This window comes from Streptomyces colwelliae (assembly GCF_048158785.1).
Classification (GTDB): Bacteria; Actinomycetota; Actinomycetes; order Streptomycetales; family Streptomycetaceae; genus Streptomyces.
On sequence record NZ_JBLTJC010000008.1, the window covers coordinates 1 to 55,507 of the forward strand.

Here is a 55,507-nt window from a genome sequence, read left to right on the forward strand (position 1 = left end):
GTGCCACGGTCCGCCGCCCCTGAACAGGTCTGATCGCAACATCCACGCGATACACGCCCGTGTTATCGTCGCCCTACCCATCGCCAGGAATCCTGTTGATCCATCCACGGCGATCGGACCGAGATCCCCCGTCGCGCTCACTCCTCGAATGGAGCGGCATGTCTGTTCTGGCCCGGCCGGCGGTGGCCGCCTTCGCCGCCAAGTCCCTGCAACGTCTCTCCGTGATGGCCGACCGGCGCCCGAGCGGGCGTGGTTCCGCCGCCGCCTCACATCAGCGGCTGCCTGAATTTCCGCGCCGGACACGGGAGTTGACGATCCCGACGAGCATCGCCCCGGCGCGGGCCACGGTGTATCTGCCGGCCGGTGACGGGCCGCCTCCCCCGGTGCACGTCAACTTCCACGGCGGCGGCTATGTCGTACCGCTGACCGAACTGGACGACCCGCTGTGCCGTTTCCTCGCGGCGGAAGCCGGTGTCGTAGTAATCAACGTCGACTACGTCGTCGCGCCGCAGCACCCGTTCCCCGCGCCGCCCCGGCAGGCCTTCGAGGTGGTCCGGTGGATCGCGGAGCACGGCGGTGAGCAGGGCTGGGACGGCGACCGGCTCACCGTGGGCGGGCAGAGTGCCGGAGGCGGCCTCGCGGCGGCGGTGGCCCGGCAGGCTCTGGAGGAGGGCGGCCCCTCGATCGCGCTCCAGGTGCTGCACTATCCGCCGCTGGACCTGGCGACCAGCGCCAAGGACAAGCACTCGGCCATCGCCAAGCCCGTGTTGCGGCCCTGGATGGCGGAGGTCTTCGACACGTCGTACGTCCCGGATCCGAAGGTGCGTGCCGACCGGCTGGTGTCGCCCGCGCATCCGTCGGACACCGCGGACCTGAAGGGCATCGCCCCGGCCCTGGTCATCACGGCCGAGTACGACCTGCTCAAGGCGGAGGGCATCGCCTACGCCGACCGGCTGCGGACGACGGGCGCTCTGGTCGAGCACGTCGACGTCGCCGGAGCCGACCACGGCTACGACGGCAAGGACGACGAACAGGCCCTGAACTCCTACGCCCTGATCGCCCGTCAGGTACGGGAAGCCGTCGGCACCGCCTGAACTCCCCTCCCCGACAACACACTTCGCCGACCATCCCCCTCGGACGGTCGGCGAAGTGCCGCTGGGTCACGCCGACGGCACCGGCTCCGGCAGCGCGAGGCCGAACTTCCCTGCCGCCTCGGTCAGTTCACGCCACACCTTGGGCGCGACGGGGATGCCCTTCGCACCACGGCTCTCGGCGACCGTCGCACTGCGCTCGCCGGGGTAGAAGACGCCCTCGGCGCCGTCCGCCGGCGGCAACTGCTTGAGGGTGGCCAGCGTTCCGTCGACCGCCTCGGTGAAGGCGGCCGGGTCGCCGAAGGCCGCCGGGTCGAGGGCGATGAGGAGGGCGTTCTGGCGGTGCTTGCGGCCCTGGGGGTCGTCCGAGTGGAACGCGGCGAAGATCGGCGCACCGACCAGCACGCTGGTGAGCAGCTCGAACGCGAGGGACATCCCGGAGCCCTTCGCGCCGCCCAACGGCAGTGGCATGACGGCCAGTTCGGGGTCGGTGGTCGGGGTGCCGTCCGCGGTGGCCGCCGCGCCCTCGGGCAGCGGAGTGCCGCCGGCCTTCGCCTGGCGGATCTTGCCGAGCGCGATGGTGGCGGTGGCCATGTCGAGCAGCAGCGGGGCGTGGGACTCCGCCGGTACGGCGATGGCGAGCGGACTGGTCGCCACGGCGGCGCCCTTGACGCCGGTGTAGCCCATGTTGGGCATCCCGGCGACGTAGCCGATGCCGACGAGACCCTGCTCGGCGATCTTCGATACGTAGTAGCCGATGGCACCGGTGTGGACGGTGCGGCGGACCCCGACGGCGGCAACTCCGCTGATTCGGGCCCGGGTCACCGCTTCCTCGGCGGCGGCGCTGAGAGCCACCGGGCCGGGGGCGCGGTCGGCGTCCAGAACTGCGGCGGCCGGGGCAGTCGACTCGATCTTGATGTCGGCGTCGGCGTTGGCCACGCCCTTGGCCAGCAGCTCCAGGTAGGCGGGGACGCGGGCGATGCCGTGCGAGTCGACGCCGCGCAGCGCGGCCCACACGAACACGTCGGCGGTGGTGCGCGCCTGCTCGGCGCTGAGGCCGCCCTTCTCCAGGAGCGCGGCGGAGAAGGTGCGCAGGTCGTCGGCGGCGACAAGGACCTTGCCCGGCTTGGGCGTTGCGGTGTCGGACATGGTGGCGGGTGCCTTCCTGGTTCAGCGGGTGACGAGGACGTCGACGACGGCGGTGGTGCCCTCCGCCACGGCCTTGAGCGCACGCTCCAGCGCGGGGGCGAGGGCCTCGGGCGCGTCGACCGTCTCGGTGTGCATCCCGAACGGCTCGGCGAACGCGGCGAGTCGGGGCAGCCGGTGCAGATCGGTGCCGAGCCACTCACCGGTGTCGGCGGCGGCGCCCTCGGGGTAGAACCTGCGGTGGTTCATGTTCATCGACTTGTAGACGCGGTTGTTGAACACCACGATCAGCAGCGGGAGTTCGTAGGCGTTGGACGCGTCGTACGACGGGATCACCGGGTTGTACGTGAACGCGCCGTCGCCGATGGTGAGCACCACCGGACGTTCCTGGGCGGCGAGTTTGACGCCTAGGGCGACCGCGATGCCCTGCCCGAGGCCGCCCTGGACGTAGAAGTACGAGTCGGGGTCGGCCGTTTGGACGTGGCGCTTGACGACCCGGCTGTGGGTGATGGTCTCGTCGACGACGATGCCGCCCTGGCCGTCCAGCAGCTTGCGCAGAGTCGCGGCGACGAGGACCGGGTCGATGCCTTCGGCCTGCGCCGCCTTCGCCTCGGCCGCCGCGATCGCGGCCTGCTCGTCGGCGTGCCGCCGCTCCTGGGCCGCACGGCGTACGGCGACCGCTTCCGCGTCCAGGTCCTTCGCCCGCTTGGCCAGCTGGCGCAGGGTGTTGGCGACGTTGCCTTCCAAGTACTTGTCGGCGAACAGGACTTGGTAGACGACGTGCGGGCGCTGCGGCACCTCGTCGATGACGACGATCGTAGCCTTGGAGGGGCGGCGCGACGGCGGATAGAAGGGCGCGCGGCAGTTGACGAGGAGGATCAGGTCCGCCTCGTCCATCCATGGTCCGATGTCGCTGCCGGCGTGCAGCGGGTGGGTGCGCGGGAAGTTGCCGCAGACCGCCGAGTCGGGCTCGACGACCGGGATGTTCCACGCCTCGGCGAAGGCGACGAGCGCCTCGAAACCGCCCGCCTCGCGTCCGGCCGTCTCCGTGACGATTACGGGGTTCGTCGCCTCGCGGATCAACTGGGCGACGGGGTCCACCTCTTCGGGCGAGCTGTGCGTGGAGCCCGGCGCGACGATGGGCTTGGCCTCGCGGCCGTCCCACTCCTCCAGGAGGATCTCCAGCGGGACGTTGAGGTACGCCGGTCCCGCCGGGGCCCGCCAGGCCAGTTCCGCCGCCCGCGTCACCATCGTAGGAAGGGTGTGGACGCTGGCGGCCTCGTTGGACCACTTGGTGAAGGGCTGTGCGATCTGGTGCGGGCCGCCGACGATGGACAGGTTGCGGTACCACTGGCCGCCCGGGTCCTGGCCGGGGCCGTCTCCGTACGTGGTCGACTCCGAGGAGCTGACCACCATCGGGACGCCCGCGAGGAGCGCCCCGTGCACGGCCATCGAGCCCTGGAGCAGACCGGGGGCCGCGTGCAGCAGTACGCCCTGCGGCCGGCGCTCGACGAGTCCGTAGCCGGTGGCCATGCCGACGGCGACGGTCTCGTGGGTCAGGTCCAGGTACTGCGGGCAGGGCAGCCCGTCGCGGTGGCGGCGGGCGAGGGACTCCCAGACGGGGGCCCACTCGGAGCCCGACGAGCAGAAGATGTAGTCGGCGCCGACGGCGTTGAAGGCGGTAACGAGAGCGTCGCCGCCGTCGGCGCCAGGGGTGTTGGTGGTGTCGGTCATCTCTCGTGCTTCCTCAGCCCTCGATCGGCCAGTTCAGGACCTCGGAGATTCCGCGGCCCATGATCCATTCAAGCTCCTCGGGCGTGAAGTCCCAGTGCTTGGTGAACTGCTCGATCGTGTCGGTGTACGTGATGCCGTGCCCGAGCAGCCGCGTGATGTCGGTGCCGTAGAAGCAGCGCTGCGGGCCCATCTTGTCGACCATCTCGCGGACGTACTTCTGGATGTTGTTGTTCGGGAACGGCTGCGTGGAGTAGCCCGGGAGCGCCGAGAGCTTCACGTAGATGTTCGGGTGGGCGGCGAGGTCGGCGGTCTCCGAGACCCAGTAGCCGATCGCGTCGTCGACGCAGCGGGCCATGATGCCCATGTGGTCGATGATGATCTTCAGCTCGGGGTGCTTGGCGGCGATCTCGCCCAACTCCCGCTTCCAGATGGGCGCGTGGACCATCGTGGGGACGCGCAGTTCCTCGGCGATCGGCCAGTACCAGTCGTTGGTGCCGTCGATCATCCAGTTGCGGTCCTGCGGCCGGTGGAAGGTGAGGCGCGTGCCCTTCACATGCGGGTTCTGCGCGAAGTCCGCCAGCATCGCCTTGCCCTCTTCGGGCTTGTTCTGCGGGATGCGCGCCATGATCCCGAAGCGGTCCGGGTGCGCCTCGCAGGCCTCCAGGGCGTAGTCGATACGGTCGCCCTCCCAGGACGGCGGCAGGATCAGGGCCCGGTTGACGCCGGCCTCGTCCATCAGCTCCAGGGCCTCTTCGTACGAGAAGGGGTCCTCGCGGTGTCCGTTGAGGCGGATGCGCTCCCGCGCGCCCGGGACCCAGGGGCGGTCCGGGGTCTCTTCCTTCCAGATGTGGATCTGCGTGTCGACAACGAACATGTCCTGAGCTCTTTCTCTCGAAGGTCTTTACGGAAGGAACGCTAGGCGGGCGACAGGGCCTTGCCGAGTCCTGGGAGTGCAAGCAGTAGTTGCGCGAAACACCGCTGTACGCAGGGCATTCTCAGTTTGCGGACGGAGCGTCGAACACCGCGCCGACGATGTGCTCGGCGATCGCCATGGACGCCGTGGCGGCCGGCGAGGGCGCGTTGCGCACGGCGGTGATCCGGCCCACCTGATGGATGCGGAAGTCGTCCACGAGCGTGCCGTCGGGGTCCAGTGCCTGGGCGCGGACACCCGCTCCGCCGCGTACGACGTCGGAGACGCCGACTCCAGGGACGTAGAGCTTCGCGTCCTTCATGAAGGCCGACGCGGACAGGGAGCCGCGGTACTCCTTGATGCCGGTCCGCCAGTGCTGGGCGGCCATCTTCCAGGAGCCGGGGTACGCGGCGAGTCCGGCGAGGTCCTTCAGGGAGAAGCGGCTGAGCTTGTAGCCCTCCCTGGCCAGGGCCAGGACGGCGTTCGGGCCGACCTCGACGCTGCCGTCGACACGCGGGGTGAAGTGCACGCCGAGGAAGGGGTACCGGGGGTCCGGCACCGGATAGATGAGCCCGCGCACCAGGTGCGTGCGGTCCGGCTTGAGGAGCATGTACTCGCCCCGGAACGGGATGATCTTCGGTTCCCTCTTGTCCTGCGCCAACTTCGCCACGGCGTCCGAGTGGAGGCCCGCGCAGAGGATCAACCGGTCGACGCGGACGCGCACTTGGCCCGAGGCGACCTCGATGCCGCCGGGCACATTGGTGATGGACGTGACCGGGAAGCCGAGCTTCACCTCGCCGCCGGAGGCCTCGATGTCCTTGGCGAACTCCCGGGCGATCGCCGGGTAGTCGGTGATCGCGGTGCGCGGGGAATGCAGGGCCGCGATGCCGCCCGCATGCGGCTCCAGCTCCTTGATCTCCGCCTGGGAGATCTTGCGGAGTTCGGGCACGTGGTTGTTCCTGGCCCGCTCGTAGAGGCTCTCCATCCGGCCCAACTCGTCCTGGCGCACGGCCACTACGAGCTTGCCGATCTCGTCGTACGGCAGCCCGCGGTCCTGGCAGTACTCGCGCAGGATCGATACGCCGCGTACGCACAGGTCGGCTTTGAGGCTGCCCGGCGCGTAGTAGATGCCGGCGTGTACGACACCGGAGTTGTGGCCGGTCTGGTGGGCGGCGACCTCGTGCTCCTTCTCCAGGACCACGACCCGGGTGCCTGGGCGGCGCAGGGCGATCTCGCGGGCGGTGGCCAGGCCCACGATGCCGGCGCCGACGATGCCGATCGTCTCGTCAGCCATCGGCATCCTCCTCTCTGTCGTACCGAATCTCTGTCGTACCGACTTGCTCAGACGCCGAAGTGGATGGCAACGGTCTTGACGCGGGTGGAGAAGCGCAGGACCTCGTCGCCCTGCTCCTTGTAGCCGGTGCCGGAGTCGTGGAACCCGCCGAAGGGCAGGTGGACGTCCCAGCCCGGGGTGGTGGCGTTGACCGCGATCTGCCCGCACTCGGCCTCGTCCGCGAAGCGGTACGCGGAGGCGAGGTCGCGGGTGAACACGGCGGCGGCGAGGCCGAATTCGGAGTCGTTGACCGCGTCTACGGCCTGCGCGAAGTCGTCCACGGCGCGCACGGCGAGGACCGGTCCAAAGACCTCCTCGCGCCAGATCGCCGTCTCGGCGGTGACGTCGGCGAGCACGGTCGGCTGGACGAAGCAGCCGTGCGCGTGGTCGCCGTCGGTGTCCGCGTTGCCGCCGGTGAGGACGGTGGCGCCCTGTTCCACGGCCCCCGCGAGGTGGGCGAGGACGCTGTCGCGCTGCTTGGGGCTGGACAGCGGGCACAGAGTGGTCGCCGGGTCGCTGCCCGGGCCGACCTTCAGCGCCTCGACCTCGGCGACCAGGAGCCGGGTGAACTCCTCGTACGCCGGCCGCTCGACGATCACCCGGCTGGTGGCGGTGCAGCGCTGGCCGGCCTGGCCGAAGGACGCGGCTACGACGGTCTTCGCGGCGAACGGCAGGTCCGCGTCCTTGAGGACGACCGAGGCGTTCTTGCCGCCGAGTTCGCCCTGGAAGCGGACGTTGCGGTCGGCGAGACGGCGGCGAATGCGGTTGCCGACCTCGTTGGAGCCGGTGAAGGTGATGCCGACGATTCGCGGGTCGTCGAGGAGCGCCTCCTCGATCTCGGCGGTGCGGCCGGTGACGACATTCAGGACACCGGCCGGCAGGCCCGCGTCGTGCAGGGCGCGGGCGAAGTGCAGGCCCGACAACGGTGTCTCGGTGGCCGGCTTGAACACGGCCGCGTTACCGGTGGCGAGCAGCGGGGCGAGCTTGCGGGCCGGAGTGATCAGCGGGTCGTTCCAGGGGCTGATCACGAGGATCACGCCGATCGGCTCGCGCTGGGTGTGCACGCGGGTGTCGGGGCGGGCGTCGTGCAGGAGGGTGCCGTAGCCCTGGCGGGCCAGGCCCGCGTAGTAGTCGAGGAAGTCGGCGGCCTTGAGGGTCTCGCCGCGGGCCTCGGCGCCGGTCTTGCCGTTCTCGGCGGTGACGTCGGCGGCGATCTCCCCGACCCGTTCGCGGATCAGCCTGGCCGCCTCGGTGAAGACGCGGGCCCGCTCGAAGGGACTGGTGCGCTTCCATACGGCGAAGCCGCGCTCGGCGTGGTCGTAGGCGCGGGTGACGTCCTTGGCGGCGAGGGCGGGGATGCGCGCGAGGGGGGTGCGGACGTCGGCGGGGTTGTGCACCTCGATCCACTCGCCGGTCGCCACCCACTCTCCACCGGAGAGGGTTTCCAGGCTTCGCATGAAGATCACTTCCTTCGTCCGCCGCGGTGCGGGTCCGCGGTCTGCACAGTCAGCGGCCACAGTGGGCCGGATGCGACAACACACCATGTGGGGGCGGTGCCACCAGTCCCGCGGCGGCAGGCATTGCTTGCGCCGCGCGCAGGTCGGCGGAGGGTTGATCCGTGCTGGAATCGGCGGGCCGGACGGCTTCCGACGACATGCCGCCGGAAGCCCAGGAACCACCGAGGAGAGACACGACATGGCCTACGCAGTCATCGCCCGCTACTTCTGCGAGCCCGCCGACGAGGCCACGGTGCGTGCCGCCTTGCTGAAGGTGCGCGAGCACACCCGTGCCGAGCCGGCGAACCTGGCGTACGAGGTGCACGCCGAGGCGGATGTGCCCGGCAGTTTCGTGCTGTACGAGCAGTACGCCGACCGGGCCGGTTTCGACGCGCACAAGGCGGCCGGCCACTTCGACGAGCTGATCGTGCAGACGGTCTGGCCGCTGCTGACCGACCGCAGGGTGACGTTCGCCGAGGTGCTCTGAGGGAGCCCTGCCGGGAAGCGTGAGCACGCGCTTCCCGGCCCGTGCGTCAGAACTCGTTGCCCCAGACGTACCGTGCCACCGTCTCCACCAGTTCGATCTTCCGGCGCTGCTGCTCGGCGCTCAGCAGCGGCCGGCTCGCCACGTCGGCGAAGCCCCGCGACGGCGCTACGGCTCCGTCCTCCAGGTCCTTGAACTCCCCCACGGCGTCGAGCCTGGCCATCACCGTGTCGATGTCCTCCAGCGCGGGCACGGTCGCGTCGACGACCCCCAGGCAGAAGTCCCGGTCCTCCGGCAGCGCCTTGACCAGGGCGAGTTCGGCCGGGGTGCCCTGGTCGAACGGCAGGATCCAGCGGTCGGCGGCGATCGCGCCGTAGAGCTGCTCGGCGCGGGCCCAGTCGATCGCGGCCGGGACGACCGGGCCGGGGGCGACACCGATCCGTACGCCCTCGGGGCGCTCGTCCAGGCGTACCGCCAGGGCGTCGACGGCGAGCGCGTCCTCGAAGGAGAGGGCGCCCGGGGCGGCCGGGTCGGTGGCCAACTGGCCCAGCAGGAGAGGGTTGTTGAGCTGGATCAGGCGTACGCCCTTGGAGACCAGCAGCTCGATCTCGGCGAGGACGATCTCCGCGAGGGCCTCCCCCAACTCCCTTGCGGAGGACGGGCCGTGGCCGGGCTGGAAGGTGGTGGCGGCGAGGTAGGCGGGCGAGGGCAGCGAGGCCTTCGGGGCGATCACCGTCAACTCGGTGAGCCGCGCGACCCAGTCCGCGAGCAGCGGGCCGTTGGCCTTGGGCAGGGACTCCGCGACCCAGCGCACCAGGCCGTCGGCGTCCGTCTCGTCCGTACGCCGGAAACCTGACACTCCGTCAAGGACCGCGCTGCGGAAGTCTTCTCGGGGGAAGTCGCCGTCGGTGACGACCGTGGAGCGCAGCTTGCGCTGGAGGACGACCGCGTCCTTGACCGCCTGGAGTTCCGCCTCCTTCAGCGCCTCGGGGTCGCCTGCCGCGCGGGCCGCGGTCAGTTCGGCGGGGCGGACCAGGCTGCCGTGGTGGTCGATGCGGTAGTTGAACGTGTCCGCCATGGGTCAGGCGTCCTTTCCGGACGAGGACGAGGAGTCCGGAGCCGAGGTCGGGGCAGGCTTGCCCGCGACACCCCAGGCGGCGAACTCCAGTTCGTAGCCGAGGGAGGCGAGCACCTCCTCGGCGATCTGCTGGTCCTCGTCGGCGGTGCCGCCGGCGATGCCGAGGCCGCCGATGATCTCGCCGTCCTTCTTGATGGTGAGGCTGCCTTCGGTGGCCATGATCGGCATGGCGGCGCCGGGGAGTTGGGAGAGCTGGGAGAAGAAGACGGGCTGGCTCTCCTGCCACTTCTTCAGCATCTTGCCGGGACGCTGCATGATGGCCGCGGTGTACGCCTTGGCGCGGGCGATGTCCGGGGTGAGCGGGCGGGCGCCGTCCGGGCGGCGGATGGCGATGGGGAAACCGCCCGCGTCCACGACGGCGACGCTCACCGCCTTCCCGATCGACTGGGCGCGCTTGTGGGCGGCGTCGATGATCTCCTCGGCGGCGTCCAGGGTGAGGCTGCTCATGCTGCTTCCTTCGGTGCGGTGAGGGTGCGGCGCAGGTGGGCGACGGCGGCGTTGTACTTCGCGGGCGTCTCCCAGTACATGGAGTGCGGTGCGTCCGGGACGATCTCCAGGTGCGAGCCGGGCAGCAGTTCGTGGGCGCGGGTCACGGTCTTCACGCTGAGCACCGCGTCCTTCTCGCCGGCGAGGAAGGCGACCTTGACTCCGGAGTTCTGGATGTCGTCCAGGGACGGGCCGTCGGTGTCGAGGTTGCGCAGGTCCTGCATCTTGGCGACGTTGAACGTGCCCATCTGCTGGAAGAGGAAGGTGAGATCGGCCCGTTCCTGCTGGAACCGCTTGGTCAACAGGCGGTCGATGACCGGCAGTTTGACGGCCTCGGCACGGTCGGCGGCGGCGAGTTCCTTCAGCTCGGGATGGCTGATTCCGCCGAGCGAGTGGCCGAGCACGACGGAGCCGACCCGCTCGGGCCGCAGCAGTCCGGCGCGGAGCGCGGCGACGGAACCGATGGACTGGCCGACCAGCATGGCGTCGGTCAGGTCCTCCTGGTCGAGGACGGCGACGACGTCACCGGGGAAGTCCTGGCCGTCGAACTCGGGCATGGACGAGTCGGACTTGCCGAAGCCGCGCAGGTCCACGGTGACGACCGTGAACTCCCCGCGCAGCGCGGCCACTTGCTGCCACCAGGCGGCGTGGTGGCCGCCGCTGCCGTGCACGAACAGGATCGCCGGACCGCTGCCGTGGCGCTCGTAGTAGATGGAGGTGCCGTCGGAGTCGGCGATGGGCATGGGGGTGAACTCCTGTACGCGCGGGGTCAGTTGGGGCGGCGGCCGTGGAAGACGAGCTCGATCATGGTGTGGTCGGGGTCGTGGATGTAGCAGAACTTCGACTGGTTCTCGGGCCGTTCGATCGGCCGGGTGTGCCGGATGCCCAGCTCCTTGAGGTGGGCGAGGAACTCGTCCCAGTCGTCGACCTCGACGGCGAAGTGATAGGGCGCCATGCGCTCCATCTCCTCGACCGGGGTGAAGTGCAGGTCGAAGTTGCCCCGGGTCATCAGCACCACACGGGTGTTGGACTTGGGCATGATGCGCTTCATCCCGAAGACCTTCGTGTACCACTCGGCGGTCCGGTCGGGGTCGGTGGTGGGGAAGTTGACGTGGTGGATGTAGCGGGGTGCGCTGCTCATGACGGATTCCCTTCGCTGTGTACGGGGTTGGACAGGACGCCGATACCGCTGATCTCGATGTCCACGGTGTCCCCTGGTTCGAGTTGGCAGGTGGACTCGGCGCCCATCCACAGCACGTCCCCCGGGTGCATGGTGATGTGCTTGGTGAGCTCGACGATGTGGTCGAACGGGTCGAAGACCATGTCGCCGGTGGCGAACGAGGCGCGGACCTCCCCGTTCACGCGGAGTGTCGTGGTCTGCGCGAGGGCATCGACGTCGGTCTCTATCCAGGGCCCCATCGGCTTGAATGTGTCGCTGTTCTTGCTGCGCCAGAACGAGCGGTCCTGGTGCTGCCAGGTGCGGGCGCTGACGTCGTTGCCGATCGTCCAGCCGAAGACCGACTTGCGGGCCTCGTCGTAGGAGGCGTGCTTCAGGGTGCGGCCTATGACCGCGACGAGTTCCGGCTCGGCCTCGAAGCGGCCCTCGACCTCGGCCGGCTTGACGATGGGTGAACGGTGGCCGGTGAGCGCGTTGTTGGCCCGGTAGCCGACCTCGGGGCGGCTGGGGGTCTCGGCGCGGGCGTGCGCGATGTGCCGCGGGTAGTTCATGCCGACGGCGTAGAAGACGGGCGGTACGACGACGGGCAGCCAGTGGGCGTCGGCGACCGGCACCGTGCCGAGGACCGAGGGGTCTCCGTCGAGGGGGGACTCGGACAGCAGCTCGATGTCCTCCTCCCCCACGCGGCCCCATACGGCCCGGCCGCCCACCGCAACTCGGGTGTACCTCATGGCGGTTCAGCCCGCCAGCAGGTGGGAGACGCGCTTGGTGATCAGGTACGCGTCGAGGGCCTCGGGGCCGCCCTCCCTGCCGTAGCCGCTCTCCTTGACGCCGCCGGACGGGGCTTCCGCGACGGAGCCGCCGCAGTGGTTGATGGAGAGGATGCCGGCCTCCAGCGTGTCCGAGAGCTTCTCGGCGGTGGCGGCGGACTCGGTGAAGCCGTAGGCGGCGAGGCCGTAGGGCAGGGCGTTGGCGAGGGCGAGGGTCTCGTCCAGGTCGGTGAACGGGACGATCGGCGCGAGCGGGCCGAAGGGTTCCTCGTGCATCAGTTTCGCGTCCGCCGGTACGTCGGTGAGGACGGTCGGGGCGTAGAAGTAGCCGTCGCGCTCGATGCGTTGGCCGCCGGTGAGCACCTTGGCGCCGCGTTCCACGGCGTCGGCGACCAGGGTCTCGATCGCGTGCAGTCGGCGTTCGTTGGCGAGTGGGCCCATGGTGGTGTCGGCGTCGAGACCGTCTCCCACGGTGACCTCCTGGGCGGCCTTCACGAACTCGGCGGTGAACTCCTCGACGATGCTCTCGTGGACGAAGAAGCGGCTCGGGGAGGTGCACACCTGGCCGGCGTTGAAGAACTTCGCCTGCGCCGCCTTGCGGGCCGACTTCACCGGGTCGGCGTCGGCGCACACGATGACCGGGGCGTGGCCGCCGAGTTCCATCAGGGTGGGCTTCATGACCTCGCCGGCCTGGGCGGCGAGGAGCTTGCCGACCGGGACCGAGCCGGTGAAGGCGACCAGGCGGATCTGCGGCGAGGGGATCAAGTGGGCCGATACCTCGGCCGGTTCGCCGAAGACGAGGTTGAGGACACCGGCCGGGAGTCCGGCGTCGGCGTAGCAGGCCACGAGCGCGGCGGCGGTGCCCGGTGTCTCCTCGGACGCCTTGATGACGATCGAGCAGCCGGCGGACAGGGCGGAGGAGAGCTTGCGGTTCGGGCCGCCGACGGGGAAGTTCCACGGCACGAACGCGGCGACGGGGCCGACCGGCTCACGGCGGACGGTGAGGACGGTGCCGGGCGCGGACGGGATGATCCGGCCGTAGGCGCGGCGGGCGTCCTCGATGTGCCAGCGCAGGGTGTCGGCGGTGCGCAGGGCCTCGGTGGTGCCCTCCCGGAGGGGCTTGCCCTGTTCCTGGGCCATGATCCGGCCGATGTCGGGGGCGCGTTCGGTGATCAGGTCGGCGGCGGTGTGCAGGATCGCGGAGCGCTTGGCGACGGGGGTCGCGCGCCAGGTGCGGAAGCCCTCGGTGGCCGCGTCGAGGGCGCGGTCGAGGTCGGCGGTGGTGGCGAGCGGTACTTCCCCGATCACCTTCTCGGTGGCCGGGTTCACGATCGGGGCGGTCCGTCCGGTGCCGCCCTGGCACCACTCGCCCGCGATGTACATGCGGACGGCGGGGTAGCCGTGGTCGGAGGTCATGTGTGGCTGCCCTCTCAGGCTGGGGTGGAGAGTCAGTTGGCGGGGGCGTCCTGCTGGTCGCGGTTGGAGCGCAGCGCCCAGATGTGGTGGGGCGGGGTGGTCTCGTGGACGCGGGTCTCGTAGGTGTCGTCGACGCGGTCCATGTCCGCCGCGTACTCGACGCGGCCGCCGCACGGGGCGTGCAGGAAGCGGAAGACGTTCGAGCCGACGGTGTGGCGGCCGAGCTTGCGGGCCTCCCGCCAGCCGCGCTCGATCATGTGGTTGCCGCCTTCGATGACGTCGTCGAAGCCGGGGACCTCGTAGGCGATGTGGTTGACGCCGGCGCGGTCGGGGCGGTGGCACAGCAGCATGGTGTGCTGGTCGTCGTCGCCCGGTGCCTGCATGAACACGCCCATGGGTTCGACGATGTCGGTGGGCCGGAAGCCGAGCCGATCGGTGTAGAACGCGACGGCTTCCTCGCGCCCCTCCTTGAGGATGTTCAGCGCGACATGGCACATGCGCAGCGGGAAGGCCCGGGTGAGCGGCTCCAGTCCGGTGTTCCAGCGGTCGACGTTGCCGAGCGCGTTGGCCGGGCGCGGGGTGACGTCCGCGTGCTTCGGGCGGGCCAGGGTGAGTCCGACGCCGAAGCCGCTCTCGTCCACGGTGTGGTGGACGCCGTCGGCGCTCTCGTGGACCTCGCGGTCCCGTCCCGCGGCGGCGACCAGCCGGGCCAGTTCCTCCGGGGTGTCGACGCCCCAGACCACCTCGCGGATGGTCGGCCCGGCCTCCACCGGCGGCGGCAGCAGGGGGCCGGGCACGGTGTCCAGGTGGAGGGTCTGCCCGGTGAGCGTCTCGAAGACCGCGTGCTCCTCGGTCCGCTCCAGCAGGAACAGTCCGAAGTCGCCGAAGAAACGGACACATTCGTCTACGTCGTCGATCCCGTAGGTGACGGATTCGATTCTCTGGATTCCCATGGATGCCTCGTTTCGCGGGTCGCCCGGCGAGCCTAGATTTCGGGGCGTGAAGGCCTCAATGGTCCGGGCTCGTCTGAATTCGCAATCGTTTCTTGCGGCTACGACTCGATGGCCGGAATGGGGTTCTGTGAGAACCATTCGGCGAGGAAGTCCAGGAACACGCTGACCTTGCGCGGGGTGGCCTGGCCGGGGCCATAGATCGCGAACAGGGGGCGGTCGGGGACCGCGAGCTCGGGGAGCAGGACCTGGAGGGCGCCGGACATCAGGTCGTCGTAGGCCGGGCGCTGGGGCAGCAGGGCGATGCCCCGGCCGTGGACGGCGGCCTTCTGGAGGGCGATGTACGAGTTGGACGAGAAGGCGATGTTGCGGATCTTGTGCAGGGTGGAGGCGTGGCCGTGGCCGATGCGCCAGACCGGGTCGTTCACGTGGACGAGGCAGTCGTGGTGGGCCAGGCCGTTGGGCTCGGTGAGCGGGCCGCCGCGCTCCAGGTACTTCTCGGAGGCGCACAGCACGAAGGGCAGCGAGGCGATCTTCTTCAGGCGGACGCTGGAGTCCCGCAGGTCGCGGGTGTGGAAGGCGACGTCGAAGCCGCTGTCCAGGAAGTCGTACGTACGGTCCGACATGCCGCCGAGCTCGAAGCGGACGTGGATCTTGGGGTGGGCGGCGGAGAAGGCGGCGATCGCGTCTCCGAGGTCCAGGCTTCCTATCCACTTGGGGCAGATGATGCTCAGGGTGCCCTCGGCGCGGTCGTGGAGGTGCGAGATGACGGCGTCCTCGGCCTCGATCTCGTCGAGGATGCGGGCCGCGAACTCGGCGTACTTCAGCCCCGGCTCGGTGAGGCTGACCGAGCGGGCGGTGCGGTTGACCAGGCGGACGCCCACCTGCCGCTCCAGCTCGGCGACGTGCCGCGACACCAGTGATCCCGACGAGCCCAGCTTCTTCGCCGCGCCGCTGAAGCTCCCGGCCTGCGCGACGGTGACGAAACTGTGCATGAGGAGCAGTCGATCCATGATTCCTCCGGAGGCCCACGTGTGCCAGGGGTGGGCCCCGGCGGCGGTGCCGGTCGTACTGATGGGTCCGACCCCGCCGGGATGGCCTTGTAGCGGCTCCACTTGGACATTCCGGCGATGTGGCGGACAGGCGGCTCGGTCAACAATGAGACAGGTGTCGCACCCGGCACCGGACTCCGTCTACTTCGGGCAGTACTGGGGGGCCTTGCTCAGGTTGTCCTTGGTCACCAACAAAAGAGGAATGTTGGCAATTTTGTCAACCTTTTTCTCGGCCAGCAGACCGACCGCGTTCTTGACCGCGGTCTGTCCGATCGCCATGGCCGAGTTGGCGACGGTCGCGGAGAGGCGGCCGTCCTCGACGGCGGCCAGGCCCTCGTCCGTGCCGTTGGCGGTCACGATCTTCACGTCCTTCTTGCCGGCCGCGTCGAACGCCTTGCGGGCGGCCAGGGCCATGTCCTCCGAGGCGACGAACGCGTACTGAAGGTCGGGGTGGGCCTGGATCATGTTCTCGGCCACGTCCTGTGCCTTCACCGGGTTGAACATGCCCGGCTGGTTCGCGACCACCTTCGCGGTGCTCGGCAGCGCCTTGGTGAAGCCCCCCACCATCAGGTCGGAGGCCGCGCCGGGCGCGCCCGCGATGACGCCGACCTCGACGCTCTTGCCGGCCGCGTCCTGCGCGATCCAGCCCGCGTCCAGGGCACCGAGCTTCCCCAGGTCGACGACGGCCGCGCCGAGGATGTCGTCCACGTCGCTGGTGGCCACGGAGGTCAGATAGATCGGTATGTTCGCGGCCTTCGCCTTGGCGATGTCGCCCTTCAGCGCGTCCACGTTGACCGTCTGCACGATCAGCGCGCTCACGTTGCGCGAGGTCATGTCCTCGATGTTGGACAGCTCGGTGGTGGAATTCTGGTGCGAGTTGGCGGTGAAGACCTTGGCGTTCTCCGTCTTCGCCTCCTGCTCGACCGCTTTCTGGAGACAGCTGTGGAACTCGGTGTCACCGCCGTTGACGAACCCGAGGGTGACATCGCCGGAACTCCCACTGTCGTCACTGGTACCGCAACCGCTCAGTACGAGAGTGGTGCCGGCGAACGCGGCGAACATGGCTCTGCGGGAACGGACCGAAATTCTCATGGTGAACCGCCTTTAGGGATGAAGTCTGTGCGGATGCTGTCTTCGGGCGCGCTGAGTAGGGCCGGTCAATGGCCCGCGGAACGGGAACGTGCCTTGTGCATCTCGTTGGCGATGGCCGCGATGAGCAGTACGCCGCCGACCGAGACCGACTGGTAGTTGCTGGAGACCTGGAGCAGGTTCAGCGCGTTGGCGACGACGCCCAGGAGGACCACACCGAGCGCGGTGCCGACGACCGTGCCGTAGCCGCCGGCCAGGGCGGTGCCGCCGATGACGACGGCGGCGACGGCCTGGAGCTGGAGCGAGAGTCCGCCGGTGCCGGGGCTGCTGCCGCTGAGCCGGGACAGCAGCATCAGGCCCGCCAGGCCGGACAGGGCGCCGGTGAGGGCGTAGAGCGAGAGCTTGCGGGCGGTGACGTTGATGCCGCTGAGCCGGGCCACGTGCTCGTTGCCGCCGATGGCGAAGGCGTCGCGGCCGAACACGGTGAACCGCATGACCAGGGCGGTCGCCACCAGCACGAGGATCGCCACGACCAGCAGGTAGGGCACCCCGAGGATCTTGTTGTTGCCGAGGGCGAACATCTTGGTGCCGATGGAGACGCTGACGCTGTCGAGCACGAGCAGGGCGACGCCGTCGAGCAGGGTGGCCGTCGCCAGGGTCGCGACGAACGGCGCGACGTTGGTGAACGTCACGACCACGCCGTTGACCAGCCCGATCAGCGTCGCCAGCACGAGTGCGGCGACGACGGTGAACGCGGTGGAGTGGCCGTGGGCCAGCAGCTGTGCCCCGACCGCGGTCGTCACGGCGACGTTGCTGCCCATCGAGAAGTCCATGCCGCCCGCGGTCATCAGCAGTGTGAGCCCGGCCGCGATCACGGCGACGACACTGACCTGGCGCAGGATGTTGATGACGTTCGTGTCGGTGGCGAACGAGTCGGTCCGCAGCGAGGTGGCCACGATCACGACGATCAGGACGGCGATCAGGCCGGTGTGCGGGGCACCGCGCAGCGCGGCCGGCGAGAAGCGGGGGCGCGCCTTCTCGTGCGGGTCCGAGACGCCGGGGGCGTCGGGAAGTGTCTTGACGCTCACTGCGGTTGACCTCCGAGGGCGGTGGCGACGAGTTCGTCGTGGGTGATGGCGTCGATGTCGTGCTCGGCGACGGTCCGGCCGGCGCTGACGACGACGACCCGGTCGGCGAGGCGCATGACCTCCTCGGCGGACGAGGAGGCGAGCAGTACGGCGACGCCGCGCGAGGCGAGGTCGTCGACGAGGGCGTGGATGTCGGCCATGGCGGCGATGTCGACCCCGTTGGTGGGGTCCTCCAGGAAGCAGGCGACCGGATCGGTCTGGAGCCACTTGGCGAGCAGCACCTTCTGCTGGTTGCCCCCGGACAGCGCGCCCACCGGCGGGTTCCCGGCGAGGGCGACCACGCCGTAGCTGCGGCGCAACGGGGCGGCCCGGCGGGCGAGTTGGGTCCGTCGGTGCGTACGGCGGCGGGCGAAGCGGTCGCCGGCGAGCATCAGGTTCTCGTCCAGGGACAACTCCGGTACCAGGCCGAGGGATCGGCGGTCGCCGGTGACGCAGCGCAGACCGCTGGCGAGCGAGGCGTGGACCCGGCCGAAGGCCACCGGGGCGCCGTCCACGGCGAGTTGACCGGTGTCGGGGCGACGGCGCCCGGAGAGCAGGTCGAAGAGGCGCGACTGCGCGTCCCCGGCCGGTCCGAGCACGGCGACGATCTCGCCCTTGCGCACCTCGACGGTGAAGTCCTGGACGGCTCGCCCGTCGGTGAGACCGCGCACCGTGAGGCCGATCTCGTCCTTGGGGGCGGGCCGTTGGGATCGCTGCGACACGACGTCCCGGCCGACCATGCTGCGGACGAGTCCGGCGGCGTCGAACTCGGCCGCCGGCGCGGTACGCACGACGGCCCCGTCGCGCAGGACGGTCACCCGGTCGGCTACGGCCAGCACCTCGTCGATGTAGTGCGAGATGTAGACGACGGCCACGCCCTCGTCGCGCAGGGTGCGGACCAACTCCCTTATCTGGTGCGCCGCTTCGGCGCTCAGACAGGCGGTCGGTTCGTCGAGGACGAGGATGCGGCCGCCGCGGCGGACCTCGCGGGCCACTTCGACCATGGTCTGTTCGGCGACGGTGAGCGAACCCGCGGTCCGTGTCACGTCGATGTCGATACCGAGAGCCTCAAGTGCCTTCCCGGCCTCGGACTTGACCGCGTTCCAGCGCACGGTGCCGCCGCGGGTCGGCAGGTCGCCCAGCATCACGTTCTCGGCGACGGTGAGCCCCATCGCCAGCTCCCGGCGCTGGGGCACCGACGCGATGCCGAGCCGGCGTGCCTTGCGCACCGTCAGTCCGTGCTGTGCCTGCCCGTTGACCTCGACGGTGCCCGCGTCGGCCTGGTGGACGCCCGAAAGGACCTGCACCAGCGTCGACTTGCCGGCCCCGTTCATGCCCATCAGCGCGTGGACCTCGCCCGGGTACAGGTCGAGGTCCACGCCCTTCAGCGCGGCCGCGCCACCGAAGCTCTTGGTGACCCCCCGGACGCGCAGTACCGCGTCTCCCCCCGGGGTTGTCACGGGCGTGGCTCGGTGCCGTCGGAACCGTCCGGGGCGACACGGCCGTAGCCGCGGATGTCCGGGAACGGGGGTTCCTTGTCGGCCTGGAGGTCCACCTGGAAGGTGTTCAGGCACATGCCGAGCATGGTGAAGTTGCCGAGCGCGCCGATGGTGTCGACCAGGCCCTTGGAGCCGAAGTGCTCCAGTGCGGCGGCGAAGGTCTCGTCGGTGACGAAGTGCTCGTCGAGGATCTCGCGACAGAAGCGGTAGAAGGCCTGGTCCGCCTCGTTGTCGAAGACGGCCTCGCGCTTCTCGGCGATCGCCTTGACGGCGGCCTCGGGGATGCCGGCCTCGATGGCCTGGTGCACATGGGCGTTCCAGGAGTACTGCGCGTCCCAGTTGCGGGCCGCCATCAGCAGGGTGAGTTCGCTCAGGTGCTTGGGGAGGCTGGAGTCGAAGCGGGCGAAGGCGCCGAGGGACTCGGCCCGTTCGCACATCTCCGGGCTGTGCAGCCAGACCCGGAAGGGTCCGCGGACCGCGCCGCGCCGGCCGGCGATGCGGGCGGCCAGCTCCTGCTGGCGCGGGTCCATTTCCTCTTCGGTGAGAACGGGGAGCCTCATGGGGCCTGTACCTGCCTTTTCTTTCCGGCGCGTTACGTGCACGGTTCGTGAATCCGTGCGATGCGTGCCGACGCTACAGCCGGGTCCGGGAACCTCACCCCCCTGGAAACGCAAGGTAAAGCTGCACGCCAGAGGGCACCCATTCACGCGCGAGGCGCCTAACGTCGTGCGACGCAGAAGCGTGTAAGCGGAAAGGAACTCCGGATGACCACGATCATCAAGGTCGCGTCCGTGCCCGTGCTCGACCGGGGCGGTGCCGTCGTCACGACACCTCTCGTCACGACGCCGTCGGCGGGCGGGGAGAACCTGATCACCAGCGGGATGAGCGTGTATCCGGTGGGCTCCGGGGCGCCGTTGCACTCGCACAACTGCGACGAGCACGTGACGATCCTGGAGGGCCGGGCGGAAGTGGTGGTCGACGGCGAGGTGACGAAGCTGGAGCAGTACGACACCACGTACGTCCCCTCGCCGATCCCCCACCTGTTCCGGAACATCGGCGACACCCCGCTGCGCATCCTGTGGGTGTACTCGTCGGGGTACGTCACCCGGACGTTCACCGAGACGGGGAAGACGGTGGAACACCTGTCGGCGGAGGACCAGATGGGCAAGGACTGACCCACGGCACACCAGCGCCCGCGTCCCTCGACGCGGGCGCTCTCGTGTGTCACGACAGACCGACGCCGGCCCCGCGTCTCCTGCGGTGGCCGGCGTCCGGTCCTTGTCCCCGCGCACCTGGGACGGGTGTCCTGTGTCAGTGGCTGGCCACCAACTCCTGCTTCGCGCCGGTCCGTTCGGACTGCTTCGAGCTGCGCAGCGCAGCGATGCCGATGAACACCATCGACGACAGACCGGCGATGGCGAAGGACGTGAAGCCCCAGTCGCCGTTGCCCGAGGCGAGCAGCTGGCCGCCGAGCCACGGGCCGAAGACGGCGCCGAAACGGCCCATGCCGGAGGTCCAGCCGACCGCGGTGGCGCGGTTGTCCGGGGTGGAGCGGATGGAGACGGTCGCGTAGATCATCGTCTGGGCGCTGTTGAGGAAGACGCCGGTGAGGAAGACGACCAGCATCGTCACCGCCTGGTTCATGTGGACACCGAGCAGGAAGACGCCGATGGCGGTGAGCGCGAACCAGATCGCCGAGATGCGCGGGGCGCCGAAGCGGTCGGCGGCGCGGCCGGCGGCGAGCATGCCCACGATGCCGCCGAGGTTGAACACCACGACGAAGGTGAGGGCGTTGGCCAGCTCGTAACCCTCGGCGCGCATCAGGGTGGGCAGCCAGGTGGCGACGCCGTAGACGAGGAGCAGTCCGCCGAAGGAGGCCAGCCAGTACAGCAGGGTCTGGAGCCATTCGCCGCCGCGGAAGAGGGCGAGGAGGGCGTCCCAGCGGTCGGCCGCCGTCTTCTTGCCTGCCGCGGCGGGCAGTTGGACCTCGAAGCGCTCGGCGAGGGCGTGGGCCTCGTCGGTGCGGCCCTTGGCGACGAGGAAGCTCAGCGACTCGGGCAGGAACTTCAGCAGCACCGGGACGAAGAGCAGCGGGAGGACGCAGACCCAGAAGGCGGCGCGCCAGCCGACCGGTTCCACCAGCCACTTGGCCACGTAGGCGGAGAGGATGCCGCCCGCGTGGTGGGCGGTCATCAGCATGCCGATGGTGAGGGCGGTACGGCCGCGCGGGGCGTAGTCGGAGACCATGCTGATCGCGGTGGGCAGCAGACCGCCGAGGCCGACGCCGGCGAGGGTGCGGCCGAGGCCGAAGACCTCGACGCTGCCCGAGACCGCGCAGATGCCGGAGGCGAGCGAGAAGAGCGTCACGCAGCCGATCATCAGCTGCTTGCGGCCGATCCGGTCCGCGACCGTGCCCGCGGTGAGGGCGCCCACCAGCATGCCGAAGGTGGCGTAACTGCCGAGGTCGCCGGCTTGGTCCGCGGTGAGACCGAAGGTCTTCGTCTCCAGCAGGTGGGGCAGCACCGAGCCGTAGATGAACATGTCGAGGCCGTCGAAGAGGACGGCGACCCAGCACAGACCGATGACCAGGAGGGCCAGCCGGCTGCCGCGGGCGGACAGAGCGGGGGACGGGGAGGGGGAGGAAGACATCGTTGGTTACCTCTCGTACTTGGTGCGCCAGACGCTAAGGAGTCACCCTCAGATAGTCAACGTTTTTGTCAACAATCTCATCGACAATCGCGTGAGGGTGACTCCTGTGGGCCCTGCGCGCCGCTCAGCCGACCGGTGGAGTCCCGTGCGTGTGGAAGGACTCGATGGTCTTCAGGCCCCAGGCCTGCCCCTTCTTCCGCTCCTCCTCGGTCCACGTGATCAGCGGCCAGTCGGGCGCCAGGACGAGCCGGGTGAGCGGGTTGCACAACTCGATGCGGTTGCCGCCGGGCTCGTAGACGTACAGGAAGAACGTCTGCTGGATGGCGTGCTTGTGCGGGCCCGTCTCGATGAACACACCGGTGTCGATGGCGAGATCGGCCGCGCGCAGGATGTCCTCACGGGTGTCGGTCGCGAAGGCGATGTGGTGCAGCCGCCCGGTCGAACCGGTCCAGTCCTCGGTGTAGACGACGTCGTACGACTTGTTCGTGTACGTCAGCCAACGCGCCGCGATCCAGCCGCTGTTGAGCTGGATCTGCTCCGTCGGCCTTGCGCCCAGCACCTGTTGCTGGAACTCGGCACTCAACAGCACGTCCGCGGCGAGGAAGTTGATGTGGTCCAGCCGCCGTACGCCGACGCCCCGGTTGGGCTTGGCCTGCGGCTGGTTCTTCAGGGCGGGCTTCAGCTCGTCGGGGGCCTGGTAGTACTCGCTCTCCCAGTACAGGGCGTGGTCGTGGCCGTCCGGGTCGGTGGTGACGTAGAGCTTGCCGAGCCCGGGTTCGTCCTCGACCCACCTGCCGGTGCCGCCCGCCTCCTCGATCGCCTTGATACGGCGCTGGAGAGCCTCCTCGCTGGAGGTGCGCAGGGCGAGCCGGCCGAGGCCGGGCTGTGCGCGGGCGGTGAGGACCAGGCTGTGGTGCTCGTAGTCGTCGTAGGTCCTCAGGTAGACGGTGTCGCCGTCCTGGCCGTTGACGGTCAGCCCGAGGTAGTCGGTGAAGAAGGCGACACTGGCGTCCAGGTCCGGGGTGAAGAGCTGGGCGTGGCCGATATGGGCGATGTCACCGAGCGGCGGAGCCATCGTTGCCTCCAAGGGGGCGTGCGGGTGCGGGAGTTGAGGCGGCGGGCCGGGGGAAGACCGTGCCGTCGAAGATCTTTCGTGCGGTGCGTACGACCGCGGTTCTGCGGACCACGGGAGCGGAGCCCTCGGATCCGGCGTCCACGCTAGTTTCGATGTCTAGGAATCCGCTGGGATGCTCGATGCGAATTCGGTCACTTTGTACGGCTACGTCGGCGATGCCCTCCCCCACCCCGCCGGGGACGAGGAGTCCCGCCGCCACGCTCGCGGCGCCGAGGACGCCAATCGAGGTGTGGCAGCGCACCGGGATGAAGGTGCGAGTCATCACCGCGCCACCCTCCGTGGGCGGTGCCAGCAGGCTGAGCTTGGGGATCGTGGTGTGCTCGACGTCACCGAGGCCCATCAGCTTTCCGGCGGCCAGGCGGATCTCCCGGAGGCGGGCGGCGAGAGTGGCGTTCTCTTCCAGGACCGTGGGCGTCTCGTAGCCCGTGACGTCCAGTGCGGTGGCCGGGATCAGGACGACCGGCATGCCGTTGTCGACGCACGTCACCTCGGTGCCGGCGATCACGTCACGGACCCGGCCCGTCGGCAGCAACGGGTTCGCTCCCTGCGGGAATTCGATCACCACCGGTGCCGCCGTGCCGGGCACGCCGGATATCTCCGCGGTGCCGGTGTAGTCGACGCGCCTGCCCGGGGTGGGGAAGCTCGCGATCGCCAGTTCTCCGGTGTTGAGCATGCGGATGCGGACGGACGTCTCACCGTCACCGGGGGCCACGAGCCCCCGCTCCACGGCGAACGGGCCTGTTCCGGCGAGGAGGTTGCCGCAGTTCTGCCGGTCGCTGACCTCGGGGCTGTCCACGGCGACCTGGAGGAACAGGTAGTCGATGTCGGCCTCGGGGTCGGCCGAGGCGGAGACCACGGCCACCTTGCTGGTCAGCGGGTGGGCGCCGCCCAGGCCGTCGATCTGGCGCGGGTCGGGGCTGCCCATGACACGCAGCAGCAGGTCGTCGCGCTCGGCCGGGTCGGCGGGGAGGTCCTCGGCCAGGAAGTAGGCGCCCTTGGAGGTGCCGCCCCGCATCAGCATGCAGCGCACCTCCGAGGGCCCGGTCACGACCCGGCTCCGGTGTACTCCTCGTACGACCGGTACTCGACGCCGAGTCGCTCGAGGGTGTCGCGCAACCCGTAGCGGTCCAGGCCGAGTTGGCCCTCCAGGAAGGCGGCGCGGGTGGCGGCCTCCTTGGCCTCGCGGGCCTCCGACCTCTCGGCGGTCTCGCGGGCCTTCTCGCGCGGGACGACCACCACGCCGTCGTCGTCGGCGACGATCACGTCACCGGCGCGGACGACCTGGCCGTCGATGGCGATGGGCACGTTGACCGAGCCGCCGGTGGCCTTGACGGTGCCCTGCGAGGAGACGGCGCGGGACCAGGCGGCGAAGCCCATGTCCCGCAGTTCCTGGGTGTCGCGGATACCGGTGTTGAGGACGACTCCGCGCACCCCGCGCTTCTGGAGCGCGGTGGCGAAGAGCTCGCCGAACAGGCCGTCCGTGCACGGGGAAGTGGTGGTGACGACCAGGATGTCGCCCTCGCCGCACTGCTCCACGGCCGCGTGGATCATGAGGTTGTCGCCGGGCCAGCTGAGCACGGTGACCGCGGTGCCCGCGACCCGGACTCCCTGCTGGACAGGGCGGATTGACGGACCCAGAAGACCGGTGCGGCCCATGGCCTCGCTGACGGTGGCCACACCGAAGGCGGCCAGCGCCTCGACGTCCTTCGCGTCCGCCTTCGGGGGGTTGGTGACGATCACGCCGCCCATGGTTATGCCAGCTCCTTCGCGATCTGCGGGTACGGGCGCATGTACGCCTCGGCCATGGTCCTGTGGGCCAGGCCCAGGTTCGGGCCGGCGTTGCGCTTGAGCTGGACGCCTCGGCGTACGGCCAGGTCGGTGTAGTAGTCCCACAGGTGCTGCTGGGCGCCGAGGCACTCCATCGCCTTGCGCTTGGCGTCCCAGACCTCGGTGATGTCGAGGAGCACCTCGGGCTTGAAGCCGCTCATCTCGGGCTGGTGCGGCTCGAAGTAGAAGACGGGCGGGGCGCCGATGATCTCGCCCTCGCCGGGGTAGCCGATGGCCTGCGCCAGGACGCGGGCCTCCAGCGCCATCCGGTTGGCCGCCGGATGGTCGCCGTTGTACGGGTCCTCGGTGGGGTGGGTGAGCACGACGTCGGGCTGGGTGGCGCGGTAGACCTCGACGAGCCTGTCGGTCAGCTCGGCGGTGGCGACCAGGGGATAGTCGCCCGCGTCGAAGAAGCGCACCTCGGCGCCGAGGGTGGCCGCGGCACGCTCGGCCTCGTCCCGGCGGATCGCCTTGATCTCGTCCAGCTTCCTGCCCTCGCGCCAGGCCTTGGCGGACTCGCCGCGCTCGCCGAAGGTCAGACAGGCGATGGTGACCTTCTCGCCGCGGGCGGCGGCCAGGGCGATGGCTCCGCCGGCCCGCCAGACGAAGTCCCCGGCGTGCGCCGTGACGACGAGTGTCGATCGTGGGGTGGCGGGCGCGTTGCCGTGCGTCATGACTCGAATCTCCTTGGTGGACAGATGTACGCCCGCCCCAGGTGTGCCGATCCGCCGCGCGTCAGTCGCGCAACGCCTCGATCACACTGGTGAGATGGGCGCGGGCGGCCGCCTCGGCCGCCTGTGGGTCCCTGGCCGTGATCGCCTCGATCATCGCCAGGTGCTGACTCAGGGACTGCTGCGGACGCCCCGGCCGCAGCGCCAACTGGAAGCGGTGACGCACCAGTTGGGCGTTGAGCCGCTCCAACAGGGTCACAGCCGTCTGCTGGCCGGAGAACTCCCGTACCTTGTCGTGCAGTTGGTGGTTGAGCTCGGAGTAGGTGACCGGCTCGCCGTCGGCCACGGCCTTGGTCATGGCCCGGCCCAGGTCCGCCAGTTCGGTCAGCTGCTCGTCGCTGGCCGCGACGGCCGCCTTGGCCGCGCACAGTCCCTCCAGGACCCTGCGGCACTCGGTGATGGCGACCGCTTCCTCCACGGTCACCACCCGCACCCGGGAACCCCGGTTGCGGATCCGCTCGACCAGTCCCTCGGCCGCCAGATCGATCAGCGCCGCCCGGATGCTGGCCCGCGTCACATCGAACTGCTCGGCGAGTTCGTTCTCCACCAACCGCTGTGCCGGTGCCATGTCGCCCTGCAGGATCGCCTGCCGCAGCTGCGTAAGCGCATGCTGCTTGGCCTGCTCCCCGGTGCTCGGACGGGCTTCTTTCGGCATCGTTGCCCTCCCTGAGTGAGTGCCTGTCGAACCTAAATCTAGCCAAACAAGATTGTCAACAATTTTGTCCGCCGTATTGCAGGCACGCTGCTGCCCATATGTATCGCAGACACGCCACTGCCCGCCCATGGACCGGCCATGGACGGGCAGTGGACAGCGGATTTTTACAGCCTTCTCAGGCTTTCTACGGCTTGTGACGGCTACAGCTCATCGACCTGCCGTCCTCCGTCCCGCACCACTCCTGGTAGCCGGAGGTGAAGGAGCCCGCCCACTTGTAGTGGTCGTCGGGCAGCTTGTCGGGGGTGTAGGCGCGGTAGTTGGCCGCGTCCTTCTTGTCGCCCGAGCCGTCGTAGGCGACCAGTTGCGGGTACGGGTAGACGGGCCGCGTGTACTCGACGGTGGGCGCGCTGCTGCCGGCACTCGCGGAAGCCTGGGTGTCATTCGTAGCTTTGGTGTCATTCGTGGCTTTGGTGTCGCCGCCGAGCTGCCCGCCGGCCGGTCCCCCGGGCTGGCTGCCGCCGCTGGTCCTGGACGCGATGACGGCGCCGGGGGTCGTGCCGGTCTCCCGCCAGGAGATCAGCTTGCTCAGCAGGTCGAAGCTGCCGGGTCCGTCACCGCCGCCGCAGTGGTTGACGCCGGGGAACAGGTACAGGCGGTAGAAGTCGTCGACCGTGTCCTGCCCCATGGTGTCGATCACGGCCTGGCGGTAGGCCCGGGTGCCGGTGGGCGGGATGTTGGGGTCGGTCAGCCCGTGCCACTGGATCAGCTTGCCGCCTGCCTGGTGGAACTTGGTGAGGTCGGGATCGGTGGCGTCGTAGATCCCGGACACCTCCCGCTGGTAGGCCGTGAAGGTGTCCACGGTGAACAGGGACGCGTCGAGCTTCAGCGCGGGATCGGCCTCCCACTTCCCGACCCAGCGCAGGAACCCGAGCCCGATCCCGTACAGCTGCACCGAGCTATGCCCCTGGCCGGCCTTCGGGATGAACAGCCCCTCCCAGGCGGACTCGGAGCCGTAGGGCTGGCCGCCGGTGTAGAGATGGGTGCCGTCCGGGGCAGTCACGCCCGCGTACGCCTTCCGCACGACGTCGATCTGCTCGGTGGTGAGGCAGCTCGAACTGTCCTTGTTGTCGGCGCACTTGAGGCTCGCCGGGTCGAAGGCGCAGGTCGCCGGGTCCTGGATGAGGTCGTTGTTCAGCTTGGGGTCGGCGCACTTCGCGAGGACGGCCTTGTGCAGCATGCCGAGTTTCGAGGCGGGCAGGATCGTCGAGCCGTCCGCGCGGAAGTCGATCGTCGAGAGGTAGGCCTCCTGCATCGCGTTGAGCGCGGTCTGGTTGAAGGCCGGGGCGCCGACCAGTGCGGCGCTGAAGTCGCCGGGGTAGCGCTGCACCTCCATCAGCGTCTCGCGCCCGCCGTCCGAGCAGCCGTCGTAGTAGGAGTACGTCGGCTCGGCGCCGTAGAAAGCCTTGGTGATCGCCTTGGCGGCGGTGGCGAAAGCGTGCTCGGAGCGGTAGCCGAAGTCCACCTTGAGCTGCGGGTTCGTCGCCCAGACCTCGGCGGAGCCGCCGCCCGTCCCGGAGGTGGAGACGTGGCCCTGGTTGTCCTGCCCGAGGGCGAAGGACCCGTCGGTGACGGGAACGCAGCCGGTGGAGGCGGCGGGCTGGGCGCTGACGCCGACCATGCCGCAGTAGCCGCCGCAGCCCTCCTGGAGGTAGCGCTGCCGGTACGTCCGCGTCGGCAGCCGCAGCTCGAACTGGATCTGCGGGGCGACGGTGCCCTTGACGTCGCAGTACTCGTACGCGTTCGCGTCGCCCTTGGCCACCACGCTCGCCGAGGCCACGGACGTCGCCGCGTCGTCGAGGGCGCCGAAGTCCTTCTGCAACAGGTCGGCGCAGGAGATCTTCGGCTTGGTGACCGGCAGGTTCCCGCCCACGTCACCGCCGGCGGAGGGACTGGTGGACACCTTCGTGACGCTCGCGCCCGCGTCGGCGTCCGCCGAGAAGGTGTCGGGCAGCAGCGCGAGGCCGGTGACGAGGGCCGCGGCGACGACGGCCACCAGGATGACGATCCTCGTCCGCTTCGACGAGTGGGCATGACCAGGGCTCATGGTGTCAGCGTCGAGTCGACCCAGGCGGGAGGCCACCGCCGTGGGCCGAGTGGGTGACGTCTGTCAGGCCTCGGAGTAGAGCGCGGTGAGCAGTTCCAGCACGGCCTGCCGGCTCCGGCCTTCGCGCTGTTCATGAGTGTCATCCGGTGCTCGCCGCCGTGGTCGGGTGGATCGGTCTGGGGCAGCGGCTGAGCTGGGCTGGGTGGAGTGGGCGGGCATCGGTGCCGTCGTGGCCGCGGACGCACTGAGCGTTCTCACGCCTGGGGACTGAACGGCGGAAGCCCGCCCACCCTTGTCACTCGGCGAGGACGTCGCCCATGTCGCTGTCCTCACGCCACTCCCTGAGCAGCGCGTGGAACTCGATGGGGCCGCCGCCGTACGACTCGCTGCGCCCGGACGGCTTGCCCTCGTTGTTGTAGTAGCCGGGCGTGCACTCGGCGAGGAACGCGTAGGTGTCCTGCGCCTTCTCGCGGATCGTGGCGATCCACGCCGTCTCCGCGTCGGCGGTGGGCTCGACGTACCGTGCCTGGCGCTTGCGGGCCTCGGTGACGACGCCGGCGACGTGCGTGGCGCGTTCGTCGAGGATGTGGACCATGTTCACGGCGGAGGCGCTCTGGATCGAGCCGAACTGGAACAGGTTCGGGAAGCCGTGCACGGTCACCCCGTGCAGCGTCCGCGGCCCGTCCGCCCAGCTCTCCGCGAGGGTCACCCCGCCCCGCCCCCGGATGTCGATGCCCATGCGCTGGGCGGACCCGACGCTGAGGTCGAAGCCGGTGGCGAAGATCAGGCAGTCCACCTCGTGCTCCACTCCGCCCACCACGACCGCGTTCTCGGTGACCTTCTCGACGCCGCCCTGGTCGGCCGTGTCGACGAGCGTGACGTTGGGCCGGTTGAAGGTCTGGAGGTAACTGTCGCTGAACGTGGGCCTCTTGCACATGTACCGGTACCAGGGCTTGAGTGCCTCGGCGGTCGCCGGATCCTCGACGAGCGCGTCCACCCGGGCCCGCAGCTCGTTCATCTTCCGGAAGTCGGCGACCTCGGCCGTGCTCGCCGAGTCCGCTTCACCGCTGCCCGACAGAAACGTCCGCAACAGCGCGGCACTTGTGGTCCAGCCGTCGTCGACCAGGTCCTCGGCCGCGCCCCCACCGGCCACGTGCGCGAGGAAGTTGTCCCTACGGCGCTGCTGCCAGCCGGGGCTGAGCGTCCGGGCGAACTCCGGATCGGTGCGCCGGTTGCCGCGTACGTCGACGGAGGACGGGGTGCGCTGGAACACGTACAACTGCCGGGCGTCACGCCCGAGATGGGGCACGACCTGGATCGCGGTCGCGCCGGTGCCGATGAGTCCGACCCGCTTGTCGGCGAGCCCGGTCAGGCCGCCGTCCGCGTCGCCGCCGGTGTAGCCGTAGTCCCAGCGGCTGGTGTGGAAGGTGTGGCCGCGGAAGGTCTCCATCCCGGGGATGCCGGGCAGCTTGGGCCGGCTGAGGGTACCGAGTGCGACGACGACGTACCGGGCCTTGATGCGGTCGCCCCGGTCGGTGGCGACGAGCCACTCCAACTCGTCCTCGTCCCAGGTGAGTTCGGTGACCTGGGTCTGGAAGCAGGCGTCCCGGTACAGGTCGAAGTGACGCCCGATGGCGCGCGCGTGCTGCCGGATCTCCTCCCCCGGCGCGTACTTCCACCCGGGGACGTGGCCGATCTCCTCCAGCAGCGGCATGTAGATGTACGACTCGATGTCGCAGTGGATGCCGGGGTAGCGGTTCCAGTACCAAGTGCCCCCGAAATCACCGCCCTTCTCGATCACCCGGATGTCCTGGACACCGGCCTGGCGCAGCCGCGCGGCGGCGAGCAGCCCGCCGAAGCCACCGCCGACGATCGCCACCTCGACACGGTCGTCGAGCGGGTCGCGGGCGAGGCCGGTGTCGGCGTAGGGGTCGTCGTCGTAGTAGCCGAACTCGCCGGTGGCGCCCCGGTATTGGGCGCTGCCGTCCGGGCGGATTCGGCGGTCGCGCTCGGCGCGGTACTTGGCGCGCAACGCCTCCGGGTCGAAGCCGAGGCCGGTGTGGGGGGTGACGGACATGCTGGTCCTCTCAGTCGTCGAGGGATGCGATGCGGTACGACGGAGCCGGACGCCGGTGTCCGTGGGGTGACCGGCGTCCGGGGCGGGACGGTCAGCGCCGCATGTGCCGACGCACCCAGGCGGCCTGCCCGCCGTCGACGAGCAGGTCCGTACCGGTGATGAACTGGGCCTGCGGGCCGGTGAGGAAGGCCACCGCGTCGGCGATCTCGCCGGGTGTGCCGGTGCGGCGCGCTCCGCAGTCGTCGATCATCTTGAGCATGTGCCCGCCGTGCGGCGACTCGGCCTCGGCCTTCGACATGGCGGTCGAAATGACGCCGGGGCTCACGGTGTTGATGCGGGCGCCGCGCAGGTTCCAGGCGAGCGCGGCGGCCTCCACGCGCACGTGGTTGGCGCGCTTGGCGACCATGTAGGCGCGCAGCGAGTCGTCGCCCACGGCGGTGACGACGGGCAGGGAGAGCAGTTCCTCCGCCGGAAGCGTGGCCAGTGCGGCTTCGTCCTCGGGGCTGAGCGAGGCATAGTGCCCCGCCATGCTGGAGACGGCGACCAACGCCGTACCCCGCCCTGCCACCGCCTCGAAGGCGTCGATCACATGGACCGTGCCCAGCAGGTCGACCTCCAGGACCGTCCGCGCCGAGGCGATCGAGGCGGAGACTCCGGCCGTGTGCGCCACGGCGGCGACCCGGCCCTCACCGGCCGCCGTCTGGGCAAGCTTGTCGACGGCCGCGCGGTCGGAGATGTCGGTGAGGACGCCGTGCGCCGCGTAGCCCTCGGCAGTCAACGCGGCCACGGTGCGGTCGAGTTGGCCGCGTGAGGCGTCGGCGAGGAACAGGGTTCGGCCGCTGCCGATCCGGCGCGCGATCGCCGTCCCCATACCCCCGGCACCAGTGACCACGACGACGTCGCGGGGTTCCTCAGACGGTCGTTGCGCCATGGACGGCCTCCTGCCAACTCGCTCCTGCCACGATGGCCTGTCGCCATACGCGGATCGCCTTGGGCGGCATGCCGACCGCGAGGGCGCCGGTGAGCCGGTCGCCGGTGCGATAGGCGGCCACGAACCGCCGCTCGGCCAAGTCCCCGTCCACCACGGCGACTTCGTCATGGCCGCGCAGATAGCCGTAGGCCTGGATCTTCATGTCGTACTGGTCGGACCAGAAGTAGGGCACGGGCGCGAATGCCTTGCGCGCCTCGGAGTTGAGGAGGTTGCGCGCGGCGGCCATGCCCTGTTCGGCGGCGTTGGTGCGGTGCTCGATCCGCATCGACGTCTCGAAGAGCGGGTTGTACCAGCGGGCGACGTCACCGGCCGCGTACACGTTCTTGGCGGCCTCGCAGTACTCGTCGCACACCACGCCGTCACCGACGGACAGTCCACTTTCGGCGAGCCACTCGGTGTTCGGCAGCGAGCCGATCGCGACGAGCACCTCGTCGGCCTCGATCTCCTCGCCGGTCCCGAGCCGTACGCCCTCGTCGGTCACCTCGGTGACGGAGACGCCGGTGCGCAGGTTCACGCCGTGGTCCACGTGCGCCTGCGCCAGCACCTGCCCGACCTGTTCGCCGACGGCGTGCGCCAGCGGCACGGGGGCCGGTTCCAGCAGGGTCACTTCAGCACCGAGTCGCCAGGCCACGGCGGCGGCCTCCGCGCCGAGGAACCCGGCGCCGACCACCACCAACTTCCGCCCGGGACCGAGCCGTTCGCGCAAGGTGAGCGCGTCGTCGAGCGTGCGCAGGACGTGCGCGCCCTCGCCCGGCAGCCGCCGGGGCCGCACCCCGGTGGCGATGATCAGCCCGTCGTACGACACCTGCGCGCCGTCGGAGAGCCGCACCTCCCGCGCGGCGAGGTCGAGCCCGGTCGCGGCGACCCCGAGCCGCAGGTCGAGATCGTGCCCGGTCAGGTCGGCCTGGGTGCGCAGGGCGATCCGGTCGGGTTCCCACTCGGCGGCGAGGACCTGCTTGGACAGCGGCGGCCGGTCGTAGGGCGGGTGCGGTTCGTCGCCCACGAGGGTGAGCGTGCCGGTGTAGCCCTCGCGGCGGAGGGTCTCGGCCGCCGCGAGTCCGGCGGCCGAGGCTCCGACGACGACGATCCGTGTCACTGCTCCACCAGTCGGATGGCCGCGGCCGGGCAGACCGCCACGGCTTCCCGTACGTCGTCGAGGAGTTCGGCGCCGGGCTGGTCCTCCAGGAGGATCGCCACGCCGTCGTCGTCCCGCTGGTCGAAGACGTCGGGGGCGGCGACCACGCACTGCCCGGAGGCGACGCATTTCGGTTCGTCGAGTTCGACCTTCATGGCTGTGTCCTTTGCTCTCGGTTCGTTCGTGCGGGGGTGGTCACCAGGCGACGGGCAGGCAGGCCACGCCGTAGGTCGTGCCGGTGCGGTCGAAGGCCAACTGCTCGACGGGGGCGGCCAGTCGGAGGGTCGGGATGCGGCGGTAGAGGGTGCCGTAGACGACCTGGAGTTCAAGGCGGGCGAGGTTCTGGCCGAGGCACTGGTGGGGGCCGTAGCCGAAGCCCTGGTGCTGGCGGGCGGAGCGGGTGATGTCGAGGCGGTCGGCCTCGGGGAAGGCCTCGGGGTCCCAGTTCGCGGCGTGCAGGTCGAAGATCATGCCCTCGCCGGCGCGGATGGTGACGCCGCCGATCTCGATGTCCTCCTTGGCGACGCGGCGGACGCCGGTCTGCACGATGGTGAGGTAGCGGAGCAGTTCGTCGACCGCGCCGGCGATGACCTTGGGGTCGTCCGTGTCGCGGACCAGGGCGAGCTGGTCGGGGTTCTGGAGCAGGGCGAGCGTGCCGAGGCTGATCATCGTGGCGGTGGTCTCGTGCCCGGCGATGAGCATGGCGACGCCCATGTGGACGGCCTCGGTGCGGGTCATCTCACCGTTGTTGACGCGCCCGGCCATCTCGGACAGCACGCCCTCGGCCGGGCTCTCCAGCCTGAGCCCGATGAGCTTGTCCAGATAGGCGGCCAGCGCGCCGCTCGCCGCCCGCGCCTCCTGGGGCGACGCGGCGCTGTCGAGCGCGATGCTGCTGTTGCGCTGGAAGAAGTCGTGGTCCTCGTACGGCACTCCGAGCAGTTCGGCGATGACCAGCGAGGGGACGGGCAGGGCAAGCGCGGTGAGCAGGTCGGCCGGGTTGGGGCCGGCCAGCATGTCGTCGATCAGCTCGTCGACGATCTTCTGGATGGGCGCCCGCATGGCCTCTATCCGCTTGACGACGAACGGCGCGTTGACCGTCCGGCGCAGCCGGGTGTGCTCGGGCGCGTCGGTGTTGGTGATCATCCGCGGGACGTGCGGGGCGATCTCGGCACGGTGCGCGTTGACGTAGGGGAAGCCGGCTTCCAGGTCGTCGTCGCTGACGCGGGGGTCGGTGAGCAGGGCGCGCTGGTCGGCGTGGCGGCTGATCAGCCACGGGGTGGTGCCGTTCCAGATGCGGACCCGGCTGATCGGTTTCCCGTCGCGCAGTCCGTGCACGGCGGGCGGCGGGGCGAGGGGGCAGCGCGCGTCCCGCTGCATCGGGTATTCGGGGACCGCCGCTGCCGCGTCGGGCGCGGTGTCGGTCAGGGTGTCGGCCATGTCTCTCCTCGGTGGTGGGGGGCTCCACGTGGGGGCGGAGCGCCGGGGTACTGGGATCGAGGCCTCGATGAGCACATGCAAACAGAGCGGGCTGACTCGTTCCGGTCAGTTTCCTGACAACAACCTGACGTGGCGCAGATCACACGTCGACACCGTTGCCATGAACCGGACAGGGATGTCAGCGAGGGTCAACTCAGCTGAATCACGGGCGAGTTGACCGACCGGGACATGACACCGCCGACCCGCGAAGGCAACGCGAAAGGGGCGGCACCACGTCACCGTGACACCGCCCCACACCCCATCTCACAGGGTGAACACATTTGCTCCGCGAATCTCTGACAACTCCCCCGGCGCGGCGCCCAGGCACTCACCCCTCGCCGGCCGCCCGCCCGAGCCAGTAGCCGAAGCCCCGGCGCGTATGGATGAGCGCGGCGCCTTCCTGGTCCACCTTGCGCCGGAGGCGGGAGACGAGCTGCTCCATCGCGTTGTCGCCGCGGAAGTCGCCCCAGACGTAGCGGCTGATCTGCTCCTTGGACAGCACCTTGTGCGCGTTGACGAGGAGGTGGCGCAGCAGCCGGTACTCCGCGGGCGTGAGATCGAGGACGCGTCGTCCGCGCCGCGCCTGACAGGTGGTGTCGTCCAGGACGAGGTCGGCGTAGTGCAGCGCGCCGTCCCGGCCGCCGCCCCGGCCGCGCAGTAACACCTGGATACGGGCGAGCACTTCGGCGATCCGGAAGGGCTTGGTGACGTAGTCCCGCTCCCCCGCGCCCAGTTCGGGCAGCAGCTTGTCGAGGACGTCCCAGCCGGTGAGCAGGAGGACGGGCGGCCGGTGCGTGACGAGTCGGCGGTCCTGCGCGAGGGCGTCCATCTCGGGCAACTCGGCGTCGATGACGACCAGTTCGAACCGCTGCTCCGCGAGCCGCGACACCACCTCGGTGCCGTTGCCCGCCGTCCTGATCCGGTAGCCCGCCAACTCCAGTGTCGTGGAGAGGAGTTCGGCGTTGTCCGGCTCGTCCACGGCGACGAGCAGATGCTGCCCGCCACCGCGGGCGAGTGATCGTGTCTCACTGATGCTGCCGTACGTGGACATGGGCACCATCCTACCGTCCTGCTTGCCTGACTCAAGCAATATACATTCGATTGCTTGACTCAAGTAAGTCAGATACGCTTGCCTAACTCAAGGAAGCCCGCCGTACGGGTGGGCCGACAGGAGTCAGGAGCACGACTGAGCCCTCGCTCACCAGAACCGGGGCCGCCTTGAGCGGAAGGCGGCCCCCGCGCCGAACCCGTGGGGACGGGGGTCGGCGCAGTCCCGGACCCGGCCGCCGGCCACTCCCCCAGATCGGCGCCGGGTCCGCGGACACACCCCTCTCCCCGCGCCCGGCGTGCAGGTCACGCGGTACGCCGCACCGGGCGACCGCCGTAGGCACCCGAAGAACCAAGGAGTACGCCATGCACGGCATCGGTCTTGAAGGGCGCAGTGTCGTCGTCACCGGCGCGGGGTCCGGGATCGGGCGGGCCGCGGCCCTGCAGTTCGCCCTCGCGGGTGCCGAGGTGCTGGTGGCGGACCTCGATCCGGTGGGCGCCGAGCGGACGGTCGAGGAGATCGCGCACGACGGCGGTTCCGCTGTGCGCGTCGTCGGCGATCTGAGCGAGCAGGCGGTGGTGGACGAGGTCGTCGCCACCGCCGTCGACGTGTTCGGCGGACTGGACGTGCTGGTGAACAACGCCGGGATCACGGACCGGATGTCGGCCCTCGCGGACACCACCGACGCCGAGTGGGAGCGGGTCGTCCGGGTCGATCTGACGGCGCCCTTCCTGCTGACCCGGGCCGCGCTGCCGCACATGCTCGCCGCCGGGCGCGGCGTGATCGTCTTCACCGCCGCCGAGGCCGGCCTGCGCGGCAGCGCGGCGGGCGCCGCCTGCACCGCCGCCAAGCACGGCATCGTGGGCCTGGTGAAGTCCCTCGCCGTGACGTACCGGGGCCGGGGAATCCGCGCCAACGCGATCGCCCCCGGGGCCACCGCGACCGGCATCACCTACGACGTCGACGCGCGGGCCCACGGCCCCGGGGTGATCGGCCCCGGGCTCGTGCTCTCCGACCGGATCGCCTTCCCGGAGGAGCAGGCGGCCGCGCTCGTCTTCCTTGCCTCCGACGCCGCCCGGCACATCAACGGCGCCGTGCTGCCCGTCGACGACGGCAGGTGCGCCGTATGACGGGCGCTCCGGGCCGCCGCTCGGGTGGGGTCAGGACTGCCCGACTGTCGCCACTCGGCGGGCAGTTCGCGGACGCCGTAGACGGAGCCGTCGTGTTTGAACGGGATCCGGGCGAGGTCGGTGGCCCTGCGGAGGGTGGGGATGCGGCGGTACAACGTGCTGGGGACGACCTGGAGTTCCCTCCGGGCCGGCGGCCGGCCCAGGCACTGGTGGACGCCGAAGCCGAAGGCGACGTGGCGGCGGCCCTCGGGCGTCGTGAGGTCGAGGCGGTCGGGGTCGGCGAAGGCGTCGGGGTCCCGGTTCGCGATGTCGTGGGGCAAGATGATGCCGTCGCCGGCACGGATCGTCCGGCCCGCGAACTCGATGTCTTCCAGGGCCACTCGGCGCCGTCCGTTGTGCGGGATGGTGAGGTACCGCAGGAGTTCCCCGACCGCCGGGACGACCAGCTCGGGATCGTCGGTCTCGCGCAACAGGGCGCGCTGGTAGGGGTGTTCGAGGAGGGCGAGGGTGCCCAGGGCGATCATGTCGGCGGTCGTCTCATGACCGGCCACGAGGAGCAGCACGCCCATGCGGGCGGCCTCCAGACGGGTCAGTTCGCCCGACTCGATCCGCGCGACCAGCCCCGACAGCAGGTCCTGGGCGGGGCTCGCCGCCTTCGCGCCCAACAGGCCGTCGAGGTACTCGACCAGCCGCGCGCCGGCGGCCATCCGCTCCTCGCCGGACGGGTCCCGCTTGATGAGCGTGCTGCTGTTCTCCTGGAAGAAGCCGTGGTCGCCGTACGGCACTCCGCGCGGTTCGCAGATCACCAGCGAGGGAACCTCGTCGAGTTCCGGCCACTCCACGCCCCGCCGGGCAGGCGACCGTCAGGCCGCCCGCCTGCGGGTCCTGAAAAGGCTCACGCCCGCGCCGATCGAGACGGCACCCATGCCGACGGCGGTCAGGACGGCCTGCGCCCCGTCGACGACGAAGGGCGCGGCCGTGGCGACGAGCAGGTTGAACAGGAACAGGAACCACAGCACGGGTCTCGACGCGAGCAGCGGCGTCATGGGTGGTTTCCTCCGGATCGAGAAGACTTGGATCTTGGCTGACGTGTTGCCTCAACGATTCCGTCGTCCGCCCGACGCCACGAGGGAGCGATCTCCCGGACCCGTGGTGGAACGGGCTACACCGGTGCCGGGTGGTCCGCTCCCCCGGAGCCGGGCAGATGCGCCTAACCTGATCTTCATGCGAGCAACCGTGCGGCAGGCCGCCCGGGCGACAGTCCAGCTGGTCGTCTCCGCCGCCATGACCTTCGGGTGTTACATCTTCATCACCGTGCTCCTGATCACCGCGATCCTCACGGCCACGGTGGTCGGCGCGTTCATGCTGCCGGAGACGGTGCTGCTGATACGGCGGATCGCCGGGGCCAAGCGGCAGCAGACGGGCGCGTGGACGGGCCTGAAGATCCCCGAGGCGTACCAGCCGCTGACCGGCACCCTGCGGCAGCGGGTGCGCACGGCGGTCCGCGACCCCGGCACGCTGACCGACTTCCGCTGGATGGTCGCCTACTACGCCTACGGCACGCTGCCCGTGCTGATGCTGCCGTTGTGGCCGCTGGGTCTGGTCGTCGACGGGGTGTGGTGCGGGCTGCTGCGCCGCCGGGCCGTCGTCCTGCCGCTCATCAGCCGGCTCGCGGATCTCGACGCGCACTGGTCCACCGTCCTGCTCAAGCCCTCACCGAAGGCTCAACTGGCCGTTCGGGTCGAGGAGTTGGTGCAGACCCGGGCGGGCGCGATCGCCGCGCACGAAGCCGAACTGCGCCGGATCGAACGCGACCTGCACGACGGCACCCAGGCGCGGCTGGTCTCACTCTCCATGCGGATCGGTCTCGCCAAGCGGGCCTACGACCAGGACCCGGCGGCGGCGCGCAGGATGCTCGACGACGCGCAGACGCTGGCCGAGGACGCGCTGACGGATCTGCGACACGTGGTGCGCGCGATCCATCCGCCGATCCTCACCGACCGCGGCCTGGTCGGCGCGGTGCGCGCGCTCGCCGCCAGCAGCGCGCTCTCCGTCACCGTGACCGTGGACAAGCTGACCGACGGACACGACGGGCCGCGCGCCCCGGCGGCGGTGGAGGCGGCCGCGTACTTCGTGATCGCCGAGTCGCTGACCAACGCGGCCAAGTACAGCGGCGCCGACCGCGCCGACGTCCACCTCGCCCGCGCCCGCACCGGACTGCGTGTCCGGGTGCGTGACGAGGGGCGGGGCGGAGCCGACGAAGCGGGCGGATCGGGGCTGCTCGGCATGCGGCGCCGGGTGGCCGCGCTCGACGGCAGTGTGACTGTGACCAGCCCCGTGGGGGGACCTACCGTGATCGAAGTGGAGCTGCCATGCGTCTGGTGAGCGTAGTTGAGGCGGAACTGTCGTGAGAGTGGTGCTCGCCGAGGACAACGCCCTGCTCAGAGAGGGCCTGGTCCTGCTGCTGACGTCCGCCGGACACGAGGTGGTGGCCGTCGCGGGCAGCGGGCCCGAGGTGCTGCCCGCGCTGCTCGAACACCGGCCGGACGTGGCCGTGCTGGACGTGCGGATGCCGCCCGGCTTCCGCGACGAGGGGCTGCGGGCCGCGCTCGAAGCACGGGAGCGGATCCCGGGGCTGCCGGTGCTGGTGCTGTCGCAGTACGTCGAGGAGTCGTACGCCGCCGAGCTGTTGAGCGTCGGGGCGAGCGGGGTCGGCTATCTCCTCAAGGACCGGATCGGCCGCGTGGACGAGTTCCTCGACGCGCTGGACCGGGTGGCCGCCGGCGGTACGGCGCTCGACCCCGAGGTGGTGACCGAGCTGCTCACCCGGCGCCGTAATTCACCGCTGGACTCGCTGACCCCGCGCGAGCGCGAGGTGCTGAAGCTGATGGCGGAGGGCCACGACAACACGACGATCGCCAAGACCCTGGTCGTCACGGAACGCGCGGTCAGCAAACACATCGGCAACGTGTTCCTGAAGCTGAGCCTGCCGCCCAGCGACAGCGGGCACCGGCGGGTGCTGGCCGTGCTGGCGTATCTGCAGAACGTGTGACGCGCGGCGCCGGTCGTGCCCGGGGATGACACGGCCGGCGCCGTGTACTGCGTTCTCAGTAGCGGCGACCTGCGTGGGGAGCAGCCGCGATTGTCGGCAGCCGTACGACGACGGGGTGGGGGTCCGTCCGCGAGGCTGGGTCGATCCCCGCGAGCAGATGCGGAGCACTCCGTCTCGTGGCTGCTCCCCGCGTCGGCCGGGCCGGTTCGTCCCCTCCGGCACCGCCGGCCATGATCCCAGGAGCCCCACCGGAGACACCCATGAACGACAGCTGGCAGCGCTACGCGGACGAGCACATCCGCACCGTCGACACCATGTCGGCCGTCCTGCTGTTCGCCGTGTTCCTCTTCGGCAGCGAACTGGGCGTCCCCAACGGTCCCCGACCGGACGCGGTGGCCCCCACGATCGCGCTCGCCGCGGTCGCCTGTACGGCCCTGTTCTGGCAGCGAAGCCGTCCCCGTACGGTCGTGGCGGTCACGGCGGTGGCCGCCGCCGGGGCAAGCGCGCTGGGCCACTTGCTCACCCCGCTGATGCTGGGGCCGCTGATGCTGGCGCTCTACCGCCTGGCCGTACTCACCGGCCGCCGCACCGCCCGCCGTTGCCTCCTCGCCTCGGTCGTGCTGGTGGTGACCACCGCCACGGTGGTGGACCCGGTGCATCACCCCTGGCCGTTCAGGACGGTCGGCCCGGCCGCTTGGCTGCTGTTGCCGGTCGTCGCCGGGAACGCGGTCCGGCTGCGGGACGCGTATCTGGAGGCGGTACAGGCGCGGGCCGAGTACGCCGAGCGCAGCCGGGAGGAGAAGGCCCGGCACCGGGTGGCCGAGGAACGGATGCGTATCGCCCGGGAGTTGCACGACGTCGTCGCCCACCATCTGGCGCTGGCCCACGTCCAGGCCGGTACCGCGGCCCACTTGGCGCCCACGCACCCCGGCCAGGTGCGGAAGATCCTGACGGAACTCGCCGGTACGACGTCCTCCGCGCTGCGCGAGATGAAGTCCACGGTCGCTCTGCTGCGCCGCCCTGACGACCCCGGCACACCTCTGGCCCCGAGCCCCGGACTGGCCCAACTCACCGAACTGACCGGCGCGTTCGCGTCGACGGGGCTCACGGTGACCGTCACGACGGAGGGCGAGCCACATCCACTCTCACCCGGGGTGGACCTGACGGCGTACCGCATCGTGCAGGAAGCGCTCACCAACGTCAGCAAGCACGCCTGCACCCGGTCGGCACAGGTGCGGCTGCGCTACTCCTACGACCGGCTGACCATCACCGTGACGGACGACGGGACGGCCACGGTAGCTGCCGCCGCACCAACCCCGGGCCAAGACTTCGGGCGGGTCGGGCTACGCGAGCGCGCCAGGTCCATCGGCGGCACCTTCCAGACCGGACAGCGTGCCGACGGCGGCGACGAAGCCGGCGCGATGCCAGTCACGGCACCAACCCCCACCCCCACCCACGGCTTCACACTGAACGGGATGCGCAGGCGCGCCCGGCCCGTCGACAACACCCACCAGGCAGAGCACGGTACCGAGAACGGCGACGGCGCCAGCGCGATGCCAGTCGCCGCCCCGGCCCCCGCCCACGGCTTCGGACTGATCGGCATGCGCGAGCGCGCCCACTCGGTCGGCGGCGCCCTGCGTGCCGGTCACCGCCTCGACGGTGGCTTCGAAGTCACCACCGAACTGCCGCTGTACCCCAGCGCCCCGGAACCGGGAGAAGGAACCCCATGACCATCCGCGTGCTGCTCGCCGACGACCAGGCCCTTCTGCGGGCCACCTTCCGGATCCTGATCGACACCTGCGAGGACATGGAGGTGGTCGCCGAGGCGGCCGACGGCGCCGAGGCGATCGTGCTGGCCGGTGAACACCGCCCCGACCTGGTCCTGATGGACATCCGCATGCCCGGCACCGACGGCCTGACCGCCACGACCGCCATCTGCGCCGACCCGGCGCTGTCCGGCACGCGCGTCCTCATCCTCACCACCTTCGAGGTCGACGAGTACGTGGCGCAGGCACTCCGGGCGGGCGCGAGTGGCTTCCTCGGCAAGGACGTCACCGCCGAGGCGCTGCTGTCCGGCATCCGCACGGTCGCGTCCGGCGAGTCACTCCTCTCCCCGCTCGCCACCCGCACCCTGATCACCCGATTCCTGGCCACCCCCGCGCAGGGCGCCCGACTGACCACGCCCGGCCGACTCGGCACCCTCACCGCCCGCGAGCGCGAGATCATGGCCATGGCCGCCGAAGGCCGCTCCAACGACGAGATCGCCGAGAAGCTGTACGTCAGCCCGCTGACCGTACGCACGCATGTGCACCGCGCCATGACGAAGCTGGACGCCCGCGACCGGGCCCAACTCGTCGTGATGGCCTACCAGTCGGGGCTCGTGCAGGCGCCGCCCACGCCCGTCCCCGAGTTCTGAGCCGACGGCTGTTCAAAGGATGGGGACCGGCGCCCTCCAGCGAGCCCGTTCAGGCGAACCCGCACCGAAAGACGCGTGCCTATTGCCCTCTGGGTCACGAGCCATCGCGCAGTTCGTGCAGACGCTCGCGGGTGAAGTGAATGTCGTCGAAGGTGACCGCACAACCGTCACCGGTCGGCGACTGTGCCTCGAAGCCGATGGAGGCGGGCGTGGATGTGTCGGCGAGGGTGAAGAAGCGGATCATCCGCCAGGTCTTGCCGTCGAGGGACGCGTGGTAGGCGAAGGCGTGATCGATTCGGGAGACGCGCAGCCACACCGTACGGCCGTCGACAGCGAAGGCGTTGGCGTCATCCGCGACGCCGCGGGCGACCACGGAGACGATCATGGGCTCGCGGTCGGGAGAGAATTCGAAGCAGAGCTTGCCCCAGTTGCGGTCATCGATCCACAGGAGCAGTACGCCGGCGTCGAAGGTGGACTCGAAGTCGACGGTGACGCGTGCGCTGAACTGGAAGTCACCGTCCGGGGGGACGCCGAGCAAGGTCGCGGCGTTGAGCATGGACTCGGCGTTGAGCTGGGAGTCAGCTCCCGGGTCGATGAAGATGTCGCTGTGAGCGGCCGCTGCGGCTGTCACCGTGGCGGTCGCCTCGTCGGTGGTCCACGCCTCGCCGGACGACGGCGAGAGGGTGAAGGGCAGACCGGGCACGTTACGGGTGATAGTCATGTCGTTTCCTCCTGTGGGCTGCCCATGGGCAAGCCACAACGCCGGAACGCGGATGTCTGGCTCAGGGTGTGCGGGCCCCGTGTGCTTCGGGGACGAGGTCGTGGATGGTGCGGCGGACGACGTCCTCGGTGAACTCCTGTGGCAGGAAGTACCGTTGCAGGCCGATGCCTTCCTGCACGGCGTCGATGACGTGACCGCTGACGCCGTGGATGTGGCGGGAGATGGCGTCCTTGGCTCGTCGCATCCACTGCCGCATCAGTTCTGCGTAGCGTTCCTCGCGGATCGCCAGAACATACAGTTCGGCCAGCAGGACCATGTCGCGCCTGCGGTCGCGGGAGTCCGTGACGATCATCTGGACGAGGCGCTCACGAGGGTCCTCGCCAGGTTCGAGATCCCCCATGGACTCGTCGAGCGGTGAGAAGAGATCGTTCGCGAAGCGCTCGAACGCGATGAAGATCAGATCGTCCCGGTTCGGGAAGTGGTAAGTCATCGACCCGAGAGGCACGTCGGCTGCCGCGGCGATGGTGCGGTACGTCGCGCCGGCCAGCCCCCGCTCCTCGATGGTGTCCAGTGTCACGGCCAGGATGCGGTCTCGTCGTTGCGGCTCGGTTCGCCGCGATACGGCACTCATCGGCTCAGGACTCCCCGCGATCGGCACCCTCCAGCGACTTGCCTCAGCGGACCATAAGAACGTTCGTACGACAAGGGCGTACGGCGGCCGCATCACGAGGCGAAGCGGTCCGCGGCGGCTGCCGCAGCGACCCGGACCCGGACTCCCGCCGCCCGGACCTGACGGACACGATCGAGGCAGGCGCGTTCCTCCAGACCGGCCAACTGGCCCTCCTGCCGGTCGCGTTACACCTGGTGGATCTAGCTCCGGCCGCCGTGACGGATCGCGCGGGCGAGGCGGTGACGGGACTCCTGCACGGTCAGCTGCCCGGCTGTGTCACTTCCCGTGGGCTCTGGATCACCTCTCGGCGGCGCGGTCGGAGACCAGGCCGGCCACTCCCGAAGAACGCCGAAGGCATCCGGTGCAAGCTAAAACGCCTGGTCACACGGGGCATCCTCACCGAACCCGAACCTGGCCTGTTCACTCAGCCCCGCACCTGACCACCAACCCACCCCGCCGACCAGGTCCCCATACCCAACCCCAAGACCGAAGCGGGTCTTACGTCACGCACCGCACTCTCAGAGGCGACCGAACTGGATCAACGCTGTTGCCGCATCGCTTCCTCGACCCTTGCCCTGGTCCGCCTTATCGCCCATGGGCCGGCTATCAGGACGGAAAGAGCAACCACACCCGAACTGACCAAGGTTTCGGTCCACGGTGTTCCGCTCTGCCTCCACACCACGATCGTCGACGCAGTGACCACAGCGTCGACCCCGAGCAGGACTGCCCATAGGCGGCCCGTAGACATCGATCTATCAGACATGGGCCGTACCTTACGACGTGGTGCGTGATAGGGATCGAGGCACTGCCGAGGCATGAAGTAGGCCGTGCGGCTTGGGTGTTGTTGTGACGCAATACCTGGGCCGCACGGCCTTGTCCAAGCGTGTCTTCACCGGTCTCCAGCCGCGGCGGCCCGGCAAACTCGTCGTCGAACTCGCTGGTGCCTGGATGGCAGCTGAGGAGTCCGGCTGCGAGAACGTCGAGGGCACGAGCGTATGCGCGCGCCCGGGGCGGGCCCGGACCACGAGCTGGTGTTCGTCGACCGCGTCGTCGTCACCCTGGTGGCGCTGCGCTTCCAACTCCCGCACGTGGCCCTGGCGGAGCTCTATCGGGTAGACCGCTCTTCGGTCACCCGCGCGATCCGCGAGACCCGCCCGCTGCCGGCGGCCCGCGGCTTCGCCGTCTCCGGCCACCCCGACCTGCGACTTCGTACCCTGGCGGACGTCTTCGCCTATGCCGCCGCCGAGGGCGTCGAGCTGCGCATTGACGGCACCGAGGTCCAGGTCCGCGGCCCGCACGCGAACAAGCCGAGCCGTCGCGCGTACGTCTCGCGCAAGAAGAAGGTGAACACCAAGAAGGCGACCGTCGTCACCGACGGCGAGGGACGTACCGGGGCCTGGCCAAGGAGTTCCCCAACCAGGTCCAGGCCCCGCCGCTCAAGCCGAAGAGGGACGCGACACCGGAGGAGGTCACCACCTGGGACGCGGAGCGTCACCAGCAATCCTCGGAACGGATCTGCGTAGAACACGCCAACGCCGAGCACAAACAGTGGCGAACCCTCCAGCGGTTTCTCGGACGACGCGAATACTTCGAGGAGACCTGCACGGCCGTGGCCGGTCTGGTCTCCGACCGCGGCGCCGAGACGTGATCACCCATCAGCCGAACCGCCAGGCCGGCACCCCCAGCCCTCAATCGCGCGCCACGTCGTCAGTGGTCGTAGGCGGTCAGTGCGCGCATGAAGCTGGCTCCCCTCATCAGGCCCGTTGGAATCGATCTTCTAGGCTGGCGCGGTGACTGATGAGCAGGAGCGGGTGCGGCCGTCGGGAGTGTGGGCCACGGCGGTGGGGGTGGCCAGGGTGCGGGCGCTGGAGACCGAGCGGGAGAACGCGCTGTTCCGCGACCCACTGGCACAGGCCTTCGCCACCGCCGGCTGCCTGTGGCCCTCCTCGCCGCCGCTGCCCGATGACGAGGCCGCGCGACGCCGCCGGCTGGCCGTGGCGTTCTCCATCGTCATCAGGACGAAATTCCTCGACGACCTGTTGCAACAGGCCTCCGCGTCCGGGGTCCGGCAGGTCGTGCTGCTCGGCGCCGGCATGGACAGCCGGGCCTTCCGGATCGACTGGCCCGAGGGCACCCGGCTGTTCGAGGTCGACACCGCCGCGCCACTCGACTTCAAGGCTTCGGTGCTGCGCCAGGAGCGGGCCGTCGCGCGCTGCGAGCGGATCACCGTCGCGGTGGATCTGCGTGAGGACTGGCCGGCCGCGCTGGCCGCCGCAGGGCACGATCCGGCGGTGCCGACCGCGTGGATCGCCGAAGGACTGCTGATCTATCTGCCCGAGGACGCGGTGGAGCTCCTGCTGGCCCGGATCAGCGCGCAGTCGGCGGCAGACAGCCGGATGGGGCTGACGCTGGGCTCGCGCGGCGTGATCGAGCGCTTCGGCGCGGACGCCGCGCCGGGATCGGCGGCGTCCATGTGGATCTCGGAGATGCCCGACGACCCGGTGGGCTGGCTGGCCGGGTACGGCTGGGAGGCCGACAGCCACACCTTGCGCCAGCGCGCTGCCGCCTACGGCCGTCCGATCAGCACCCCGCCGCAGCGCGAGGAGCAGCCCGGCGGGCTGATCTCGGCGGTCCGCCGGTAGAGCGCCTCCCGGTTCCCTCGATGATCGATTCCAAGGGGGCCTGATGAGGGAAGCCAGGTTCATGCGGGCCAGCCAGGCATGCGCGCACTGACCGCCTACGACCACTGAAGTTCGCCCGAAAAGCGCCTGGCTGGACGGTGGTGTGCTCGACAGTCCTTCGCCGTGAACGACGTGCTGCCGCAGTTGAACGAGCTGCTGTTTTCCTCAGTCGGGGGCGTGTTGGTGGAATCGGTCGCGCTGATCGACACGGCCGTCCGGGTCGAGGCCCGTACCACCGCAGGGCGGGCGACCTGTCCGGGATGCGGGTGCTGGTCGCAAGTACCCGGTCTCACCCACAGGTTCGGGCGACGGACCGAGCGGCTGCGGTCACCGGCCCGGGATGCTCCGCCGGCCGTCCCGGCTGCGGCCGCGCCCGGACCTCCCACCGGAGGAGTCGGCGGCGGATCCGCCCGAGCGTCAAGGAAGTTGCGTAGCTCAGGTATTGGGCCGCCCGTTACCGAAGTGACATCCCGCACCCTTGGCGCGTACATGGAAAGTCGGGACCATGAAAGCCCTTTCCCCCCAGAGCCGTTGGGCTGCTCCCAAGAGGAGGACGCAGTGTCGTCCCAGAAGTCCCGCACCCGCCGCGGAAGGTGGCTCGCCGGCCTCGGCGGTGCCGCCGCCCTGGTCATCGCCTTCCCCAGCGTCGCCTTCGCCGCGCCGCCCACGGCACTGCCCGCGAACGCCGAAGCCGCCGAGCAGACGTATCTGCCCGCCTTCGACTACGACACGGACGGCTGCTACCCGACGCCCGCGATCGGCCCGGACGGGACGATCAACGGCGGCCTGAACCCGACGGGTTCACTCAGCGGCGAGTGCCACGACGCCTCGGACCTCGACAACACCAACAGCTACTCGCGCTACAAGTGCAACAACGGCTGGTGCGCCTACATGTACGGCCTGTACTTCGAGAAGGACCAGGCCGTCGCCAACTCCAGCATCGGCGGGCACCGCAACGACTGGGAACACGTCGTGGTGTGGGTGCAGAACGGCACGATCCAGTACGTGTCGACGTCCAACCACGGTTCGTTCACCGTGCACGCGGCGTCCGAGGTCCGCTTCGACGGCACGCACGCCAAGATCGTCTACCACAAGGACGGCATCGGCACGCACGACTTCCGGCTGGGGAACGCGAACGACGAGCCGCCGGAGAACGACAAGCACACCTGGCAGTACCCGCCGCTCGTCGGCTGGAACGGCTACCCGGCGGGCCTGCGCGACAAGTTGAGCGCCTACGACTTCGGCAGCGCCAACTTCGGGCTCAAGGACGCGAACTTCGTGGCCCACCTCACGTCGGCGAAGCCCTCCGGAATCACGTTCGACCCGGCCGCCTGACCGAACCGTCCAGGGGGCACCATCGTTCTCAGGGTTCCCGGAGTCACCTCGACCCCGGGAACCCGAGAGGACGGAACGTGGCAGCTGAACGCGGGATCTCACGGCGGGCTCTCCTGATCGCGCTGGGCATCGCCGGAGCGACGGCCGTCCCGGCGGGTGCGCAGGGCCCGGCTCCCGGGAACGGATACACCATGCCCACCCTCGCCTTCGACGACCAGACCGTCCAACGCCGCCTCGGCACCGTCTACGCGTCCGCGCTCAGATCCGTGTCCGGCGCCAACACCATCGGCGCCGACCGCTCGGTGTACGACAAGGCGGGCCTGCTCACCTACCCGCCCGGCACCGTCGTCCGGGCGGGCGGCGGCTATCCCGCGCCGCAGCGCTGGACCCGGGACGCGGCCGTCAACGCGTGGAGCGGGGTCAGCCTGCTGGCGCCGGACGTCGGCCGCAACACCCTGTGGTCCGTGGTCGACCGCACCCGGGACGGGCTCGTCGTCCAGCAGGACAACCAGTGGTGGGACCAGATCGTGTGGGTCCTGGCCGCCCACCACCACTACCTGGTCACCGGCGACCGCGACTTCCTCACCCGGGCCCACGACACGTCCGCGCACACCCTCGCGGCCCGCCGCGCCCAGCACTTCAACCCCACCTTCGGCCTCTTCGAGGGCCCGGGCTTCATGAACGACGGCATCTCCGGCTACCCCAGCCCGCCCGCCTCGACGTCCGTCCACTCGTCCTTCGTCCTCGACCACCCGCACGCCGACAAGCTGATGTGCCTGTCGACCAACTGCCTCTACTACGGCGCCCAACTCGCCCTCGCCGCCATGTCCGAGGCCCTCGGCCACCCCGTACAGGCCGCGTCGTTCCGCTCGGACGCTGAGCACCTGCGCACGGCGATCGACCGGCACCTGTGGCGCGCGGACGCCGGCACCTACGCCTATCTCGTGCACGGCGAGGGCACCCGTGCCGGACACGTCGACACTTCGCAGGAGGGCGCCGGCCTGGCCCTCGCGATCCTCCTCGGCGTCGCCGACTCCCGACGCGCCGTCCAGATCCTCGACTCCACGCACTGGCAGCCGTACGGCATCGTCAACGTCTGGCCGCACTTCCCGCGCTTCGACGACGGGCATCCGGGACGGCACAACGTGATGGTCTGGCCGATGGTCCACGGGCTGTACGGCCAGGCCGCCGCCGACGCGGGCCGCCCCGAACCGTTCGCCCTCGCCACCGACACCCTCGCCGACCTGGTCACCGCGAGCGGCGGCTTCTACGAGCTGTACGACTCCGTCACCGGCGCGGTCGACGGCGGCTGGCAGGGCGGCGCGAGCGGGCACGCCGACCACTTCGTGTCGCAGCCCGACCAGACCTGGTCGGCGACGGCGTATCTCCGCCTGATCCACGACGGCCTGTTCGGCCTGACGTTCACGGACGGCTCCCTGCGGCTGAGCCCGTGTCTGCCGCCGGACTGGGGCACGGTGAGCCTGCGCGGGCTGCGGTACCGGGGCATGACGCTCGACGTGACGCTGAGCGGGGGCGGGACCCGGGTGCGGGAGTGCACGGTCGACGGGCGGCCTGGCGAACCGGTCGTACCCACCGACGGGACCGGTCACCGCACCCTGCGTCTGGTGCTCACCGACACGGCGTGAACGTGTGCGTCGCCGTCGCCCGGTGTCGAGGTCCGGTCCACGGCGGGGTGCCGGACGGTCTATCGTGTCCGCATGTCCGTGCCCGAACTGATCCGTATCGTCTCCCGTGACTCGCCCATGGCGCTGGCCCAAGTGGAGCGTGTGCGCGCCGAGTTGGCCGTCCTTCATCCGCAGGTGCGCACCGAGGTCGTGCCGGTCAAGACGACCGGTGACAAGTGGATGGGCGATCTGGCCCTGGTCGAGGGCAAGGGGGCGTTCACCAAGGAGGTGGACGCCGCGCTGCTCGCCGGTGCGGCGGATCTCGCGGTGCACTGTGTGAAGGACGTGCCCGCCGACCGTCCGCTGCCGGCCGGTACGACGTTCGCCGCGTTCCTGAAGCGGGACGACATCCGCGACGCCCTGGTCCACCCGGGCGGGCTGACCCTCGACGAGCTGCCGGCCGGGACGCGGATCGGCACCTCGTCGGTCCGCCGGGTCGCGCAACTCGCCGCCACTCACCCGGAGTTGGAGTGCGTGCCGTTCCGCGGCAACGTCAACCGGCGGCTGGAGAAGCTCGCGGCGGGTGAGGCCGACGCGCTGCTGGTCGCGATGTCCGGCCTGGAGCGCATCAACCGGCTCGACGTGGTCAGCGAGGTGCTCTCCCCCGAGGTGATGATGCCGCCGATCGGTGCGGGCATCCTCGCCCTCCAGTGCCGCGAGGGCGACACCGACGTCATCGACGCGGTCAGCGCGCTCGGTCACCCGGAGACACACCGGGAGGCGACCGCGGAGCGCATGTTCCTGCACGTCCTCCAGGGGCACTGCAACAGCCCGATCTCCGGGTACGCGCAGGTGGACCGGAGCGGTGAACTGTCGCTGCGCGCCTGTGTGTTCACCCCGGACGGCAAGACCCGGCTCAACGCCCACGAGTGGGCGGGCCGCCTCGACCCGGCGACGCTGGGCACGTCGGTGGCCGTGGCGCTGCTGCGGCAGGGCGCCCGGGAGATCATCGACGGCATCCCGCACTGACCCGGAAGTCTCAGGGGACTGCCCCGGGAGTCTCAGGGGGTGCCGGGTTCCGCCTGGTCCCGGAGGAAGTTGCTCACCTGGTGGGCCAGGCCGTCCCGCCCCGCACCGGCGGCGACGGCGGCCTCGCACAGACCGATACCGCCCGCCCACAGGCGCCGCTCCGTCCACTCCTCCTCCACCCGCAGCTGGACCTGTACGTCCACCTGCTTCAGGGAGGCCTCCGCGCCGGCCGCGTACACGACGGCGGTGGCGCGGCGCAGCGGATAGACGTCGAAGCCCTCGATGAACTGCGAGCTGCGCCAGTCGATGAAGGCGCTCTCGCCGTCCGGGCCGACCCTCACGTCGATCTGGCCGTCCTCCAGATGGATGCCGTAGTGCCGCGCGCCACGGTTCTCGACGGTGACACGGAGCGTGAAGTAGGTCAGCCCTTCTGCCGCGTCGTCACGTCCACGTGGCGGCTCGGCGGCGGCCAGGCTGTGGACGCGGACACGCAGACCGGCATGTTCGTCGTACTCCTGCCAGTCCCCGACCACGTTCGGCTCGTACACGGTGCACCCTCTCGACCTCAGAGAGCTGCTTCCTATCTGTGTGCTCAGCGCACTGTCAAATGAGCAGAATGCGCTGTGGCCAGCGTTTTCGCCCGCTTGATCACTGATCAAGCCGTGCGCAGGAAGAATCCGCTTTCCGGCCGTCGAATCCTGGACAGCAGCGTGCCGCACATCACGTCCCGTCCAAGATCAGCGGGCGAGCCGTCCGAGCAGGGAGGAAGCGGCGGCGATGCCCAGGGCGGCGGCCACCAGCAACACGGCGAAGTCGGTGCCCAGATGGGACGGGGTGCCGAGCAGCAGCCCGCGCAGCGCGTCCACTTCGTAGCTCAGCGGGTTCACCTTGCTCACCGCCTGGAGCCAGCCGGGCATGATCGCCACCGGGTAGAGGGCGTTGGAGCCGAAGAACAGCGGCATGGTGATCGCCTGTCCGAAGCCCATCAGCCGGTCCCTGCTGAGCACGATGCCGGCGATGGTCATCGACAGACAGGAGAAGAAGGCCGAGCCGAGGATCACGATCGCGCCGACGCCGATGAGCTTCAGCGGGTTCCAGGTCAGCGCCACTCCGAGGATCGCGGCGATGACGACCACGACGACGGCCTGGATCAGCGACTTCACCCCGGCCGCGAAGGCCTTGCCGGTGATCAGTGCCGAGCGCGGGGTGGGGGTGACGAGGAGCTTGTTGAGGATGCCGGCGTCGCGTTCCCAGATGATCTGGATGCCGTAGAAGATGGCGATGAACATCGCGGACTGGGCGATGATGCCCGGGGCCAGGTAGTCGATGTAGGGGATGCCGCCGGTGGGGATCGCCTTGATGCGGGTGAAGGTCTGGCCGAAGATCAGCAGCCACAGGGCGGGTTGGACGGCGCGGGTGTACAACTCGGTGCGGTCGTGGCGGAGTTTCTGGAGTTCGACCGCGCACATCGCGATGACGCGGGCGGGCAACAGGCGCCAGCCGGCCCGGGGTTGGGGCGGGGTCAGGAGAAGGTTCAGGTCGTTCTCAAGGGCTGGGTCAGCCGACGCGGTTCGCGGTGCGGCGGGTGCTTCGGACATCGCGGAAACCTCCTGACTGGTCTTCGAGACCGCTGCCGGCTATGTCCCGGAAGACGTCCTCAAGGGTGGGCAGCGGATCGGTGGCGGGGGCGCCCTCGGCGCGGCGGCGTTCGCCGAGGCCCTCGCGGAGCTGCTCCGGGGTGCCCAGGGCGCGGATGCGGCCGCGGTGCATCAGGCCGACGCGGTCGCAGTACTGGTCGGCCTCGTCCATGTAGTGGGTGGTGACCAGGACGGTCATGCCGGTCGCCTCGCGCACGGCGGTGATGTGCTCCCACACGCTGGTGCGGGCGATCGGGTCGAGGCCGATGGTGGGCTCGTCGAGGATGAGCAGGCGGGGCGCGCTGACCAGGGCCTGCGCGAGTTCGAGGCGGCGGACCATGCCGCCGGAGTACGTGTTGGCGAGCCGGTCGGCGGCGTCGGTGAGGTCGACCGCCCGCAGCGCCTGGGCGACGCGTGCGGCACGTTCTCTGCGCGGCACGTCGAAGACGCGGGCGAAGAGAGCGACGTTCTCGCGTCCGGTGAGCCCGCTGTCGGCGGACAGCTGCTGCGGGACGTAGCCGAGCATGCGGCGCACCGACATCTGTTCCTTGGCCGTGTCGTGGCCGAAGACATGGACCATGCCCGCCGGGACCGGCAGGAGGGTGGTGATACAGCGGATCGCCGTGGTCTTCCCGGCGCCGTTGGGGCCGAGCAGTCCGAAGACCTCGCCCTCCCCCACGTTCAGGTCGAGCCCGTCGACCGCGGTCGTCTCGCCGAAGGAATAGGCGAGCCGGGTGCAGCTGACGGCTGCGGACCGCCCGGTGGCGGTCGCGGTGGCAGTGGCGGTGTCATTGGCAGCGTCGATGTCCGGCGTCATGACTCCTCGGCCTCCTCGTGCAGATTGACGGCCAGTTGGCGCAGGGCCGGGAGTGCCGCGCGCAGCGCGTCCCGGTCCGCCTGGTCGAGACGGTCCACCTGTCCGCGGACGAGCGCCGCGCGTCGTGCGTGCCAGTCACTGAGGCGCGTCTTGGCGGTCTCGGTGAGCTGGAGGCGGGCGGCGCGCCGGTCGGCGGGGTCCGTCTCGCGGATCATGAAGCCGTCCCGGACGAGCTGGTTGACGAGCGTCGACACCGAGTTGCTCGCGAGGAACAGCTCCTTGGCCGCGTCCGAGATGCCGATACCGGGCCGGACCTCGACCAGCCGCAGCAGCTCCACCTCGGCGCCGCGCAGCCGCGGCATGGTCATCTCGCTGCGCAGTCGTCTGCGGATCAGCCGCTGGACACCGACGAGCGCGTCGGCCAGCTCTTCAGGGAAGTTCTCCGTCTCCACACCCGGAGATTACCTCTTTAGCAGAGGTAACTAACCCAAAAGGATGGTCAAGACCCGTGCTCGGGAGGCACCGGGACCGCTTCCGGTTGGACACTGGGTGGAGACCGGTGGCCGCCGGTCCACGAGATCGGAACGCGACTGCCATGAACCACGACAGGAAACCGTCCCCCGGGAAGCCGGACGCCGTCTCCACGCGTTCGGTGTTCGGCGCCCCCTGCTGGGTGAGCCTCACGAGCCGCGACGTGGAGACGACCGAGGCCTTCTACGAGGCCGTGTTCGGCTGGAAGTGGCGCTCGGCCAGCCTCGGCGACCGCTTCCGGATCGCCACGGCGAACGACATGCCGGTGGCCGGCCTGGCCGCGGTGGCCACCATGTGGCAGGTCGCGGTCGCCTGGACGCCGTACTTCGCCGTGCCCGACGCGGATGTGGCCACGGCCCGGGTCCGGGAGCGCGGCGCGACGGTCGCCGTGGGACCGCTCTCCTTCCCGCCCGGCCGCGCGGCCCTGCTCGGCGACCGGGACGGCGCGACCTTCGGCATCTGGGAGGGCGACCTCGTCGGCGGCTGGGAGACCTGGCGCCGCTCGGCCCCGGCCTTCGTCCGGCTGCACACCCGGGACGCCTTCGACGCGGCGATCTTCTACGGCGAGGTCCTCGACTGGGCGACGGCGGACCCGGCGAGCTGCGAGGTCCGGTACGAGGGCGGCGAGGTGGTTCTGCGCAGCGGCGGGAACGTCGTGGCCCGCATCGAGTCGGGCGCCCTGGAGGCGGCTCCCGATCCGACCGTCCGGCCGCACTGGCAGGTCCACTTCGCGGTCTCGGACATCAGGTCGTGCGCACGGGTCACGGAGGCGTACGGCGGGAGTGTCCTGCGGGAGAACCGCACCGAGGCCGTCCTGCGCGACCCCGACGGCGCCCGCTTCACGGTCACCTCCCGCGACGCCCCCTGACCCCACCCTCACCCTCCCGAGCGGGCCGCGACAACAGCACCAGACTGCGCTCCGCTACGGCCATCTCGGTGCCGGCCTTGTGTTCCGTCTCGTCCGGGGTGCCCTGCGGCTCGGCGGTGTCGATCAGGGTCGTCCAGCGCTCGCCGTAGGTGACGTCGGGCAGGCGAAAGCCGACGGGTTCCCAGTAGCTGTTCAGCAGGAGCAGGAACGAGTCGTCGACGACGGGTCCGCCGTGCGGGTCGCGTTCGGCGATGGCGTCACCGTTGAGGAACACGCCCACGCAGTGCGCGTCGGAGCGCTGCCAGTCCAGGTCGGCCATCTCGCGCGCGTCGGGCAGGAACCACACCAGGTCGGGCAGCGGCTGCCCGGCGTGCACGGCGGTCTCGCCCCGGAAGAACCGGCGGCGCCTCAGCACCGGATGCGCGGCGCGCAGCCCGATGACATACCGCGTGAAGTCGGCGAGTTCGCGCTGCTCGCCCGTCAACTCCCAGTCGATCCAGGAGACTTCGTTGTCCTGGCAGTAGGCGTTGTTGTTGCCGCCCTGGGTGCGGCCCAGTTCGTCGCCGTGGCTGAGCATCGGGATGCCCTGCGAAAGGAGCAGCGTGGCAAGGAAGTTGCGCTGCTGACGCCCGCGCAGTTCAAGAACGGCGGGATCGCCCGTCTCCCCCTCGGCCCCGCAGTTCCAGGACCGGTTGGTGCTCTCACCGTCCCGGTTCCCCTCCCCGTTGGCCTCGTTGCGCTTGTCGTTGTACGAGACCAGGTCGCGCAGGGTGAACCCGTCGTGCGCGGTGACGAAGTTGACGCTGGCGCGCGGTCGGCGCCGGCTGTGCTGGTACAGGTCGGAGGACCCGGTGAGCCGGGACGCGAACTCGCCGAGCGTGTGCTCGCCGCCCCGCCAGAAGTCCCGTACGGCGTCCCGGTACCTGCCGTTCCACTCCGACCACAGCGGCGGGAAGTTGCCCACCTGGTAGCCGCCCTCGCCCACGTCCCACGGCTCGGCGATCAGCTTGACGCGGCTGATCACCGGGTCCTGCTGGATCAGGTCGAAGAACGCCGACAGCCGGTCCACCTCATGGAACTGCCGGGCCAGCGTGGCCGCGAGGTCGAAGCGGAAGCCGTCGACGTGCATCTCGGTGACCCAGTAGCGCAGCGAGTCCATGATCAGCTGAAGGACGTAGGGGTGCCGCATCAGCAGGCTGTTCCCGGTGCCCGTCGTGTCGTAGTAGTGGCCCCAATCGCCGTCCACCAGACGGTAGTAGGAGGCGTTGTCGATGCCCCGGAAGGACAGGGTGGGGCCCTTCTCGTTGCCCTCGGCGGTGTGGTTGTAGACCACGTCGAGGATGACTTCGAGCCCGGCGGCGTGCAGCGCCTTCACCATGGACTTGAACTCGGTTACCTGGCGCCCGCGTTCGCGGTGCGCGGCGTAGGCGTTGTGGGGCGCGAAGAAGCCGATGGTGTTGTAGCCCCAGTAGTTGGACAGGCCGCGGTCCTGGAGCACGCCGTCCTGCACGAACTGGTGCACCGGCATCAACTCGACCGCGGTGACGCCGAGTTGGACGAGATGCTCGACGACGGCCGGGTGCGCGAGTCCCGCGTACGTCCCGCGGAGTTCCTCGGGGACCTCCGGGTGGGTGCGGGTCAGCCCCTTCACATGGGCCTCGTAGATCACCGTGTCGGCGTACGGACGCCGGGGCGGCCGGTCGTCGCCCCAGTCGAACGCCGGGTCGGTGACCACGCCGAGCATGCCGTGCCCGGCGCTGTCACCGGTTGCCGGTCCTGCCGAACGCTCGTACAGCGAGGGGTCGTTGTCGATCTGTCCGTCCACCGCCCTGGCGTACGGGTCGAGGAGCAGTTTCGCCGGGTTGCAGCGGTGTCCGGCGGCCGGAGCCCACGGACCGTGCACCCGATAGCCGTAGCGCTGCCCCGGCCCGATGCCCGGCAGATAGCAGTGCCAGACGAAACCGTCGGCCTCGGTGAGCGCGATGTCCCGGTGCCGGCCGTCGTCGCCGACGAGGACGAGGTCGACGCGTTCGGCGACTTCGCTGAACAGGGCGAAGTTGGTGCCCGTCCCGTCGTATGCGGCTCCCAGGGGAAAGGGGTGCCCGTTCCAGACGGGCACCCCTTTCCGGGACGGGCTCGCGGTCACTTGGCGTCCTCCAGGACGCCGTGCGTCGGGCGGGCCGGCAGTGCGTCCGGTGCCTCGCGGGGAAGTTGGAGCGTCTCCCGCAGGCGCGGCGCGGGCGTCCTGGGGACCCGCGGAACGCGTTCG

The 55,507-nt window shown here is 70.2% G+C and carries 52 protein-coding genes and 3 pseudogenes (1 of these 55 cut by a window edge); 15 read left to right on the forward strand and 40 right to left on the reverse strand.

Features of this window, described 5'->3' with window-relative positions; all coding sequences use genetic code 11:
* Positions 1–158: 158 nt before the first annotated feature.
* Positions 159–1,094 (forward strand): alpha/beta hydrolase fold domain-containing protein, encoded by a 936-nt coding sequence (locus ACNFOC_RS03060; RefSeq protein ID WP_416956297.1) that lies wholly within the window; start codon positions 159–161, stop codon positions 1,092–1,094.
* A 66-nt stretch (positions 1,095–1,160) separates the two neighbouring features.
* On the opposite strand, the gene ACNFOC_RS03065 is transcribed toward ACNFOC_RS03060, so the two are convergent.
* The 5 genes from ACNFOC_RS03065 to ACNFOC_RS03085 all read right to left on the reverse strand — a co-directional run bounded on the left by ACNFOC_RS03065 (position 1,161) and on the right by ACNFOC_RS03085 (position 7,671).
* Entirely contained in the window at positions 1,161–2,240 is a 1,080-nt protein-coding gene (locus ACNFOC_RS03065) for an Ldh family oxidoreductase (RefSeq protein ID WP_416956299.1), read from the reverse strand.
* Positions 2,241–2,261: 21 nt separating this feature from the next.
* A complete protein-coding gene (locus tag ACNFOC_RS03070) occupies positions 2,262–3,971 on the reverse strand; it encodes a thiamine pyrophosphate-dependent enzyme (RefSeq protein WP_416956301.1) in 1,710 nt (569 codons plus the stop codon).
* A 13-nt stretch (positions 3,972–3,984) separates the two neighbouring features.
* Positions 3,985–4,845 (reverse strand): amidohydrolase family protein, encoded by an 861-nt coding sequence (locus tag ACNFOC_RS03075; protein ID WP_033282910.1) that lies wholly within the window; start codon positions 4,843–4,845, stop codon positions 3,985–3,987.
* Positions 4,846–4,966: 121 nt separating this feature from the next.
* Positions 4,967–6,175, reverse strand: coding sequence for an L-2-hydroxyglutarate dehydrogenase (gene lhgD, locus ACNFOC_RS03080; RefSeq protein WP_416956303.1), 1,209 nt, complete (start codon positions 6,173–6,175; stop codon positions 4,967–4,969).
* Positions 6,176–6,222: 47 nt separating this feature from the next.
* Positions 6,223–7,671 (reverse strand): aldehyde dehydrogenase family protein, encoded by a 1,449-nt coding sequence (locus ACNFOC_RS03085; protein ID WP_416956304.1) that lies wholly within the window; start codon positions 7,669–7,671, stop codon positions 6,223–6,225.
* Positions 7,672–7,909: 238 nt separating this feature from the next.
* On the opposite strand from ACNFOC_RS03085, the gene ACNFOC_RS03090 reads away from it, so the two are divergent.
* The gene (locus ACNFOC_RS03090; RefSeq protein ID WP_416956305.1) at positions 7,910–8,197 is read left to right on the forward strand and encodes a putative quinol monooxygenase; all 288 of its coding nucleotides are present in this window, start codon (positions 7,910–7,912) and stop codon (positions 8,195–8,197) included.
* Between the two features lie 46 nt (positions 8,198–8,243).
* Here ACNFOC_RS03090 and ACNFOC_RS03095 read toward each other — a convergent pair whose 3' ends face one another.
* The 12 genes from ACNFOC_RS03095 to ACNFOC_RS03150 all read right to left on the reverse strand — a co-directional run bounded on the left by ACNFOC_RS03095 (position 8,244) and on the right by ACNFOC_RS03150 (position 19,428).
* The gene (locus ACNFOC_RS03095) at positions 8,244–9,272 is read right to left on the reverse strand and encodes a methionine synthase II (cobalamin-independent)-like protein (protein ID WP_416956307.1); all 1,029 of its coding nucleotides are present in this window, start codon (positions 9,270–9,272) and stop codon (positions 8,244–8,246) included.
* Positions 9,273–9,275: 3 nt separating this feature from the next.
* Positions 9,276–9,779 carry a GlcG/HbpS family heme-binding protein gene (locus ACNFOC_RS03100; protein ID WP_416956309.1) on the reverse strand — a complete coding sequence of 168 codons (504 nt, stop codon included), beginning with the start codon at positions 9,777–9,779 and terminating at the stop codon, positions 9,276–9,278.
* Positions 9,776–10,561 carry an alpha/beta fold hydrolase gene (locus ACNFOC_RS03105; RefSeq protein WP_416956311.1) on the reverse strand — a complete coding sequence of 262 codons (786 nt, stop codon included), beginning with the start codon at positions 10,559–10,561 and terminating at the stop codon, positions 9,776–9,778. Before ACNFOC_RS03105 ends, ACNFOC_RS03100 begins: the two co-directional genes overlap by 4 nt.
* A gap of 26 nt (positions 10,562–10,587) precedes the next feature.
* Positions 10,588–10,959 carry a VOC family protein gene (locus ACNFOC_RS03110; protein WP_416956312.1) on the reverse strand — a complete coding sequence of 124 codons (372 nt, stop codon included), beginning with the start codon at positions 10,957–10,959 and terminating at the stop codon, positions 10,588–10,590.
* Positions 10,956–11,726, reverse strand: a complete 771-nt coding sequence (locus tag ACNFOC_RS03115; RefSeq protein WP_416956314.1) for a fumarylacetoacetate hydrolase family protein — start codon at positions 11,724–11,726, stop codon at positions 10,956–10,958. The genes ACNFOC_RS03110 and ACNFOC_RS03115 overlap by 4 nt, the downstream gene beginning before the upstream one ends.
* A gap of 6 nt (positions 11,727–11,732) precedes the next feature.
* The gene (locus ACNFOC_RS03120; RefSeq protein ID WP_416956315.1) at positions 11,733–13,181 is read right to left on the reverse strand and encodes an NAD-dependent succinate-semialdehyde dehydrogenase; all 1,449 of its coding nucleotides are present in this window, start codon (positions 13,179–13,181) and stop codon (positions 11,733–11,735) included.
* A 32-nt stretch (positions 13,182–13,213) separates the two neighbouring features.
* Positions 13,214–14,134, reverse strand: coding sequence for a VOC family protein (locus tag ACNFOC_RS03125; protein WP_416956316.1), 921 nt, complete (start codon positions 14,132–14,134; stop codon positions 13,214–13,216).
* A 98-nt stretch (positions 14,135–14,232) separates the two neighbouring features.
* Positions 14,233–15,144 carry a LysR family transcriptional regulator gene (locus ACNFOC_RS03130; RefSeq protein ID WP_416956318.1) on the reverse strand — a complete coding sequence of 304 codons (912 nt, stop codon included), beginning with the start codon at positions 15,142–15,144 and terminating at the stop codon, positions 14,233–14,235.
* A gap of 180 nt (positions 15,145–15,324) precedes the next feature.
* Positions 15,325–16,275, reverse strand: a complete 951-nt coding sequence (locus ACNFOC_RS03135; protein ID WP_416956320.1) for a sugar ABC transporter substrate-binding protein — start codon at positions 16,273–16,275, stop codon at positions 15,325–15,327.
* Between the two features lie 65 nt (positions 16,276–16,340).
* Complete coding sequence (locus tag ACNFOC_RS03140; RefSeq protein ID WP_416956322.1) at positions 16,341–17,360, reverse strand: ABC transporter permease; 1,020 nt, start codon at positions 17,358–17,360, stop codon at positions 16,341–16,343.
* Positions 17,357–18,859, reverse strand: coding sequence for a sugar ABC transporter ATP-binding protein (locus ACNFOC_RS03145; RefSeq protein ID WP_416956324.1), 1,503 nt, complete (start codon positions 18,857–18,859; stop codon positions 17,357–17,359). Before ACNFOC_RS03145 ends, ACNFOC_RS03140 begins: the two co-directional genes overlap by 4 nt.
* Entirely contained in the window at positions 18,856–19,428 is a 573-nt protein-coding gene (locus ACNFOC_RS03150; RefSeq protein WP_416956422.1) for a carboxymuconolactone decarboxylase family protein, read from the reverse strand. Before ACNFOC_RS03150 ends, ACNFOC_RS03145 begins: the two co-directional genes overlap by 4 nt.
* Positions 19,429–19,662: 234 nt before the next feature.
* Here ACNFOC_RS03150 and ACNFOC_RS03155 point away from each other — a divergent pair, with 234 nt between their 5' ends.
* Positions 19,663–20,073, forward strand: a complete 411-nt coding sequence (locus ACNFOC_RS03155) for a cupin domain-containing protein (RefSeq protein WP_366430722.1) — start codon at positions 19,663–19,665, stop codon at positions 20,071–20,073.
* 136 nt (positions 20,074–20,209) lie between these two features.
* Here the strand turns inward: ACNFOC_RS03155 and ACNFOC_RS03160 are convergent, their stop codons facing one another.
* From ACNFOC_RS03160 to ACNFOC_RS03190, 7 genes are all read right to left on the reverse strand, one after another.
* The gene (locus tag ACNFOC_RS03160; protein ID WP_416956326.1) at positions 20,210–21,547 is read right to left on the reverse strand and encodes an MFS transporter; all 1,338 of its coding nucleotides are present in this window, start codon (positions 21,545–21,547) and stop codon (positions 20,210–20,212) included.
* Between the two features lie 124 nt (positions 21,548–21,671).
* On the reverse strand, positions 21,672–22,622 hold the full coding sequence (locus ACNFOC_RS03165; RefSeq protein WP_416956328.1) for a catechol 2,3-dioxygenase: 951 nt from the start codon (positions 22,620–22,622) through the stop codon (positions 21,672–21,674).
* Positions 22,603–23,730, reverse strand: coding sequence for a 4-oxalomesaconate tautomerase (locus ACNFOC_RS03170; RefSeq protein ID WP_416956330.1), 1,128 nt, complete (start codon positions 23,728–23,730; stop codon positions 22,603–22,605). The genes ACNFOC_RS03165 and ACNFOC_RS03170 overlap by 20 nt, the downstream gene beginning before the upstream one ends.
* The gene (locus ACNFOC_RS03175; protein ID WP_416956332.1) at positions 23,727–24,431 is read right to left on the reverse strand and encodes a 4-carboxy-4-hydroxy-2-oxoadipate aldolase/oxaloacetate decarboxylase; all 705 of its coding nucleotides are present in this window, start codon (positions 24,429–24,431) and stop codon (positions 23,727–23,729) included. Before ACNFOC_RS03175 ends, ACNFOC_RS03170 begins: the two co-directional genes overlap by 4 nt.
* A 2-nt stretch (positions 24,432–24,433) precedes the next feature.
* Entirely contained in the window at positions 24,434–25,183 is a 750-nt protein-coding gene (locus tag ACNFOC_RS03180) for a PIG-L deacetylase family protein (protein WP_416956334.1), read from the reverse strand.
* A 61-nt stretch (positions 25,184–25,244) separates the two neighbouring features.
* Positions 25,245–25,895 carry a GntR family transcriptional regulator gene (locus ACNFOC_RS03185; protein WP_416956336.1) on the reverse strand — a complete coding sequence of 217 codons (651 nt, stop codon included), beginning with the start codon at positions 25,893–25,895 and terminating at the stop codon, positions 25,245–25,247.
* Positions 25,896–26,079: 184 nt separating this feature from the next.
* A complete protein-coding gene (locus ACNFOC_RS03190) occupies positions 26,080–27,999 on the reverse strand; it encodes a tannase/feruloyl esterase family alpha/beta hydrolase (protein WP_416956338.1) in 1,920 nt (639 codons plus the stop codon).
* A gap of 105 nt (positions 28,000–28,104) precedes the next feature.
* Between ACNFOC_RS03190 and ACNFOC_RS03195 the strand changes: the two are divergent.
* A pseudogene (locus ACNFOC_RS03195) lies at positions 28,105–28,270 on the forward strand (EamA family transporter); the annotation flags it as partial.
* A gap of 24 nt (positions 28,271–28,294) precedes the next feature.
* Here ACNFOC_RS03195 and ACNFOC_RS03200 read toward each other — a convergent pair.
* The 6 genes from ACNFOC_RS03200 to ACNFOC_RS03225 all read right to left on the reverse strand — a co-directional run bounded on the left by ACNFOC_RS03200 (position 28,295) and on the right by ACNFOC_RS03225 (position 34,729).
* Positions 28,295–30,076 (reverse strand): flavin-containing monooxygenase, encoded by a 1,782-nt coding sequence (locus ACNFOC_RS03200; RefSeq protein WP_416956340.1) that lies wholly within the window; start codon positions 30,074–30,076, stop codon positions 28,295–28,297.
* Between the two features lie 91 nt (positions 30,077–30,167).
* A complete protein-coding gene (locus ACNFOC_RS03205) occupies positions 30,168–31,007 on the reverse strand; it encodes an SDR family oxidoreductase (protein WP_416956342.1) in 840 nt (279 codons plus the stop codon).
* A complete protein-coding gene (locus ACNFOC_RS03210; RefSeq protein ID WP_416956344.1) occupies positions 30,988–32,163 on the reverse strand; it encodes an NAD(P)/FAD-dependent oxidoreductase in 1,176 nt (391 codons plus the stop codon). The genes ACNFOC_RS03205 and ACNFOC_RS03210 overlap by 20 nt, the downstream gene beginning before the upstream one ends.
* Positions 32,160–32,357, reverse strand: coding sequence for a ferredoxin (locus ACNFOC_RS03215; RefSeq protein WP_266879421.1), 198 nt, complete (start codon positions 32,355–32,357; stop codon positions 32,160–32,162). Before ACNFOC_RS03215 ends, ACNFOC_RS03210 begins: the two co-directional genes overlap by 4 nt.
* 40 nt (positions 32,358–32,397) lie before the next feature.
* The gene (locus ACNFOC_RS03220; RefSeq protein WP_416956347.1) at positions 32,398–33,639 is read right to left on the reverse strand and encodes a cytochrome P450; all 1,242 of its coding nucleotides are present in this window, start codon (positions 33,637–33,639) and stop codon (positions 32,398–32,400) included.
* 367 nt (positions 33,640–34,006) lie between these two features.
* Entirely contained in the window at positions 34,007–34,729 is a 723-nt protein-coding gene (locus ACNFOC_RS03225) for a response regulator transcription factor (RefSeq protein WP_416956349.1), read from the reverse strand.
* Positions 34,730–35,091: 362 nt separating this feature from the next.
* Between ACNFOC_RS03225 and ACNFOC_RS03230 the strand changes: the two genes are divergently transcribed.
* A complete protein-coding gene (locus tag ACNFOC_RS03230) occupies positions 35,092–35,856 on the forward strand; it encodes an SDR family NAD(P)-dependent oxidoreductase (protein WP_416956351.1) in 765 nt (254 codons plus the stop codon).
* 50 nt (positions 35,857–35,906) lie between these two features.
* Here the strand turns inward: ACNFOC_RS03230 and ACNFOC_RS03235 are convergent.
* Together ACNFOC_RS03235 and ACNFOC_RS03240 are read right to left on the reverse strand one after the other, a co-directional pair.
* Positions 35,907–36,674 (reverse strand): annotated as a pseudogene (locus tag ACNFOC_RS03235) (cytochrome P450); the annotation flags it as partial.
* Between the two features lie 45 nt (positions 36,675–36,719).
* The gene (locus tag ACNFOC_RS03240) at positions 36,720–36,902 is read right to left on the reverse strand and encodes a hypothetical protein (RefSeq protein ID WP_416956353.1); all 183 of its coding nucleotides are present in this window, start codon (positions 36,900–36,902) and stop codon (positions 36,720–36,722) included.
* A gap of 178 nt (positions 36,903–37,080) precedes the next feature.
* Between ACNFOC_RS03240 and ACNFOC_RS03245 the strand changes: the two genes are divergently transcribed.
* The 4 genes from ACNFOC_RS03245 (at position 37,081) to ACNFOC_RS03260 (ending at position 41,324) form a co-directional block, all read left to right on the forward strand.
* Positions 37,081–38,241, forward strand: coding sequence for a sensor histidine kinase (locus ACNFOC_RS03245; protein ID WP_416956355.1), 1,161 nt, complete (start codon positions 37,081–37,083; stop codon positions 38,239–38,241).
* Positions 38,242–38,263: 22 nt separating this feature from the next.
* Entirely contained in the window at positions 38,264–38,908 is a 645-nt protein-coding gene (locus ACNFOC_RS03250; RefSeq protein WP_416956357.1) for a response regulator, read from the forward strand.
* A 260-nt stretch (positions 38,909–39,168) separates the two neighbouring features.
* Positions 39,169–40,638, forward strand: coding sequence for a sensor histidine kinase (locus ACNFOC_RS03255; RefSeq protein ID WP_416956359.1), 1,470 nt, complete (start codon positions 39,169–39,171; stop codon positions 40,636–40,638).
* Positions 40,635–41,324: a response regulator gene (locus ACNFOC_RS03260; protein ID WP_416956361.1), complete on the forward strand. Its 690-nt coding sequence runs from the start codon at positions 40,635–40,637 to the stop codon at positions 41,322–41,324. The genes ACNFOC_RS03255 and ACNFOC_RS03260 overlap by 4 nt, the downstream gene beginning before the upstream one ends.
* 94 nt (positions 41,325–41,418) lie before the next feature.
* Here ACNFOC_RS03260 and ACNFOC_RS03265 read toward each other — a convergent pair whose 3' ends face one another.
* Both ACNFOC_RS03265 and ACNFOC_RS03270 read right to left on the reverse strand, forming a co-directional pair.
* A complete protein-coding gene (locus ACNFOC_RS03265; protein WP_416956363.1) occupies positions 41,419–42,045 on the reverse strand; it encodes a DUF1349 domain-containing protein in 627 nt (208 codons plus the stop codon).
* A 61-nt stretch (positions 42,046–42,106) separates the two neighbouring features.
* Positions 42,107–42,676, reverse strand: coding sequence for a TetR/AcrR family transcriptional regulator (locus tag ACNFOC_RS03270; RefSeq protein WP_416956365.1), 570 nt, complete (start codon positions 42,674–42,676; stop codon positions 42,107–42,109).
* Between the two features lie 885 nt (positions 42,677–43,561).
* Here ACNFOC_RS03270 and ACNFOC_RS03275 point away from each other — a divergent pair.
* The 5 genes and pseudogenes from ACNFOC_RS03275 to hemC all read left to right on the forward strand — a co-directional run bounded on the left by ACNFOC_RS03275 (position 43,562) and on the right by hemC (position 49,385).
* Positions 43,562–44,363 (forward strand): annotated as a pseudogene (locus ACNFOC_RS03275) (transposase family protein).
* A gap of 142 nt (positions 44,364–44,505) precedes the next feature.
* Positions 44,506–45,357: a class I SAM-dependent methyltransferase gene (locus ACNFOC_RS03280; RefSeq protein ID WP_416956367.1), complete on the forward strand. Its 852-nt coding sequence runs from the start codon at positions 44,506–44,508 to the stop codon at positions 45,355–45,357.
* A gap of 597 nt (positions 45,358–45,954) precedes the next feature.
* Positions 45,955–46,731: an NPP1 family protein gene (locus ACNFOC_RS03285; protein ID WP_416956369.1), complete on the forward strand. Its 777-nt coding sequence runs from the start codon at positions 45,955–45,957 to the stop codon at positions 46,729–46,731.
* A 77-nt stretch (positions 46,732–46,808) separates the two neighbouring features.
* Entirely contained in the window at positions 46,809–48,377 is a 1,569-nt protein-coding gene (locus ACNFOC_RS03290) for an MGH1-like glycoside hydrolase domain-containing protein (protein WP_416956371.1), read from the forward strand.
* Between the two features lie 72 nt (positions 48,378–48,449).
* A complete protein-coding gene (gene hemC, locus ACNFOC_RS03295) occupies positions 48,450–49,385 on the forward strand; it encodes a hydroxymethylbilane synthase (protein ID WP_416956373.1) in 936 nt (311 codons plus the stop codon).
* Positions 49,386–49,417: 32 nt separating this feature from the next.
* Here the strand turns inward: hemC and ACNFOC_RS03300 are convergent, their stop codons facing one another.
* The 4 genes from ACNFOC_RS03300 to ACNFOC_RS03315 all read right to left on the reverse strand — a co-directional run bounded on the left by ACNFOC_RS03300 (position 49,418) and on the right by ACNFOC_RS03315 (position 52,291).
* Positions 49,418–49,933, reverse strand: coding sequence for a hypothetical protein (locus ACNFOC_RS03300; protein ID WP_416956375.1), 516 nt, complete (start codon positions 49,931–49,933; stop codon positions 49,418–49,420).
* A gap of 189 nt (positions 49,934–50,122) precedes the next feature.
* Positions 50,123–50,983, reverse strand: a complete 861-nt coding sequence (locus tag ACNFOC_RS03305; RefSeq protein WP_416956377.1) for an ABC transporter permease — start codon at positions 50,981–50,983, stop codon at positions 50,123–50,125.
* On the reverse strand, positions 50,943–51,839 hold the full coding sequence (locus tag ACNFOC_RS03310; RefSeq protein ID WP_416956379.1) for an ATP-binding cassette domain-containing protein: 897 nt from the start codon (positions 51,837–51,839) through the stop codon (positions 50,943–50,945). The genes ACNFOC_RS03305 and ACNFOC_RS03310 overlap by 41 nt, the downstream gene beginning before the upstream one ends.
* Positions 51,836–52,291, reverse strand: coding sequence for a MarR family winged helix-turn-helix transcriptional regulator (locus ACNFOC_RS03315; RefSeq protein ID WP_416956381.1), 456 nt, complete (start codon positions 52,289–52,291; stop codon positions 51,836–51,838). Before ACNFOC_RS03315 ends, ACNFOC_RS03310 begins: the two co-directional genes overlap by 4 nt.
* A gap of 143 nt (positions 52,292–52,434) precedes the next feature.
* On the opposite strand from ACNFOC_RS03315, the gene ACNFOC_RS03320 reads away from it, so the two are divergent.
* A complete protein-coding gene (locus tag ACNFOC_RS03320; RefSeq protein WP_416956383.1) occupies positions 52,435–53,238 on the forward strand; it encodes a VOC family protein in 804 nt (267 codons plus the stop codon).
* Here ACNFOC_RS03320 and glgX read toward each other — a convergent pair.
* Both glgX and ACNFOC_RS03330 read right to left on the reverse strand, forming a co-directional pair.
* The gene (gene glgX / locus ACNFOC_RS03325) at positions 53,216–55,384 is read right to left on the reverse strand and encodes a glycogen debranching protein GlgX (RefSeq protein ID WP_416956385.1); all 2,169 of its coding nucleotides are present in this window, start codon (positions 55,382–55,384) and stop codon (positions 53,216–53,218) included. The two genes, ACNFOC_RS03320 and glgX, sit on opposite strands and share 23 nt — an antisense overlap.
* Positions 55,381–55,507: the end of a pep a2 gene (locus ACNFOC_RS03330; protein WP_416956387.1), read on the reverse strand. It continues 377 nt past the right edge of the window; only the last 127 of its 504 coding nucleotides appear in the window; its start codon lies beyond the right edge, outside the window — the gene reads right to left on this strand; its stop codon occupies positions 55,381–55,383. Before ACNFOC_RS03330 ends, glgX begins: the two co-directional genes overlap by 4 nt.

Coding starts and splice junctions, on each gene's coding strand:
- ACNFOC_RS03060 (WP_416956297.1), top strand. CDS start 159: ATGTCTGTTCTGGCCCGGCCGGCGGTGGCCGCCTTCGCCGCCAAGTCC.
- ACNFOC_RS03065 (WP_416956299.1), bottom strand. CDS start 2,240: ATGTCCGACACCGCAACGCCCAAGCCGGGCAAGGTCCTTGTCGCCGCC.
- ACNFOC_RS03070 (WP_416956301.1), bottom strand. CDS start 3,971: ATGACCGACACCACCAACACCCCTGGCGCCGACGGCGGCGACGCTCTC.
- ACNFOC_RS03075 (WP_033282910.1), bottom strand. CDS start 4,845: ATGTTCGTTGTCGACACGCAGATCCACATCTGGAAGGAAGAGACCCCG.
- lhgD (WP_416956303.1), bottom strand. CDS start 6,175: ATGGCTGACGAGACGATCGGCATCGTCGGCGCCGGCATCGTGGGCCTG.
- ACNFOC_RS03085 (WP_416956304.1), bottom strand. CDS start 7,671: ATGCGAAGCCTGGAAACCCTCTCCGGTGGAGAGTGGGTGGCGACCGGC.
- ACNFOC_RS03090 (WP_416956305.1), top strand. CDS start 7,910: ATGGCCTACGCAGTCATCGCCCGCTACTTCTGCGAGCCCGCCGACGAG.
- ACNFOC_RS03095 (WP_416956307.1), bottom strand. CDS start 9,272: ATGGCGGACACGTTCAACTACCGCATCGACCACCACGGCAGCCTGGTC.
- ACNFOC_RS03100 (WP_416956309.1), bottom strand. CDS start 9,779: ATGAGCAGCCTCACCCTGGACGCCGCCGAGGAGATCATCGACGCCGCC.
- ACNFOC_RS03105 (WP_416956311.1), bottom strand. CDS start 10,561: ATGCCCATCGCCGACTCCGACGGCACCTCCATCTACTACGAGCGCCAC.
- ACNFOC_RS03110 (WP_416956312.1), bottom strand. CDS start 10,959: ATGAGCAGCGCACCCCGCTACATCCACCACGTCAACTTCCCCACCACC.
- ACNFOC_RS03115 (WP_416956314.1), bottom strand. CDS start 11,726: ATGAGGTACACCCGAGTTGCGGTGGGCGGCCGGGCCGTATGGGGCCGC.
- ACNFOC_RS03120 (WP_416956315.1), bottom strand. CDS start 13,181: ATGACCTCCGACCACGGCTACCCCGCCGTCCGCATGTACATCGCGGGC.
- ACNFOC_RS03125 (WP_416956316.1), bottom strand. CDS start 14,134: ATGGGAATCCAGAGAATCGAATCCGTCACCTACGGGATCGACGACGTA.
- ACNFOC_RS03130 (WP_416956318.1), bottom strand. CDS start 15,144: ATGGATCGACTGCTCCTCATGCACAGTTTCGTCACCGTCGCGCAGGCC.
- ACNFOC_RS03135 (WP_416956320.1), bottom strand. CDS start 16,275: ATGAGAATTTCGGTCCGTTCCCGCAGAGCCATGTTCGCCGCGTTCGCC.
- ACNFOC_RS03150 (WP_416956422.1), bottom strand. CDS start 19,428: ATGGACCCGCGCCAGCAGGAGCTGGCCGCCCGCATCGCCGGCCGGCGC.
- ACNFOC_RS03155 (WP_366430722.1), top strand. CDS start 19,663: ATGACCACGATCATCAAGGTCGCGTCCGTGCCCGTGCTCGACCGGGGC.
- ACNFOC_RS03160 (WP_416956326.1), bottom strand. CDS start 21,547: ATGTCTTCCTCCCCCTCCCCGTCCCCCGCTCTGTCCGCCCGCGGCAGC.
- ACNFOC_RS03165 (WP_416956328.1), bottom strand. CDS start 22,622: ATGGCTCCGCCGCTCGGTGACATCGCCCATATCGGCCACGCCCAGCTC.
- ACNFOC_RS03175 (WP_416956332.1), bottom strand. CDS start 24,431: ATGGGCGGCGTGATCGTCACCAACCCCCCGAAGGCGGACGCGAAGGAC.
- ACNFOC_RS03180 (WP_416956334.1), bottom strand. CDS start 25,183: ATGACGCACGGCAACGCGCCCGCCACCCCACGATCGACACTCGTCGTC.
- ACNFOC_RS03185 (WP_416956336.1), bottom strand. CDS start 25,895: ATGCCGAAAGAAGCCCGTCCGAGCACCGGGGAGCAGGCCAAGCAGCAT.
- ACNFOC_RS03190 (WP_416956338.1), bottom strand. CDS start 27,999: ATGAGCCCTGGTCATGCCCACTCGTCGAAGCGGACGAGGATCGTCATC.
- ACNFOC_RS03200 (WP_416956340.1), bottom strand. CDS start 30,076: ATGTCCGTCACCCCCCACACCGGCCTCGGCTTCGACCCGGAGGCGTTG.
- ACNFOC_RS03205 (WP_416956342.1), bottom strand. CDS start 31,007: ATGGCGCAACGACCGTCTGAGGAACCCCGCGACGTCGTCGTGGTCACT.
- ACNFOC_RS03215 (WP_266879421.1), bottom strand. CDS start 32,357: ATGAAGGTCGAACTCGACGAACCGAAATGCGTCGCCTCCGGGCAGTGC.
- ACNFOC_RS03220 (WP_416956347.1), bottom strand. CDS start 33,639: ATGGCCGACACCCTGACCGACACCGCGCCCGACGCGGCAGCGGCGGTC.
- ACNFOC_RS03225 (WP_416956349.1), bottom strand. CDS start 34,729: ATGTCCACGTACGGCAGCATCAGTGAGACACGATCACTCGCCCGCGGT.
- ACNFOC_RS03230 (WP_416956351.1), top strand. CDS start 35,092: ATGCACGGCATCGGTCTTGAAGGGCGCAGTGTCGTCGTCACCGGCGCG.
- ACNFOC_RS03240 (WP_416956353.1), bottom strand. CDS start 36,902: ATGACGCCGCTGCTCGCGTCGAGACCCGTGCTGTGGTTCCTGTTCCTG.
- ACNFOC_RS03245 (WP_416956355.1), top strand. CDS start 37,081: ATGCGAGCAACCGTGCGGCAGGCCGCCCGGGCGACAGTCCAGCTGGTC.
- ACNFOC_RS03255 (WP_416956359.1), top strand. CDS start 39,169: ATGAACGACAGCTGGCAGCGCTACGCGGACGAGCACATCCGCACCGTC.
- ACNFOC_RS03260 (WP_416956361.1), top strand. CDS start 40,635: ATGACCATCCGCGTGCTGCTCGCCGACGACCAGGCCCTTCTGCGGGCC.
- ACNFOC_RS03265 (WP_416956363.1), bottom strand. CDS start 42,045: ATGACTATCACCCGTAACGTGCCCGGTCTGCCCTTCACCCTCTCGCCG.
- ACNFOC_RS03270 (WP_416956365.1), bottom strand. CDS start 42,676: ATGAGTGCCGTATCGCGGCGAACCGAGCCGCAACGACGAGACCGCATC.
- hemC (WP_416956373.1), top strand. CDS start 48,450: ATGTCCGTGCCCGAACTGATCCGTATCGTCTCCCGTGACTCGCCCATG.
- ACNFOC_RS03305 (WP_416956377.1), bottom strand. CDS start 50,983: ATGTCCGAAGCACCCGCCGCACCGCGAACCGCGTCGGCTGACCCAGCC.
- ACNFOC_RS03310 (WP_416956379.1), bottom strand. CDS start 51,839: ATGACGCCGGACATCGACGCTGCCAATGACACCGCCACTGCCACCGCG.
- ACNFOC_RS03320 (WP_416956383.1), top strand. CDS start 52,435: ATGAACCACGACAGGAAACCGTCCCCCGGGAAGCCGGACGCCGTCTCC.